This window comes from Candidatus Spechtbacteria bacterium, assembly GCA_016188605.1.
Lineage (GTDB): Bacteria > Patescibacteriota > Minisyncoccia > Spechtbacterales > JACPHP01 > JACPHP01.
Map to the genome: position 1 here is coordinate 1 of JACPHP010000012.1, position 57,671 is coordinate 57,671.

Below are 57,671 nucleotides of genomic sequence, written 5' to 3' on the forward strand. Positions count from 1 at the left end.
GGCTGTTCCGCCCGAAGAAGCAACATAGTTATAGACATTACTTCCTATAACACTTTGACCTGCTGGGACAGGACGAGAAGCGGTGGCAGTTGCCACTACTTCTGGCGCAATGCTAACCGTAGTGCTTGCGGAAACCGCGGCGGCTGGAAGCTCTACTGATGCTACCACGCTATCGGTAGTTGTGACTGTGGTTTTGCCTCCTTCGGTAGCCGTTGCTGTAACCTCACCTGTTGTGGTTGTCGGAACAGCGGCGGGAGTCGGTGTTACTACGGGTGTTACGACAGGTGTTGTTGCTGCGGGCGCTGATCCTCCTCCCCCTCCTCCACCACCTCCGCCACCAGATGAACAAACGGAGCCGACGGTTACGGTTGCGCTCACTGTAGCGCCTTGGTCAGGAATAACAAGGCGAAAATCGGTAGCTCCGCACGAACTAGTCGTGCCGGTTGTATTAGTCGCATTCAACGTTTTTCTGTCCGGGTTTACAAGAGTTACCACGTCATCATCATCAATCGTAATTACGATGTTAGCTGTGTTTATCACAACCGTATCAACGCTGATGTTGGTACCGGAACGAAGAATCTGTATGACATCATTAGTTGAAGAGAGTGTAATATTTTGCGATTGAGTGAAGATAACATTTTCAGCAGCAAGCGCGGAACCAGCGCTTATCACAAGCAAAGCAAAGGCCACAAAGGCAGCTGAGCTTGGAGATATGTATTTTTTGAATTTTTTTACCATATCAAGTTCTTTCAAATTTTGTTTATTAGTCAAAACTCTTACAAAATATAGCATCCGACCTTTGTTATATTTTGTTATATTTTGAAATTGCAAGAATTATTTTGCCTAACTGACAATACGTTTTACATCTATTTTATCTCTGACGATCCATTTATCATATGAAATGATTGAAATATTCCTTCAAGATCTTTTCTGTACAAAGGATAAGTCTCAACCGTGGTGCCTCCAGAAAGATAGTAGAGAGAATGACCCACAAATAGTATGAGCTGGCGTTCTCTTACATACGCTTTAGACGCATGTTTGAAAGTGTAGCTAATATCTATGCCCGGGTATCCATCCCTCTCTATTTGCTGAATACTTAACTCTTTGAAGTCCTGCAACGTTGAAAGCTGTTGTTCCAAGCTTTCTTTGAAAGCATTGTACTCAAACCTAAGTTTCTTCTGCGGGTCTTTTTCTTCTATAATCACACCGGCTGCGGAACTGCGCGTTGCCGGATGCTGTACGCCCACCACAAACTTTTCATTTTTATATTCCAAGTCAACTTTTGGAACAAACTCCCATGCTTTGGGAAAACGGAAACTGAAACCACGTTCTGTATCCTCGTATAGTTGTGATTCTTTAAGGAACTGCTCCTCTTGAAGCTTGGGGAGAAACCATAGGGCTGTGAAAATCCCTACGGCTCCGATCAACCCAAGCCCCAAAAAGATAGACTGTTGCAATTTGTCGCCAGAAAATTTCACAAATTACTCTGCTTATTCGGTTGCCGTGTACACAAATTCTACAGAAGCAATGTCTACAATATCATTCATAGTGCCGTCCGAACCAATAGATAGGTAGAAGCTTACGCTGTCGTTAGCGGCCAAAGCGGCTATTGTAGGCGCGCAAGTATAAGAAGTTGAGGCCGCTTCAGAAGCTTCAATAGTACCCACTGCTTGCAACACGGCTCCGTTTACTGACACCGCGCAGTTAATCACTTCGGTAGCGCCCGTATCAGCGTCTTTTACAGCGCGTACGCGAAACTCGCCACCCGACGCATAATCCGGCCCGATAGTAAACTGGTTACATACTTCAATGCCTTGGTCTTCTGTACCGCCAGTGTCATCAAAGCGAAGGACAAATCCCAAACCGTCTGTCGCGGAGTTAACGAAGTCAGGCAATGTATCAGCTGTGGTATCAAAACCAATTTGGGTTCCAGCAGCAGTGTCGCACTCAATGAACGAGAAAAGCGGTATGCTGATACCTCTTGCCACATCAACAATTTCTCCCGCGCTTACAGAGCTTGCGGGAAGCACCAATTCGCCATCACCCGTGCCGTCTGTGGATAACGTAACAATGGTGCTGTTAGAAGAGCCAACTGTAACTCCAGCGTCCGCGTCAATATTGAAGCGTGTTTCAGCTACTAATCCCCCTTCCACTACTCCAATGGTGAAGTCACAGTCCTCGGTGCCGTCGCCTGTGTCCGTGCAGTTTGTGGTCATAAGAACATGCGCCATATCGTCCACTGAAGAATCGGCATAGTCACGGAAGTCCATTGTGACATTGCCGGTTGCGCCGTTTCGAATGGTTACGTCGTTGTCAACAATCGCAGTGAGCGAAGTAACGTCGGCAGAACCGATCACGATGGCGCTAGCTCCTCCTCCATCAAGCGTTAAGGTTCCGGTGCCGCCGGAGCTGACGGTTAAAGCGGCGTCCGCATCATCATCCGTCGCGGTAAGAATAATTGTTCCTGAATCTGCCCTATTAAAGGTTACTGTGCCGGTAGAAAGAATTGTATTTGCGCCAATGCTTAAGGCAGATACAATATCCGTGTCCGACACATCAACACCAATAGCAGTTTCAGTTCCAGCTCCATTGGTAACAGTTCCTGCGGTAATAAGAATACCGTAAGCAGTGACGGTATCACCCGTACCAGCAGTAATGGCTGGCATGGTGATATTTGCTCCCCTCCAGTCAATGACTGCGGCGCCCACGGCACCAGACGTAGTGGCAAGCGTGCCAGCCGCGGAAATGTTGTAACCGGTGTATGTAGTGGTGGCAGTTGTATCGGTTGCTGTAAGAATAGGAGTCTGAATATTCACGCCCGTAACATCCTGATCGGTTGCGGCAGTAACATTTGTATTGAGATTTAAATCAAGCCCTGTTAAATCGCCAGTTTGAGTTTCTGCCGTGTAGTCAACGTCAATCAGGGTTCCTGATACGTTGTGCACGTTCAAATCAAGTACGGCTGCAGTTCCATCGTCAATGCTAGTTACGGTGAAAGGCGCGGTGGCAACCGTCTGCTGTGTCAATGTAACGGCGCCGGTGGTGGCCGCTACATCAAAATAAGTCCCGTTGAGAGCGTTATCCCCAAATGCCAAAGCATCTCCTATTTGCGCGTCAGAAACATCTATTGCCGTTGTAATAGCTCCTGCCGCTGTATTGACAAAAATTCCGGTTGTAACCGCAGTATCTGTGTCAGTGTTATTTAGATACAACAAAGCATCTGCCGCGGCTACGCCATCAACATTATCAATATAAAGACCATAAACAGTATCTGCTGAAGACGTTGAGTTGTCGTCAATTGAAATCAGTTGGCCATAAATCGTGTCAGCGCCTGTTGCGTTATCGGAGTTTATAAGCGTCAAGCGAAGCCCCGCGGAGCTCGCGCTATCTACGAGAGTGTGAGAAATAACTAATCCATCGATACCGTCGCTAGCCGCTGGGACATCGGAAGTAATAGTAAGCGCATCCGCCGTTGTCGCCGCAGCGCCCAAACTTGCGCCATCAGCGGCGTCAAGCGTCCAGTCAAAGTCGCCTCCATTACCTGTAAAATCACCATTACTAACAAGAATGTCGCCCGCGGTAAGCACCAGCGCGTCGGTGCCATCAGCCGAGCCGGCAATTGTTGTTAAGCCGTCCTCGCCGACAGAAAACACAGTTGCGTCGGCAGTTTCATCCCATGCCTTCAAATAATGACCGCCGGCCAATGTAGCTTCGGTAGCTGATAGGTGAAGAAGGGTTCCCGTAGTAAGTCCGTCGCCTATAAAGGCAACAACACCATTGTCGGCTGCTGCGCCAAAGGTGGTTGCTGTGGCGTTAGTTACAGTTAACGTCGCGGCCTCGTCAGCATCGGTCAGAGCCAATGAACCATCTGAAACAACGAGGTCTCCGGCCGTCACTGTAAAGACGGTGGTAGCCGCCGTGCCGGGAAGAGTAACAGCGCCGGCCAAGTTGGAGATGCCATCCACTTCAAACGTTCCGGTTACATATAAGTCGTCGCCGTTAAGCGGTAAACCCGGTGTGCCTCCACCAACTTGGATATTCTGGTTGAAGGTGATCGCGGCTTGCGCCAATCCCCCGACAAGAAATACTGTTACCAAGACGCTTGCCGCAGCACTCCATATTTGTCTTTTTTTAAGTATATCTATCATAGTTAAATAATAAATTTGAACCTCCTATTATTTTAAAAAAAATAAGAAAAGAAGTTCATTAAAAATTATATTTAGGACTTACGCGTTTGTACTTAATTATCTGACGACTCAAATGCGCAATGTCCTAATATTGTCGACTCATTATTATAGACATCATAGTATGATATCTATATTTTTTTAAAAACATTCGTCGTTTATTTTATTTTTCATTGTCCTCTCTTTTTAGCGTCGACCTCATTGAAAGGAAACGAGAACATATTTCAGGAAACACATGCCCGCGCGATGCACTATGCGCAAGTATATATTCCCTTGAACCAACTTATTCTGGCTTATTATGATAACGCACAAAAAATGCGCATATACCAAAGGTTAGTTGGAAAGATGAATGTTCTTTTTTATTGTATCAAATAATTATTCAATAGCAAACAATGCAAGCTGTGGATAACTGAAACACGGATATACACGGATGCGAACACGGATGCACGCGGATACAGATAGACACAGATTCACGCGGGCAAAAACGGTTTGCGGTCGTTGGTGTAGATAATTCTTTTAATATAGAGCTTGGGCGTAGAAAAATTCACAAGAAATCCCACTTCGTACTTACTATTTCTCAAATAGTAATAAAGCTGTTTTTCGTCTATTTTAGTTGTAATATTGGAAGATTTTAACTCTACAATAATCTTATCGCTGACAAGAAAATCCGGCCTGTATGCGCCAGCTATTTCCCCTCCAGGCGTACGCACATTTATCGCTTTTTCTTTTTCAAAAGACAGATTATTGCTTTGCAAAAGCTCTGCTAAAACTTTAGAATAAATGCTTTCTTTCTGTCCGGGACCATATCCATTACGAATCGCGAAAAATAAACCGCGCAATTTATAAGAAAGCTCTTGGTGTAATAAGTTATTCATCATATAAAAATTAGCACGAACAAACTATCCGTGTCTATCCGTATCCGTGTATATCTGTGTTCACATCTGTGTTGTTCTGTGTCTAACCGTGTTTGACTCGCAAACCAAAAACCGCCCCGAAGGGCGGTTTTTGGTTTCTTACTTGGCTGCCTCGCACAAGGACAAGGCCCAAGATTATATCAGAGACTAGGAAGGATTGATGAACGCGCCACCGGTGATTGGCAAGCCCTTGATAAGGCCTACGAGAACATCGGTTGACACATCATCGTCCCAAGAGACATCTGCCGTACCGTTAGCAATTGACAACTGGAAGCTGTCGCCATCGGTTTCGTAGTCAGCTAGGTTTGTCTCAACACGGAATTCCATAGTGGTTCCGGCTGGGATCGTAACGCTCATATTGGTAACATCTGGTGTTTCACCGGCATCCAACACATTGTCTGCCGCTGTAACCGTACCAACCGAAGCGCCTGTATCCTGCCTATAAACCGTGATTCCTTGGTTTGTAGCATCATCATCTCCCTGGAAACCAGTCACGGTAAAGCGAAGGTTGTGGTTAGTTCCATCAAAGATGACATCACCTCCCGCGTCAGCGGTGATGGTGAAGCGCAAGGTCGTCATGGTTACCGGGCTAAGGGTGCCAGAAGGCGAAGCGCCGCCAGAGCAGGTTGCCGTACAGAGAGCAAATGTAGGTACTGTGCGGAATAAATACTGCGCGTTACCAATCGCCATGCTGTATACCTGGGTAGTAGCATTATCCGCGTGAACCGCGGCTGTGGTGCCGTTTACACCACGGACAACTGTGTAGGTGTCTTCGGTTGCGCCATCGGCAATTGCGGTAATCAACTGCTCTTCGGTTCCAATGGTTATAATGGAGCCCACAAGATCGTCGTCGCCGCTGTCAGCGCCCGAACCGTTGTCCAAAACAAGCGATGTTACAGTGGCATCGGCTGCCTGTCCGGCACCGTCAACCACCAAGGCTGCAACACTCGCCGCGGTATTTTCGGTCAAGGTAAGGTCGGCTAGTGAACCGGATGAAACACCGTAAGCAACTACGGAGCCCACAAAAAGCTCTGGGGAATCGCCGGATGTTGCTCCGTTTGATGTGCCCAAAACGTCTGCCTTAATAGTCCATACCTTATTCGCATCCTTTGCGATATCAGTATTGCCTTCGGCAAAAGTAAAGGTAACTACACCAGAACTAAAGTATCCATCGGCGCTTACTTTGGTGTCACCATCATAAAGCGCTACGCGAGAAAAGTTGTTATCAGACGCGCCAATTGCCTCGCCGCTATCTTCCTGGCGAACAACAATTGTGCGAATGTCAATGTCCTCGCTGTTTGCCGTCATCTTAAACTTCGTAAACGCGATGTTTGTCTTGCCCGATGTGCCAACCGCGGTCATTGCCGCAACTGGAGTTGAAGCATCGCGCACAAAGGTAAGGCTTCCGGCGTTTGCAAGGGTCATAACCTGGCCAGCAATGAGCGCGTTATTTGAGCTTGCGCCATATACGGTGGAATTAGATGAAAGGCCGGTAGCCACAATATCTGAACCGCCTGTGGCATTCGCGTCATCCACACCAACTACTGCCACTACACTGCCTCCCACGATGACATCGGCCTTCAAATCAAGTACTTTTTGCGAACCCTTGGCAACATCAACTGATATGCCGGTGAAAGCAGCTCGGTCATCACCGGATACTTCCGTAAATGAAGCAAGTGACTTTACAACGGTTGTGCCATCATAAAGCTTTACATTGCTGAAGTACGTTTCCGACGCAACGTCTGCATCAAACGTACCGTCGTTGTCCACGGTAAACGTAATCGCGCTTACCTTCAAATCTTCAGCAGAACCTGCCGTAAGCACCAAGCGGCCAAGCCATGCTTGCGATGTGCTGTTTACATAGGTGGTTGCTGGAGGGTTAGTGGACATAGAAACAGTCAACGCGCCAACTAATGCCGTCATATTGCTGCCGTTAAGATCAGATGTCGTAGCAGTGACGCTAGCAGTTGAAGACACACCTGTCGCAACTACATCGGTGGCATTTGTTGTCCACAAAAGTCGCACGCGAGTTGCGCCAGCCCATGCCGTATTTGCGTTTGTAGGCACATCCGAAGTTACGGTAAAGGTTTTAGTTGCGTCTTTTGCTATCGTCACATTAACACTGAACGTAGCGCTGGATGTGGGCGAAGCTACCGTAGAGCCAATCTGTGTCGCGCCGTCCCAGAGCTTTACATTGGTAAAGTCTCCGGATGCGGCGGCAGCGGCATTATCCTGCAAATTAAAGATCAGGGTGGAAATGGTGATTGCTTCACCATTTGCGGTAAAGTTGAACTTGCCGTACTCGTGGCCGGCTGTGCCGGGAACCACGTTCTTTGCGCCGGGATTAGTCGGAGCAAGGGCAATGGTTAACGTACCCACCGCGCTATTTGCATTGTGGGTGCGCACTTCGCCAAGGCCGTCAACGCCGGTTACCACCATTGCGTCCATATTGGCTGCTGACTGCACGCCATCAAGACGCACTTCATTAAGCGCGATTTCTATTGTGGTATAGCTTGCTGAAGTGGAAACATCTCCGCGAACATGAAGTACAACGTTTTTGCTTTTTGGAATGTCAAACACGCCGGTGTCAAGCCCCGGGGCGTCTGCTCCATAGGTTGCAACCGTGCCCACGAAATTCGTGGCTGTGCCAACCTGTGTTTCAGTACCCGTCAACTCGTCATACTTATAAAGCGTTATATTGGAAACGTCTGTCGCGCCAGCGCCAGTACCAAGAAGATTCAAACGGATTCGGGCAACCCTCACATCCTGCGCCACTCCATTGGAGAAGCGAAATGCCGAGAACAGCTGCTGGGTTGTTCCGTTCACAAAGGCCTGCGCGGAAGGGTTGGTAGCGCCGTTTACCGCCACAGTCGGGATTGTGCCCTGGCCAACGGTCTGGGCAACGCCGCTCTGCGTGGTGTATGTAACACTATCGCCGCCCGTGTCAGTGGTAATAGTGATAGAACCGCCGGAGTTCGCGCCAAAAGCGACAACGTCCGCGGCTTCAGTAATCTCAAAGTCAATGGTTCTTGTGGTTGTGCCGGTAACAATGCCCGCGGAAATGTCGGCGTATAGATAAATGATCTTTGATACCCCTGCGTTTATGCTATAAGGGGTCGCTGAAAGATCAAATACCGCGCTTCCATTTGCCATAAGTGATGGAACGGTTGAGCCAAGCTGAACACCATCTGCTTTAAGCATAACGTTTTTAACATCCGTTGAAGATGCGGAACCGGTTTGCGTTACCTTAATACTGCGAACGCTCATGCCTTCTGTTTCCGCGTCAAAGGTCCACGAAGCAATTTCTACTGCAGTAGCACCCGCAACAGGAGAACTATCAGCTGGAACTGTTCGCAAAGTAACATCAAGAGTTCCTACGCCAATACCCGCGATGGTCATAGAATTGCCATATACAGGGAATGTGCCGGAAACCGTTGTGGTTGCTGTAACGTCAGTGGCCGCGGCAATGCCCAAACGAGGCGTATTGCCCGTAGTGGCAGTGTTTGTGCCAAGAACGTCAAGCGTTCCAGTGATTGTAAGAATCTTTGTCGTGCCTGCTGGAACTACCCAGTTAAGGCCGGTAAAGGTTGCTTTGTGTGTGGTGGTGTTAAGCGCTTGCGTGCCACCAAGTTGGGTTGAGCCGTCCCACAGCTTCAATGCCGTGAAATCATTATCTTCGGCAAGCCCTGCTCGAGAAACTACGAGCGAGCTTATTGTGGTGTTAGCACCACCAACAAACTTTACTTTTGCAAACACAAAGTCTGACGCCCCACCTGCTACTTGCTGGGCCGCTGGAGTGCTGGAATCAAGAGCTATGGAAACGCCCGTGCCTGCTGGGGTAGTTGGGGTAGTGGTTGTGGTTGTTCCACCAAGCACATTCGTTGCCCATGTGGACAAACTGTCCGTCGCGGTCAACGCTGTTTGGGTAGGATAAAAGGTTGGGGATGCCTCTGTGGAATTAATCTTGTAGAGTGAATCCCAATCCAAACCAGCTGATTCAAATTCTGCTGCTGTAACATTGAGGTGACGTCGTTCGCCAGTGTCACTGCCTGCGGCAGAGGTTACCGCGTAAACCTTCGGGTCCTTTACGGAACCGTCGGCATTTATCTCTAGAACCAAATTGGAATTGGTGTATCCGTCCACTGTTGCCTGGGTAACGTCCTGAACATTGCTCCACTTCAAGTGTCCGTATGAGTTAAAGATTTCGGGGTTGAGAATCAACCTCTTAAACATCTTTGCTCCTACGAGCTTGACAATGTAGATGTCATTCGTTCCCGTCGCGCGAATAAGATCGCCATCGGCGATTGTTGCCGCGCTTGCGACAGGGGCAAGATACATTACTCCGGACATGGAGATCGCAGTCACTGCCGATGTGAAAAACGACAATGTTGTGCGTAATCGTATCTTAGTTGTTTTACTCATTTGTATATTTCCCTCTGAATTTTTCTTGCGAAAAAAGAAAAGGGTTAGGCCCTTTACGATATTCGTTAAAATATCGCGAGGGAGTGACCCGTCCGAAGTTCCGAATAATCGGAACGTGGGGGGGTGAAATCAAATGCTCATATGTGCACCAGATGAACATTTGATGCTGGCCACCGGGCGTTTATACGCCACGCAGCTGTGCGTGGCGTATAAACGCCCGGCGACCGTTTGATCCTCTAGTCAGTATTATTTATTTCTCTGGCTTGAGGCATTGAATCGCAGTCGACCATCTTTAGTTAAAGTACGCTTCGGTTTTGGGTCTCCCCAGCTAGATCCTGAACTGCGCCGTAATTACGGGTTTGTTCAGGACTAAGCTGGGGAGACAGCTCTTAATAAAGAAAAACCTATCCTCCTTGGTGCCAAGGCGGATAATCCGTTCAATCGCTACCTTGCACTAAATAGGTGCGAAGCCCCAAAGGGGCAAGGCAGTGATTGAACGCTTATCCAATTATATCAAAGAACTGCGTATGTCTAAATGTGGATAAGTTTCTTTGCTTATCGCGCTATTTTAACAAAGCCTCTGCGGCGCTCACTGCTCGTAAAACAGCATCGTAGTCCCCCTCGGCATAAAACTTTTCTGCTTCTTTCGCGATATAAATAACTGATTCATTGCCGTTTTCCTGCGCTTCAACCCAGACACGATTCAACCGTTCGCGCAAAAATGTACGGAAAGCCGTAGCGGTATCATCGCCGTACAATTCAAGAGAACTCAAGCTCTGTGAGAAAGCAGGGCTATCTGATTTTCTTACTTGCGTTTGCGTGTTAGATGAACTCGTATTCACGTTCGCGCCATTTGCGGAAGCAACGTATTTTTTCGCCTTATTAAGCGCGGTGGCAGTACGTGGTTCTGACGCGCCTTGATTGTCTGGGGCAACTTCTTGAATTACGTTAATTACGTTGCCAGTCGCGTTATGAGAAATTCTTGCGATATCTATCTGCGTGGAAACCGCGGGCTGAAACCCGCCTGACACAAAAACCATTATCGCAAAACCTCCTGTCAGCATGCTCATTGTCATGGCAAACGCGCCAGACGGAAGGGGGCGAAATACCCAATTCATCGCGTGAGCGAGGGAGAAAGCAGAAATACGTTCACGCTCTTCAATGGCCTGGCTTGCCATAGCAAAAATTCGAGCTTTTTCTTGCTCTTTCCATTGGCTGTCAAGCGTAATTGCGCGCAAACTCTTCAATGATTTGATGAGCCGATCGTCGCTTGAACTTGAATTTTGTGATAGTTGTTCAGTGAAATTTTGCATATCTACTAAAGATGACGTATGAGGCACACAAAACGTTACAATCTACCTACAGGAATCCATAGGAGGGTCGGTCCGTCCTGCACGCAGGACGGACCGACCCTCCTTTTGGTGTTATCATTCTAGCTTCAACCTCTCACGAAGGGCATTCACACCCCTATGGGCAATCACCCGCACCGTGCCTTCGGGTTTTCCGACAATATCCGCAATATCGCTAAACGGCAGGTCTTCCAAGTAATGCAGGGTAACAATTTCCGCCGTTTCTTCGCCGATTTCTGACAATGCCTGGCGTATACGCGCTATATCAAGAGAGTTTTCTACGTCTATGTTTATAGCATGCGCTTCGTCTATGCCGCCATGTGTTTCTGGGGCAGCCAACATATCTTCGTACGATACTGTGGGTCGCTGTTTGCGATAGTAGTCAATCAGGCAATTACGCGCTGTTTTATACAAAAACGCGCGAACGTTTTGAATGCCGCCTAGCGATGTGAGTACGGACGATTCCTGCGCGATAAAAACGGCTTTATGCCCATTTTTAGATATCAGATAATTCCACATTCTAAGAAATACTTCCGAAGATAAATCCTGCGCAGTCTCCCTCGAATTTGTTTTCAAAAACAGGAAACGAAAGATTTGATCGGCGTACTCGTCGTAAACGCGAGAAAAAAGTTGTTGAAATTGCCTATCTGTCATTCGTGATTATAGACATTTAATGACATTTACTGACATTTTATAATGCGATTATAGACATTTAATGACATTTTGTAGACATAGTTAATGACATTTACTGACATTTATATTTTAAGCAAAATGTCAGTAAATGTCATTAAATGTCTATTAACGAACTAAATTTTAGATAGAGATGACAATAGATATTGCTCCGGGGTGACTGAGCGAGGGTCTGAGACACAGAACAGTGTCTGTTGCCCCCCCCCCCCCCCCCCCCCCCAGTTATTTACAAAAATATAAACTATCCCGCAATATAATATTCCCGATTGCGCGTGCCTCCTCTCCTTTTTATCAAACGCATCTCCTCAAGCTTTTCAATATCCCGCAAAATCGTACGGGGATGCACGTTGGAAAATTTGACAAAAAAGGCTGTGGGGGGAGCCGGCCCCTCTTCTTTAATTCTCGTTAAAAGTTTTTTCTGCCGAAGATTAAGCAAGTCCGCGGAAGAATCCATCTCAACCACTGAAAAAGATTCTTGTAATCGTCGTTTGGAGGATTTTCGTTTTCTCGCTAACACGTCTTCGTTTAACGATATGCTGGCCAGCCGCTCTTCCTGCAGTTTTTTTTCTAAATCCTTATAAGCACGGATGAGAATCTCAAAATTGCGCCCATTCACCCATTTCTGGCTTTTGGCTATATCTATAAAAGCGTAAAGAACGTCAAATTGTTTTACCGATTCTCTCAAAGAAGAATGCTTTGCCCCATTGTTATCATCTTTTATTTCGGGAGAGAGAATTTGATTTTCAGCAAAAATGACAAGGGGAATGATATTCAAGCTTGCCTCTCTCAATTTGAACCGCAAAGGTTCTTCTTTTGGGAAAAGCTCTGTTACGCGATAAAGCGCCGAACACAGTTTGAGTGCTTCTTGAATCATGCTTCTCTTATACCCCATATAGCAAATAAGTGTCTATGGTCTATGGCTAGCCCGACCGAATACCAAAAAGTCCCCTTCTAATACAAGAGGACTATGAAACTATAGCACGAATACAGAAAAATACAAGCTTTCTATAACGTAACTGCTCATACCCTCTCATAAATTGGGGGGTGAGCAGTGACTTCTATAACTACTTCAGGACGGACTACTTCAGGACGGACCGACCCTCCTGCGGAGGGTCGGTCCGTCCTGAAGACCATATTAAACACATATTAAAACATTAGCTTATCGCTATATTCTTAAAATATTTCCTGTTTTATACCAAACAAACTCCCGCGCATTTACTGTAAAAACCGCGCTCCATGCACGACCACTTGCTTCAAACCGTTGAGGTGTCATATTAAGCCACTGTTTTGTTCCCGATCCCGCAAGCGTAACTTCATATATACGAAAATCCCCGGCTTTTTGTATGAGGAAACTTTCCTTATATCGCTGAAGCTCCTCCTCGGTTACTTCAACAATGTTCTCCCAACGCAAATGACCGTACATAGCCATAATCTGCGGAGACTGAATCCACCGCCTATAAAAACCATTGACCACATACACTTTTGTTGTCCCCTTCGCGCGAATAAGATCACCGTCGCGAATGACGCGCGGGGAAACGGCGGGGGGTTGAACATCCGTAAGATTAACAGAAATAGCGAGTATACGATAAACCCCCAACTTCTCACGCCCCCTTATTTCCGTATGGCTTGCGGGAATAATAACAACAGAGCTTACATCATCCATAAAATCAGAAACGCGTACGGTCATTTTGCCTTCGCGCGTTTCGCTGTAAGAAATACGCGTCTCCCCCGTCAACAAAGTGGTAATAACTGGTACGCGAACATAATCATTATCTATGTGGGTGCGCAAAGAAATCTCCAAAACTTCAACCTTTTTTCCTTCTAAAAGTGAGGGAATAAAACGATACCATTGCGGTTGAAAATCCTGAAAAGCAGAATTTGATCCTACGGCGGGCGTTTGGCTGGAAATTGTATGAGTAACTGGCGGCTGAATATGTAAATTATTATACTGAAGCATAGGTTGAGAATACGCATATCGCCCCGTGCCATCTATATCTCTATTTATCAATAAAGCTACTGTCCAATCTTCAAAAACATCGGAGAATGTCCGCGTTTTTCCCAGCGAGGCCAATGCCTGAGTTATTGCTTCCGCACCCACGTAACGAGAAGAATTTAACTGCTTGAGAAATACTTCTCCGTATTGACCAACAAGATAATGCAAAAACAGAGAAGCGGTAGCATAATCAATCGGCTCGTCTTCCCACACCAGTAGGGCGTCATTTGGGTTAAGGCGTAAAAGCCGTACGCTTTCTTGCAAACGGCTTCCTTCCCATGCATCATTAAAGCCTGCCGCGGTGACGGCATATTCGCTCTTTGCCTCGTCAAGCCAACGCTCCTCCTGCACTCCTTGCAATTTTGTCTTTTGATTTAAAGTAATAAGATGCTGGAACTCGTGCGCCAATATCGCGCCTGCTTGCGATGAGTTTAACACGCTAGTCGCGCTAACATACAACATTTCACGCTCATTTGAATCATCAAAAAATGATTTTCCGTATTCATCATTTTTTCTAATATACCCCTCCGCCCTGGCTTTCATGCGCGTAAAATATATGGTTACGCGCGCATCGTTGTCAATTCCCGTATTCCATTCTCTGCCAAAAACGGCGCGAAGGCGCGGATAAGTGATTTGGTCAAATTCTTGAGCAATCTTTTGCGCGCGAATGGTAAATAAGTCTTGTTGTTCGGAAGCAAGCGCTCTAAAATATTCGTCTTCTACGTAGATGTAAGTTTGTGAAGAACCCAAAAGGAAACGCGCCTTTTCCTGAGTCTTGCCATCTTCTTCATAAGAAGAATCTACAAAAAATGTAGTATCTGTCTGCGCATGCAAATAATCAGCGGGATAAAAAGCTGCTGCAAAAATAACTATCGAAATAGCTGTGCGGATAGTACTTTTCATGTCTAAAATACTCATTTTTTATATACGTTTCAAAAACGCCCGCGCCTCGTCACCAATCTCACGGTGCTTCATTCCAAACTCCACCGTTGCCTTGAAAAATCCCAGTTTATTGCCGCAGTCATGCCACACCGCGTCCATTTCATAACCATAAAGCTTTCCCTGTTTCGCTACTGCATCTAAGGCGTCAGCAAAATAAATCTCTCCATTTTTCTTTTTAAGCTTTGGAATATACTGGAAAATATCCGGGGTAATTATGAATCGCCCGACGCTGGCAAGCGTAGACGGAGTATCTTTTGGATCTGGCTTTTCTACCACGCCATGTATTTGGTATGTGCGGTCCCCTATTTTTTTGCCGGAGATCATTCCGTAAAACCTGCTTTGCGATCTTGGAATATCAATCAACCCCATTACCGATTCGTGATACCGCTCAAATGTTTCAATCAACTGGCCAATTGCCGGCTTTCCTTTGGGTGAATCCATCACGTCATCGGCATAAAAAAGCGCGAAAGGCTCATCACCCACCAGTCCCCGACCGCGCATCACGGCATCTCCGCTACCGAGCGGCTCGTCCTGATGCACGAAAATAAACTCCGCTTCTTTGTGGATATGGCGTATGCTTTCAAGCAAAGCTTTCTTTTTCTTGGCGCGAAGCATTTTCTCCAGCTCCAAGTTGCGGCTAAAATGGTCGCCGATAATGTGTTTGTTGCTATTGATGACAAAAATAATTGTTTCAATTCCCGCCTCCACCGCCTCTTCCACCAAATACTGCACCACTGGCTTATCTACCAGCGTTAGCATTTCCTTTGGCTGAGCCTTTGTGGCAGGCAAAAAGCGCGTGCCATAGCCCGCTACTGGGAAAATTGCTTTTCTAACCCTGTTTATTGCCATAGCTTGTTTTTAGCTTACATATAGGTGTTTGGTCTAAAAGGGCCAAACACCTATACATTGTGCTCCAAAAACAGGAAAAAGAAAAGACCCACTCCGCACAACTGCGAACCTAGTGGCGTGAGTGGGTTTTGCGAGCGAGGGGGATTTGCGCTTATAAGCGCAAATCCCCCTCGCTCGCTCTCCAAAATTAACTAAAAAAACGCACACGCCGGCTAAAGCCGGCGGTTTCTGACTCTAATGAAAAAGCCGCTGAGCGAATCATGCGGCTTTTTAACTTACTAGGAACAGCTGTTAACGTATGTTGCTATTTGCAATATAAATGAGTAAGGAGAATAATTTTTACTATCAGCTTCTCTTACAAGCTCGATGAGCATAATCATCAGCAGATCAGTCTGTTCTTTGTTAAGCATAACATCTTGCTTCACTCCGTCAGCTAGAACATCCAATGTTAATTTTTGAACATTTGTAAGTTTCCCGCTTCCTCTTCCAAAACCTCTAATAAACTCCGCTGCGTTTCGCATTGTAGCCTCCTATTTGCATATTCTACATAAGCACCATCGTAAAAAGTATAGATGTCGTTTTATATTCTTGTCAAATTCATATGGCTAATTCCCTAGCACATACATTAACCCGCCATTAGTGATTGCATAAACTAACCCGTCGCCGATTACCAGCGATAGCACCTTGCTATCAAGCTTGTATTGCCAAACGACCGTAAGCATGTCTGAATTGGCGGAATTGCCATTTCCATTGTTGTTCGTCGCGCTTTTTTGCAGCGCATAAATGTTTCCCGCTTCATCGCCAACATACACTTTTCCGCTAGCGTCCGTGGAAACTAAGCTGCTGATATTGGCCGGCGCGGTAAACACAGCTTTGTTAGTCCCCTTGCTTGCGCCCTGCGTATTGAACAAATAAATTTTATTTTGCTGATATGACGCGCTGTATATTTCGCCGTTACCCGCGACAACTGGCGACTCCTTAAATGAAAGTGAGGGGCTCGCAATCACGCTTTTCCATAAATACGCGCCGCCGTTTTGCGTGTCAAACGCGGCAACGCCTGTATTGATTTGGCTTGTTTGAAACTGCGCGTATAGTATGCCGCTAGCATCCAGACTTGGATCGCCAAGAATATATGTTATGCCGGTTGCGGGCGCGCTCTGCATATTGCGCGACCATAAAATAGCGCCGTCAGACAAAGATAGGACTAGGAGCGTAAAATCATTGTTGGGATTTCTAACTATAACGTAAAGATTGTTGGCATCCAAAACGGGGGTACGAATTACACTAGCCGAAGATCCTGTAAATCCGCTGATATTTAAAATACTTCCCCAATTGGGTACGGTTGTCCACAAAACAGTTCCGCCCGAGTCAAACGCCATACACTGGCGAAGCGTGCATGCGTACGCATTTCCTTGAGAATCTGTGATTGGCGAAGTCGCGTCGTGATTGCCGCCGCTTGTCGCCCACGTAATGCCCAACAAAACAGACGCAAGCAAAGAACCATCTGATGTTTGCAACACATAAAGCTTCCCTTGCGAGTTTGCAGTATTTGCGCCAATCGAAACAACGTACAATTTTTGGCTATCCGGAGAAAGCGCGGGCGCGCGCAGGTCGGGAGTTGAAATATCGTAATACCAACGCGCGTTACCATTAATATCGTATGAATATACTGAAGACTTACTCCCTACGGTAGTTGTAAGATATGAATTTCCCTCCGAATCAATCACGGGTTGAGAGATAGAAAAAGAGTATCCGGCAACTTGCATTTGTGATTTTATTTTTGCGTCACTGCTGGCAGACCAAGCAGGGCCATTTTTCGTGGACTCGTTTGTATGGCGCGCGTTAAAATATTTCATTGCCCAAATAGGCGCTCCGGAAAAATCCGCTTGCGCGGGCGTCGCGTCAGAATTTGTCGGCGTTGGTATGTCTAGCTGTGTAAAATCTTGCGCGTTGTTATCAGTGTCTTGATGCTGGTCACCGCGACTAATACTTTTATTTAGAGTTGGCGCTGCTACGGCTGTGTTTTCTTGCAGCGCGGAGGTTACGTCGCCCCATGCCACCGCATCAATGGGGGTTACCGCGCACGGAGTTTGTTTAGCGCATTCAGGGTCTTGTGAAAAAATCGCGATCGTTCCGCCCGTGTTTGCCAGCTGCGCGCTAGTGTAGGGCTGCCAGTCGGCGTTAGGGTTGTTGTTTGCTGTGTTGTATCCTTTGAAACCGATAAGATAGTAAGCGCCTGCGGAAATTAAAGCGGCGGAGGGGAATTGCTTGACGCGCCACGGATTGTCCCAGCTTGTTTTGCTGGTAGAATAGTACGCGAAATAATATCCGTCCAATGAGATATTCGCATCTGTTGGATTGTATAGCTCTACGAATTCAGAATCTCCTGTCTGTATTTCGTTGATAACAATATGAAGCGGCAATGGCTGGAAAGAATCTTCGTCGGTTTCGCTGTCATCTTCGTCTAATTCGTCCGGTGATTGAGAAGAATTTCCGTCGTCTTCGTCTTCGTCTTCATCTTCATCTTCATCGACTTCATTTTCGTCTTCATCATCATCCGAATCTAAAGAGGTATCTGAATCTTCAACAACGGCCGCGTCATCAGCGGCCGTGTCATCTTCTTGAATCTCTTGAGTCTCTTGGGCAAGCGCCGCGTTTTGCTTGGGATTCGGAGTAATAGTAATAGAAAAGTCTTGCGCGTTATTATTTGTATCAGCGTGGCTTGCGCTACGCGCGATACTTTGATTTATTTCCGGGGCGCCAGCCGCTGCCCCTTCAAAAAGGATAGTGTTTCCCCAGCCGACAGCGTCAATCATTCCTGCCTGCGCGTCTTGCGCGGATTTAGTTGATGGATCAAATGGAAAAACAGCCACGGTGCCTCCGCTATTTGCCAGCTGCGCGCTAGTATAGGGCTGCCAGTCGGCGTTGGGGTTGCCGCCGGTCGTGACATAATCCTTCAAGCCGATAAGATAATAATCTTGCCCCGATATACTTGCCCCGTCAGGAAATTGTTTTACGCGATATGGATCGTTCCACGCTGTTTTTGATGAAGAATAATAGGCAAAATAATGACCGGCGAGCAACATTGTTGCGTTGCTTGTATTGTAAAGCTCAATAAACTCCGCGTCGCCTGTTTGAATTTCATTTATAACAATCGTGGCGGGAGTGGCAGGCGCGGCAGGAGAATTTTGCTGTGTTTGGTTTTGTGTTTGCTGCGAGGTGTCGTTTTGCTGAGTGTCCTGCGCGGGCGATGAGCCCGCTGTCGGCGCTTCTTGTTCAAAAATATTTACTCCTCCGGGAGTCATGGTTTTGGTCACGCGAAAGTCCTGATTGTTGCTGTTTGTATCCGCGCCGGATGGCCAGCGAATAATGCTCGCGGCAGTAAAAGAAACTGGCGCGGCCGAACTTCCTTCAAATAATATCGCGTCGCCCCACCCCATAGCGTCAATGCGCGTGGAGCTACTTGTTTTAGGGTCGCCTTTCCAAAGCGCAAATGCGCCGGCGCTGTTGCCCAGGAGGTCGCTTGTGTAAACGCGCCAATTAAAATGTTCTGAGAAATCGCCAAATGCTATAATATAGTAGCCGCGCGCGGGAATTACGGCATCAGCGGGAAATTCTTTATTGCGCCATGGATCGCTCCACGACGCGCGATTTTGCGAATAATATGCCATGAAATATCCCGCGAGAGAGGTCGCGCTTGCGGTGGGATTGTAAATTTCCACGAATTCGCCGCCGGCAATACGCGCTTCGTTGATTACAAGTTTGGTATTTGTTGGAGTTAAGGGTTGCGTTTGCGTTTGCGAGTTTTCTTTGTTCTCCTCTTGTTGTTGCGTGGCTTCAAGGTCTTCTTTTTGTTTATCCTTTGCGCATTGCGTCCATAAGCCAAGCTTGGCTTCTTTTGCCTGTTTCTGCGCCGCGTCAAAATATGCGTCTTGGGCATGAGGATGGCCAAAGTTAAACGAGCGGACATATCCCTCCTCAATAAGTTTTTTGTTTACAAAAGCATCGCCAACCCAAATATACCCCAGCATGCGCCCGTATGCGTCGCGCGCTTCGGGACCATTTTCTATACGCACATCTTTATTCAGCACTAATTCTTCATTGCGCTTTTTTGCCTCCGCGCTAAAACATTCTGCTGTTTGTCCGGGACGCGCCACTTCCGGCGCGTCAATGCCAATATAGCGCACATATTCGCCATTGGTAAGCGAGATTGTATCACCGTCTATAACTTTACTGACGCGATAGGTATTGTTTATGTTTAAATCTTTTTGTTGATTTGCATCTTTTAGTTGGGATGGAGTTTGTGTGTTTGCGCTGTTTGATGATGGCTTTGATGATGGCGACGTATTTGAAATTGAAATTTGGGTTGATGTTGATGGGCTTTGTTCATTTGGTTGGCTTTGTTGCTGCAATGAGTTTGCTTGCAAAGCATCTTGAGTTTGGTTTAATGTTCGCGTCTGGCCACTGGTATAAACGGGATTTGTCAGAGCTGTTGTCACTTGCTGATTAAATTGCTGCTGTGACTGTTGCGCTTCAATATTTCTCTGAAAATCCACGTTGGCGATCGTAGTATTGAACGGAAGCATGGAATTAGGATCGCCTCCAATGGCCACGCCCGGCGCGATATTAGCGCCAAAGAAAGAAAGTAATTCTTGCGCGCTGCGAAGTTCGGCTTGCACGCGGAGTGTTACGGCTTGCGCGCTATTTGCGAGCGCGCGAAACGCGGATATAAATATGTTATCACCCGCGCTTGCTTGGTCATTGGCCGCTTGCTTGCCGACTGTGTCGTGAAAAAGTTTTAAGACTCCGGCGTTAGCTTCAATGGCTTTTGGCGCTAGACGGGACCAGTAGTCTTGGATGACGAGGGGGTCGGAGAGAATTAATTTGGTATCATCGCCAAATAAAACAGAGCCTCCTGAGAAGCTGGCGATTCTATACTCCGAATTATTATCAATCGAATAAATATATTTCGTATCAACTCTTGTTGGACTTGGCTGCTGATATTGCCCCAAACTGTCCTTGCTCAAAAAATGCGTATTGGTATATCGCGCGACATTGTCAAAATACGTATCAATATTCCCATATTCAAGCAGTTTCATTGCCGCTATGTTAGGCATAGCAATATTTTCTGTTGCGTGTTCATATGGATCTTCACCGCCGAGCTCATCCTTAAAAAATGGCGGGTGCGGATCTTGCCGCACATGCGCTGGCACAGTTTTATCCTGTATTAAATGGAATATATGCCCCAACGTTTTATACGCCCGCTCTTTGTCACCCCTATCATATGCCCGAATAGCTTCTTCCCATGTAAATACTCCGCTTGCGCCACCGAGCTGAAAACGATTAAGCCCTTGCATGGCGCTGTCACGCGCCCACTGCTTTGATGATTCAAACCCCTGCAACCCTTGGTTGTTTATCGGGTCATAAAAGTGATGCACCACGCGCATAACGGGCGCGTCTTCGTCAACCGACCCTTGCGCAATCCACTGCTTCTCTTGTTGCGTAAGCGCTGCGTCAAGGAAAGATGCGTTATATAGCTCTACCGCTTTTTCAGATAATGGCCGGTGAGTTGTGTCTGGGTTATAGGCGTGGGCATACGAAAAAGAGGAGCTGGCTATCAGCCCCCCAAGACCGAAAATGCACAAAATGCGAATAACTCTCATTTTCATCACAGCGAACTTATTTTCCAAACTCCATCATAGTCGCGTGTAAACTCAACATCTTCGCCGTATCGTTTCAAGGGATTAGAATTATTATTACCAGGAATTGGAGACAATTTATACCTTACAATATTTCCATATTCTTCAATCTTGGCCTCCAGTGGCGTCATCCTTGCCGCCGCCTCTGCCAGCTTCTTCTCCGCCGCCGCCTTGCGCAATCCATCCTCATACTTCCACAAATAATCCGGATGTATCAACTTCAAAACGCCATTCAAATCATTATTCAACAGCGCGGCGCGCAGTTCCGCGTAAGTCTTTTCCGGCGTGGATTTGCTTTGCGCGATATTAAATTTATACCGCAATTCTTCCGCGACTAAACTATCAATAAAACTTTGCTCGGCAATGCCGTTAGTGAAAACCTTTGTTTGCTGAAAAATAAAATTCGCCGCAATCATAGCTGCGGCGACAATAATAGCGATTCCCACCAAATCCTTGCCAGTGTGACGACGATTCTCGTACTTAGGAAACTGAAGCTGAGGAAGTTGGGGCTGCCAATTAGAAATCATAATGCTTCTAATCTTACATGGGCAGAATAGCAAGGTCAAGCAAACTTATCCACACCTTCAAAGTCACAGTTAACAATATCATCTATCAACGAAGTACAACTACGATTCAGAGGATAGCCGGGATATCCTTTGAATCGATCATTCTGAAATTCTCGAATCAAACTGCGCGTTTTCCGCTTTAAATAGAACCCAATCATCAATCGCCTGCCTGCATTCTTTCTCGCCGCCGTATAGTTTTAAAAACGAATCGCGCTGTGTCACATCGGGAAATGTAGGATTACCAACATAATCATGATAGCTGGACCAGCGATAATGCCCCAGCCAATTTATAGCATTTTTTGCATTTTTGACTTTCAAATCTTTCCATTCCGGTTCTTTTAATTCCACGGGGTTTGTATGCACATAAACAAAAGTGGTGCGAAGCTGCCCCTCGTCTTTTATTTCAACTGCCTTGTACCGCCCCTGAAATAGAGGACCAACGCGATCGTATTGTTGATTAAAATACCTTACATAACCACACATCTTCTGCATAAACGAAGAAGTGCCACCCTCTTTTATCTCGCGAATGATAAAATGAAAATGATTCGGCATTAACGCAAAAGCAAGAAGATCGACTAGCCGCTCTCGTTTATCGATCAGCGTATCATCGCCCGCCAGAGGATAGCCGGGATATCCTCTGGACCCTATGACGGCCAAGGTTTTATCCCTTCTACTCCTTAAATTTGTCCAGATATCAGCTTTCGCGTTCTTGTCATTAAAAAAATACAACCCTAAAATAAACCGCGAATAATCTTGCGGCTTCATAAATATCTTGCGCTTTTCTACTCCACGATTTATAACGTGATAAATAGCGCCAATTTGCATGGGTATACGCGCTGGCATATTTTTATTACATAGACATTGACCGTATTCCTAATCCTAACACAACGTAGATTCGCTACTAGGGAGTCCCGGCTTCCCTAGCGAATCTAATGAACCTCCGACCAAATGAAAAGACCCCGCAATTGCGAGGCCTTTACCGTTGCCAACTAGCTAGTGGTTTCTAGGGGTTTATGGGAAAATCGACCGTCAGGTCTATCCGCCATATAATGGACCTACTGCGACGCTTAACGTAGACCCTCTCAATCATCCCCCTCTCCTCCAACAGGTCAAGAATATGATAAAACTTCATAGTCTCGATGCCGGCCGCGCGCCGCACGTCAACAAAGCGCGCATTGTGAACAAAGTAGCCGTTGCCAACCTCAGACCTTTGCTTATAGGTCAAAAGAGCCCGGCTAACCCTGTCCACATCATCGTCTTCGTGCGCAACGGCAACTGGCTTGTAAGGCGCCACGACCCTTAACCTGAGAATGGCTCCGCCTACGCCAAAATCGTACTCTATTTCTACGAGACCACTAATCTTAAACTCTTTGATGTAGGCCAGGACGCTGGGCCTACTCATGCGAAAAGTTCGCATGACAACATTGACGGGATCCTCCACGACCATCCCATGATTCAGCCGATCTCCCTGCTGAAAAAGACGACCTTTCTCCACCAGCAGATCAAATACCTCTTGCCTGTGATTATTCCCGCGCGACATCGAGACTCCTCCTTATCATACGATACGTTTCGATACGCTTTGCGGCACTCACGCGACTACACAGTTTTGAGAATATATCAAACAATTACTAATTAGTCAATATGTACCACGACTTGCAAACGTGGTTAAAATAAAGGGCATTTAATCTTTTGGGGGTTAATTCCCCGCGGCTGCCGCGGTTCCTTATTCGCAGTTAGCAGTGATACCCCACTGCTTGCGGCGGGGTAATTCATTAATTTTCAATATGTCGGTAAAAAATAGAAACAAAGAATTAGCCCGTTTTTTAGTTTTTGGCGCGGGATGGCTGGGTAAAAAACTAGCTGACTACCTGCCAAACGCCGCATTGGAAAGCAAAAGGATTCTCAAAGGCACAGACGTTGAGTCGGCGATTGATAAATATAAACCGCAATGGATTATTAATGCCATCGGCGCCACAGGCAAGCCCAATGTTGACTGGTGTGAAGACCACAAGCCGGAAACTTACTTTGCTAATATCCACGTTCCATATCTTCTAGCCGAAGCTAGCCAAAATAAAAAAATAAAGATGCTTCATCTCTCCAGCGGCTGTATTTATCAAGGAGATAACAGAGGCCGAGGTTTTGATGAAAACGATCTGCCAAATTTTGACGGCTCATATTACTCGCATACCAAGGCAGTGGCCGAAAGACTTTTAAGCGCCTACGGCCACATTCTCACCTGCCGCTTAAGAATGCCCCTAGATAAAGCTCCGGACGAGCGCAACCTGCTATCCAAACTCCTAAAGTACGACAGAATAATCGTTACGCCAAACTCAATAACTGTCGTGGATGATCTGCTGGCAGTTGCAAAAAAACTAATGATGAAAAATCAACACGGAGTTTTTAACTGTGTTAATCCCGGCGCTATCACTCACAAACAACTGCTGAAAATCTACGAAGAAGAATCTGGAAAAAAGTTAAGCAAAAAATATATTAAAGCTAAAGATTTAATAGTAAAAGCTCCACGCTCCAACTGCGTCATAAACACCAAAAAGCTGGAGGCGCTTGGCATTGCCCTGCCACCCGCGCTAGCAAGCGCCAGAAAGGCCATCAAAAACTTTGTCCGAGAGGAAATAAAATAATATGAAACTTCTAATCACCGGCGGCGCTGGTTTCATCGGCTCAAACTTCATACATTATTGGCATGAGAAATATCCTGCCGATAGCATTGTGAACATAGATAAGCTTACATACGCTGGTAATCTTAATAATTTAAAAGGGGTCGCTGAAGAAAAAAACTATCGCTTCGTCCGAAGTGACATTTGCGACCAAAATGAAACGCTTGATAAAGCTATAAAAAATTGTGATGTCATCGTGCATTTTGCCGCCGAGACACATGTTGACCGCTCTCTTAACTCCGCGGATGAATTTTTAAGAACAAATATTTTCGGCACATACAATCTTCTTTGCTACGCTAAAAAATATAACAAAAGATTCCATCACATCTCTACTGATGAAGTCTTTGGCTCGCTGGACTTAGAAAGTAAAGAAAAGTTTAACGAACAAACGCCTTACAGTCCTCGCAATCCATACTCCGCATCCAAAGCATCTTCGGATCATATAGTTCAATCTTTTTTTCACACTCACCAGCTACCCATAACGATCAGCAACTGCTCTAACAATTTCGGACCCTACCAAAACAGTGAAAAATTCATTCCCAAAGCAATCACCAATTTAATCAATGGCCAGAAAGTGCCTGTTTATGGTAGGGGTGTTAATGTCCGCGACTGGCTTCATGTAGAAGACCATTGCCGCGCCATTGACTTAATTATTCAAAAAGGAAGAATCGGCGAGACTTACTGCGTAGGCGGGCTGACGGAAGATATTAGCAACATTGATGTGATAAAAATTGTTTTAGAAGAAATGAATCTTAAAGATGACATGATAGAATTTGTAACAGACAGGCCGGGCCATGACTTGAAATATGCAGTTGATTGGACTAAAATTAACCGCGAACTGGGCTATCAACCGACATTTGATTTCTCCACTCATTTAAAAACTACCATACAATGGTACTTAAATAACCAGTGGTGGTGGCAGAATTAAAAGCGTTATGAAAATCAAGCTTTCACGACAATAACACTTAAAACTATGAAAGGCATAATTTTAGCAGGAGGATTTGGCACTCGGCTTTTGCCGATGACCAAAGTAACAAACAAGCACCTTCTTCCGGTTTATGACCGGCCCATGGTGTATTATCCAATCGGCACACTCATAAATGCCGGAATTAAAAATATTATGATTATCACCGGCAACGAAAATGCCGGCAGTTTCATGAACCTTCTAGGAAACGGTAAAGAGTTTGGCGCGGACTTTACCTATCGCCTGCAATCTGGAGCAGGAGGCATTGCGGATGCCCTAAACCTTTGCCGTGATTTTGCGGATGAAGAGCCGGTGGCGGTAATTTTGGGCGACAATATTTTTGAAGATAATTTTAAAAAAGTAGCGGCAAAATATGGCGGCCGAGGCGCTAAAATCTTCCTTAAAAAAGTTTCTGATCCGCATCGCTTCGGAGTAGCCACTGTGAAAGGTGAAAAAATCTCCAAAATTATAGAAAAACCATCCAATCCTGAAACTGATCTTGCGGTGACAGGTTTGTATTTTTATGATAAGCAGGTTTGGAAAGTAATAAAAAACCTCAAGCCATCTGCCCGAGGAGAACTAGAAATTACTGATGTTAATAATTGGTACGTGAGACAAGGCCAAATGAAATTTGAGATGGTGAATGGTTTCTGGTCTGATGCGGGCACCGTGGAGAGCCTAAACCGCGCAAGCGATCACATCAGAACGCAAAAACTAAAAAAAATTCTATAAATGCTATCAATCATAATCACCCACTATCGCACTCCCAATGTACTCAAGCTCTCGCTTGAGTATTTTCAACGTGCTTGCGCGCAATTGGAGCCGGGTGAAAATTCAGAGATTATCGTCGCCGACAGCGGCACGGAGTCAAGCACGCGCGACATGATGGCAGGGTTTTGCTCTTCGCTAGTTATCGGCGAAGAGCACCTTGAGCGAAGTGAGGTGACTCGTGGTGAACTTAATAGAACCAAGTCGAAGGGCAACTCTATCCTATATTTGCCGGAAGAAAAAAATGTCGGCTACGCAAAAGCCGTCAATCGAGGCATTAGCATTGCCAGGGGTAATTTTATTTTTGTCGCTAATGCAGACTTAATTGCGTCAGACGCCACAATATTTAAAACTCTTCTTGCGTACATGCGAGAGAATCCGGACGTTGGCATAGTCGCCCCGCGACTGCTAAACTTTAATGGAACGGTTCAACACTCTGCATTCCGCTATTACACACTGGCCACAATCATCGCCCGCCGCACGTTTCTTGGTAAAACTTCTTGGGGCAAAAAACTTCTCAAAGACTTTGCGCTTGAAGATATTATGGCTCACATAGCGAAACCAATTCCAGTTGATTGGCTAATGGGCTCGGCGCTGCTTATTCGCAAATCGGCTCTAGATAAAGTCGGTCTGCTTGATGAAACTTTCTTTATGTATATGGAAGATGTGGATTGGTGCCGCAGATTCTGGGACAACGGCTACAAAGTTATTTACAATCCCGAAGCTTCCGCGCATCATTATCATTTCCAAGCAAGCAAAAAAACAGGCGGCTTGCTAGATCTTCTGCTCAATCCGTACACGCGCATGCACGCGCGCAGCGCCTTTGTGTATTTTAAAAAATACGGCTTAAGCGCGCCAAATCACCGTCCGCCCGTTGACGAAGCTGATGCTCGTCTCGTTAGAGAAATCGCCTCTAATGAGACGCGTTGAGCGAGTGTTTTCCGCAGAAAAGATTCAATATCTTTAGACGAGACTAAGTTAGTCTCGTTTTCATTTGCAAAACGTCCAATTCCCAAAACTTTGTTATCAAGAGAAAAAACCGCGGATCCATCGTACCCCCGCAAAAGCAACCGAATTGAAGTGTCGTATTTTTGCGCGTCTGGGCCAATAGTCGTTATCATTCCTCCTTCAACATGCTGAACATTTTCTTGCGGCATACTCAACGCAAATACGCGCTTACCCAAGACTATATCTTTTTCATCAACAAATGCCGCGGGTGAAAGATGCAAGTCAACGGCACGAAAAATAGCTAGTCCAGTTTTAATATCAATTCCCCGAAGATCCGCATTAAACCAATCGCGCGCGCCGCGTACAAGATAATTTTTTGATTCTTGTTTTACTACCGTGCTTGGCACTATAACCATACCATCATTAGTGAGCACGAGACCGCTTGCATACGCAACTTGTTTGCCGCTTGCATCAAGTGCTTGTACCGCAATTATGCTCTGCTTGCTTCGCGCAATCGCTTGTTCTAACGCGGAGTTTTCCTCTATGATAATTTTTTCTGTTCGTTCAATAATAGTAGTCTCGGTTCCCATTTTTTGCAGCAACGGAATTTTTTGTACCAAGCCATGACGCTGTAGATAAGGCAAGGCTGCTTCAATGAACAGAACGCCGCCGATGCCGCCGACGACTACAGTGAAGGTTAGTTTTGAGAGAAAATGTACCATTAAAAATGAATACGTAATACATGGCGAGGAGGGGCGCACTACGCCTAGCCAACGTCCCGTATTCTGCATTCTTGATTCTGTATTCTAGTTATTTCGGCAGCCAAGGCGTAGTCGCAAGAATAAACGCGCTGGCGCATGCAACCATACTTGCCTCTCTTACAAACACCCGCATCGTAAGCTTCCTTGAGTACCGAAGCTTAAGTGTACGCCAAAAAAGAAAAAACGCAAGCATAAGTAGCGTTGCCTGCGTGACGTAGCTAAATGGAACAAATAGTAATCCTAGAGCAAATTCTCCCGTTATAAATCCCGTACCAATAACGTAAACAAAAAATCGCGCGCCTGTCATCTGCCAGTCGGCAAGCGCTTCAGGAGCTCTTTCTTGTAACGTATATTTAAGAATCCGTACCAACCACATCATACCTAGGGTGGAAGCGACGCTAACACCAACAATTACGCCAAGTGATGATTGCTGCGCGTACCATATTTTTCCAAAAAGAAAAACGTAAATCGCCCACAATAATAATAGGGCTGGATAATCATTACGAAAAAAAATCCTGCTTAAAAAGCGTAGATGCATTTAGCACTTAAACTTAGTTTTGAGTATTCTGCGTCTTTCCGCGTGAAGTCCGCGTTGTTCTGCGAGTGCCGTTTAACGGCACTATTCACTGCAATTCCACGCTTATGCTATCATCTTTCGCTTTAACAATCACAGTGCCTCCAGTCACTCCCCTTTTCATAATTTCTTTAGCGAGCGGGTCAAGAATTACTTGCTGAATCAATCGTTTGAGAGGACGCGCCCCATAAGTTGGATCATACCCACGACTGGCAAGAACGCGCTTGGCGTGCTCATCAATACGAAGCGTCAAATCGCTACGGCCAAGTCGATCGCGCAAATGCTCAATTTGAATATCAACGATTTTCACCAACATCGCTGGTGTTAGTGGATGGAAAATAATAATCTCATCCAGCCGATTCAAAAATTCCGGCTTAAAAAATGTGCGAAGCTCCTCAAGAATTTTTTCTCGCATCGCTTGTTCTTCCGAGGAAATCCCTCCGTTTTCTTTTTCGCTTGCCTCAAACGTAAAACCGAGCGGAGAAAACGAGCGTAAATATTCGCCTCCAATATTTGAGGTCATAATAATTATCGTATTTTTGAAACTCACCACTCTTCCTTTAGTGTCGGTTAGGCGGCCATCATCCAAAATTTGCAACAGCATATTGAACACCTCGGGGTGCGCTTTCTCAATTTCATCAAAAAGCACCACGCTGTATGGGCGACGGCGTATTTTTTCCGTTAATTGGCCTCCCTCCTCATACCCCACATATCCCGGAGGTGAGCCAACCATGCGCGATACGGTGTGACGCTCCATGTATTCTGACATATCAAGCCGCACGATCGCGTTTTCATCGTCAAACATAAACTCCGCGAGGGCTCTGGCAAGTTCGGTTTTTCCAACACCTGTAGGGCCAAGAAACAAGAAAGATCCGATAGGACGATTCGGCTCGCTGACACCAGCGCGATTTCTGCGCACCGCGTTTGCGACAGCATCCACCGCTTCATCCTGCCCCACTACGCGTTTGCGCAAATTATCTTCCATCTGCAACATGCGCTCGCGCTCCTCCTGCAGCATGCGCGACACAGGCACGCCCGTCCAACGCGACACAATGTACGCGATACTTTCATCATTCACCTCCTCGTTTAAAATGCCGCGATCTTTTTGCAAACGAATAAGTTCTTTTTCCGCGGATTTCATATTTTTTTCCTTTTGCGGAATTGCGCCGTAGCGAATTTCCGCGACTTTTTGCAAGTCGCCGACACGCTCGGCAATATCTGCCTGCTGGCGCGACTCATCTATTTCTTTCTTTAGAGCGCGTAGACGAGAGATTACATCCTTTTCATTTTTCCATTGCTGCTCCAGCGCGTGCATCTGTTCTTTCTGGTCCGCCAATAATTTTTTAGTATCTTTTAATTGCGCTTTTGATTTTTTATCTTTTTCTTTTTTAAGCGCCTCAACTTCAATCTCCATGCGCATCACTTCGCGATGAAGCTTATCAAGCTCCTCCGGCTCTGACTCGATATTCAAACGCAGCGCGGATGCCGCCTCGTCAATGAGATCCACGGCTTTATCAGGCAAAAATCTTCCCTGCACATAGCGATGCGAAAGTTCCGCCGCCGCAACAATTGCGGAGTCGGCGATGCGCACGCCGTGATGCACTTCGTATTTTTCTTTAATACCGCGCAAAATTGCAATCGTGTCCTCCACGGTCGGCTCATTTACCATCACTGGTTGAAAGCGCCGCTCAAATGCTGGGTCTTTTTCAATGTGCTGCTGATACTCGCGAAGTGTGGTTGCGCCGATCGCATGCAGCTCCCCACGCGCAAGCGCTGGCTTTAACAAATTAGACGCATCGATCGCGCCCTCAGCAGCGCCCGCGCCTACCATTGTATGAAGCTCATCAATAAAAAGAATAAAACGGCCAGCGCTGCGCTCAACTTCGCGCATTACCGCCTTCATTCGCTCTTCAAATTCTCCGCGAAATTTAGTGCCTGCAATTAACGCGCCAATATCAAGCGCGACAATTTCTCTATCACGCAAACTTTCTGGCACGTCACCCGCGGCAATGCGCTGCGCCAGACCTTCCACGATTGCGGTTTTTCCCACACCAGCTTCACCTATTAACACCGGATTATTTTTTGTCCTGCGCGAAAGAACCTGCATAATGCGGCGGATTTCATCATCACGCCCAATCACAGGATCTAGTTTCTCTTCGCGCGCGAGCTTGGTGAGATTGCGTGTATATTTTTCAAGCGCTTGAAATTTGCTTTCCGGCTCCGGATCAGTAATGCGCATAGAGCCGCGCAATTCCGCTAAAATTTTAAGCACCGTCTGGTAATCTGGCTTGTGCGCTTTCGCATTGCCTAAAACAGAACTTTGCAAAAAACTAACTTGCTGAATCATTTTTTGCGCCCTACTCGGCGTATCAACCATCGCAAGGAAAATATGCTCAACACTGACGAATTCATCGGAAAAATTTTTCGCTTCCTGCTGCGCGCGCATTAATATTTTCCCTAATTCCGGCGCAACTAACACCTGGCCAAATGGAGGCGCTCCCATAGGCGCGCCCGGACCGGCAGCAAAAATACGTGGCATTTTTTCAAGTTCCACCTCTATGCTGTGCGTTAAAGCAACGGTGTCAATACCCAGCCGATCCAAAATAGAATGAATAATACTCTCTTCTTGCATTAGCAAAGTAAAAAGCACGTGCAAATCACCCACCTGCTGATGGCTTCTTTCTTGAGCAAACTCATGCGCTTTTTGCAAAGCAAGTTGCGCTTTTTGAGTAAAATTATTCATCCCGTTAAGATAGGTTGCGTTTCCATGCGCGCATGAAAACGCAACCGTAGATATCGCGCGTAAAATTATTATTCAATACACACCTAGATTTCCCCCGCAGAGTTAAAAAAATATCTGCTGTCTCTGGCGGGATTCATCTCTTATATTATAAGCAATTAGTACTATCTTGGGTAATTTTAATAATATACTATGCAATTAGCACTCAAAGGTCAAGAGTGCTAATTGCATAGTATATTTAATCCGCTCATCTGATTGACAGTGTCTTTCTTTCTGATAAGCTAGCGGTAGAGTTTTTTAAAAATTATTTTAAGAAAGATGGGGGTGGAAAATGCCTATAGAGATTTGCCCGCATTGCAAGAAAGAACTAGAGTTTAAGTATGGGAAAAACGTCCCTTGCAAAAATTGCAAGAGATTAGTCGATGTATTCGACGACGAACATCCGTTAGACAACGCACGCCAGCTAGACAGAAAATCGACCAGCAGCGGCTACAGCGCAACTTATCTTAATGAAAATGTATCGCGACGAACTGAATTGCATGAGGGGCACGCTGGGAGCAGTATACCCTCAAATGGCGTTACTTACCGGCAGATCGGAGGGCTTGATGAGGTTATCGCCGAACTTGATCTCATTGTAAATGGGGCACAAAAATATCCCGAGCTCTGGCAGCGTCTGGGCAGAAAGAAAACGCGCGGCGTGTTGCTTTACGGGCCGCCCGGCTGCGGTAAAACGCTTATAGCGCAAGCCCTTGCGCACGAGGCTCGGAGGAAAGTATGTCTCATACAAGGATCGGAAATTAAAGGATGGCGACAAGGGGCTGGGGAGGGCAATCTCACCAGCGCCTACGAATCAGTCAGACCCAATGGAATTTTGATTATTGATGAAATTGACGCTATTGGCGGCAAAAGAGACCACATGGTCAATGAAGTCAATGCGAGTATCGTGGGAACACTCTGCTCTATTCTTGATGGCGCAAAAAACAAAGACGACGTTATAATAGTCGCGACCACCAATAAACTGCACATGCTTGATGATGCTCTGCGGCGTCCGGGAAGATTTGATGTCGAAATACAAATTTCTCCACCTAACGCGAAAGGACGCGTCGAAATTTTCAGGATTCATACAAAAAATATGCCGCTTGCCGAAGGCGTTGATCTTGACGAAATAGCCAATAAAGCCCATGGATTTACTGGCGCTGATATCGCCCACGTCTCTTCACGCATCAGCCAACGGCTTTTGAAAGAAGCTGTAACGCAACTTAAACAAGGCGTGAGCCCAACAGAAATCGCCAATAACCTTCTTGTCACTCAAACTGAATTGGAGGAAGTGACCGCCCAAATCACTCCTTCGCTACTGAGAGAAAATTATATGGAAATTGCCAAGGTAACTTGGGAAGACATCGGCGGACTAGAAAAATTAAAAGATGAACTCCGACATTGCGTTGTCTGGCCGACTCGTTATGCACGGGAGATGCAAACCCTTAAATTGCGCCAACCCAAGGGCATACTCCTTTACGGGCCGCCCGGCTGCGGTAAAACGCTTATAGCCCGCGCGATGGCTAGAGAAAGTGAAGTCAATTTTCTTGTAGTAAATGGCCCGGCGCTACTTTCCATGTGGGTGGGAAGCACCGAGGAAGCGATTCGCGATATTTTCGGAAAAGCGCGTCTCGCACAGCCGTGCATCATTTTTTTTGATGAAATTGAATCTATCGCTCCGGTGCGAGGTCGAACGTCAGAAAATGACGTGCTTGACAGGGCCGTAGGCCAACTTCTTACTGAAATTGATGGAGTGCAAGCGGTGCAAAATGTTTTCGTGATGGCCGCAACTAATCGGCCAGACCTCGTTGACCCCGCACTTTTGCGGCCTGGCAGGCTCGACTTACAGTTTGAAGTGCCGCTGCCAGATTCTGCTGCACGAGAGAAAATTTTTAAAATCCACCTTGAAGGCACTCCTATGCTAGATATTGATTTCGCTGAACTTGCAATGATAACCGACGGCTTTAGCGGCGCACAAATTGAATGGATGTGCGCCGTTGCCAAACAAGAAACGCTTGAACGGCACATTTTATCCGGATGCGAATTGATAGTTTTGCATGATGACTTGCTAAACGCTTGCGCTCAAGTCGCGCAAAGAAAATATTAGAAACGCAAAAATCCCACAACTAAGTTGTGGGATTTTCTTATACCATCCCCAATTAAACTATTTCAACAAGGGCGAGCATCGTGGTATCTGCGTATCTGCCCACTGAAGCAGATACGCAAGCATCAGGACGGATAGCATACATAAATTTGACAAAATTAGAATATAACCTATACTAAAACTTAGTAAATTTTATATGCTATAAGGAGGCAAAATGAATCCCAGGGACGCCGCCGATTTAGACCAAAGAGAATTAATCGATTCCTACAAATCTCTAGCAAAATGGACGGTGGGGATGGGTGTGTTATTTTTTTTCTTTGATTTAATTTGGCACAGCAAAAACCCCATAAATATCAACGAAGCTGGATTTGATGTTCTTTGGTTGGTAGTGTCTGGCGTTTTATTCAAAAAATTTAACTGGTTTCCGTTTCGCTATTTTACTTTTACGCAAATCATTTTGTGGGCAATTGCGACAATAACGATTAGAGGACTGCTGTTTAATTTTTTTGTACCCGGGGCGGCATAACCAAAAAGCCATTCCACCTTAATGGAATGGCTTTTTACGTTTTACGGCCGCTCTGCTAGGATTGCCTGCACTGTTTTTTCTTCGCCGCGATGAAGAATTTTTATTATGATTGTTTCGCCCACATTATGCTTGGCAATAAGGTCGGGAAGACTATTTTCTACGGTAATTTTTTTACCGCTAATTTCTAAAATAATGTCATTTTCAACGATTCCCGCCCTATCTGCCGGCGAGCCGGGCATGACGGCAAGTTCACCCGCCTGCTGGCCGCGCACAACGAGCGCGCCGTAATCAATAGAAAGATTATTTGCCTTTTGTATTGAGTCGTTAATAGTCATAGTGCGCACACCCAAAAATGGATAGCTTATTTTGCCCTTTTCCCGCACATCCCGAATGTCCTTCTTGGCTCTGTTGATGGGAATTGCAAAGCCAATATTTTGCGCGCCCTCAGCCATCGCGACGTTAACTCCGATCACCTCTCCCGCCAAGTTCAACAGCGGACCGCCGGAATTGCCCGGATTAATCGCCGCGTCAGTTTGAATTAATTCGCGCAAACGCTCTGATTCCACCCCCTTGCCATTTGCCGTCACGGAACGACGCAAGCCAGACACAACGCCAAGCGATGTCGTATTGTCAAACTCCCCGAGCGCGTTTCCAATTGCAATGACTGTCTGGCCCTGCGCCAATGCGTCGGAGTCCCCCAACTCAAGAGGCAAAAGGCTAATGCCTGTTACGCGCAAAAGCGCGAGATCTTCAAACGGATCGCGGGCTACAACCTTTGCTTCATGCTTTTCCCCGTCAGTAGTAACAACCGTATAATCTGCCTCATCGTCTGACACCACATGCTTATTAGTAAGCACCAGTCCGTCTTTCGATACAACAAAGCCAGTTCCCGCAGAAACTTGTTTTTGTGTTTTTTGCTGATTTTGAGGAGTTTGCGGCGTCAGTTGAGGGAAAAATTGCTGGAAAAAGGGATCATTAAAAAATGGTGAATAAACCACTGGCACGTCTTTTGTCGCCACCACACTCACCACGGAAGGAGATGCTTTTTTTACAACGGCTATAATTTTGTCTTCTTGAGAAGTTTGGGGCTGATATATGACCTGTGGGCCGTCCTGACTATTTTGGCCCTGCGTAATCATTTCCTGCTGCATAGGACGACGTTCAATCTCTCCGAAATATGTTTTTACAAATTGCGGCGGATAATAAAGCACGACAATTGCGCCGCCAAATCCCGCGGCAAAAGAAATTAGAATGATGACAAAAATTTTCCCAATGAAAAATGTTGGATGATGGCGATCTGCTTTGTAGGGAGAAAATGGAGAAAGCATGGTGATAAAATAATTAAAGTCCAAATTACAAATGACAAATCAAATCCAAAACTCAAATGTCAAAAGACTATAAGATAGAACACTATAATAGTTATTTTAATTTTTAAATTTTGACATTGCTTTGACATTTGTAATTTGTAATTTGACATTTTTATAACAAACAAAATATTTTATTTTACTATTCTACCTAATACAACAAGCGCATAGTCTATATCCTCCCGCGTCGTCTGCCTTCCAAATGAAAAACGAAGGGATTTCTTAGCGTCATCATCGGAGATTCCCATAGCATGAATTACATGTGACGGCTCCACTGCTTTTGCTGTGCAAGCCGATCCGGCTGAAACACACACTCCTTCTTGGTCAAAAACAATTAACGGGGAATCTGCAGCTATGCCGGCAAGGCGAATATTTACATTATTTGGCAAGCGCTTATCGCGCGAACCTTGTAAAATAATTTTTCCCGCAAAACGCTTTTCCATTTCACTAATCATATAGTATCGTAACTCCGCCAGCCGAGCAACTTCCTCTTTTTGCACAAGCGCTACTTTCTTTATCGCTGCGGCAAAGCCCACTATAGCCGGAACGTTTTCCGTGCTGGCGCGACGACCATATTCTTGCCCGCCTCCGCTCATCAGCGACGTAAATGGCGCATCTTTCCGCGCATACAAAGCACCAACCCCTTTTGGCCCATAAATTTTGTGGCCAGATAAACTCATGAAATCAACGCCGAGATTATCTACGTTGCAATCAAGATAATTTAGTGCTTGCACCGCATCGGTATGAAAATAGGGTATTTGATATCTTCCGCCAGCAGCGGAAGTGTTCGATATTTGGCGCTTCTTTCCTTTAAGGATTTTACCAATTTCTGCAATCGGTTCAATAGTGCCAACCTCGTTGTTAGCATACATAATGGAAACCAATACCGTATTGTCTTTTACGGCATCCGCAACGGCATCTACCGATACTAACCCGTACGAATCAACGGGGATATATGTTACATCAACAACGCCTTCTTTCTCCAGCTCCTTCAACGGTTGCAGAATTGCCTTGTGTTCAATTGTCGAAGTAATAATGTGCGGCGTAAAATTTGGCAGATCATCGCGCATCGCTTTTACAACGCCGCGAATGACAGTGTTATCAGCTTCTGTAGCGGAGCCGGTAAAAATAATTTCTCGCCATTGCGCGCCGACATGACGCGCCACTACTTCTCTCGCGATATCTATCGCAATTTGCGCATGCTGCCCCAATGAATGCAAGGAAGATGGATTGCCAAATTCCCCACTAAAATACGGAATCATTGCTTTCTCCACGTCGGGATCCATCGGCGTTGTCGCGGCGTAATCAAGATAAATTGTTCGTTTATTTTGCATACTTTATGTGATCTTTTTAACACTTTTTTGGCAAGTTGGGAATAACTGAGTTTAGCGAATAACTAGGGATGTCGGGTAGCCCTATAGTTAGTAGACTAAACAAATACAAAAGCCCCTCATCCTGCAATTGCGGAATGAGGGGCTAAAAGTGTTCGATCATGCGGTCCCCTCTCTGTCTGCCATCCTCTGGCAGACGACCTCTGGCGAGGGCATACCCCTCTGCCAGAACTTGTCTTCGTGCCATAGGCTGACTACGGCACGAAGGAAACTCTCGCCATAGACCGTGCCGATGAATTCGGCAAGAGCCCAGGCGAGCTCTTGGAAGAGGAGCTGAATTCTTTCTCCAGCAACCTCTTTCCTGAAAGCCCGGGCGAGATCGGCTCGCCCAAGCCTCACGGCGATCCGCGGATTCGCCCCACCCCAGAAGTCGAGCGAAACCGCCGCCCAATCCACCGCCGCGTCCCTTAAAGACGAGGCGAATAGACCGATGACCCTGCGCTGTTCGCCGTCAGCGCCGTTAGACAGGATCTCCTCAGCGGCCGCAATTGCCTCGGCCGCCTCCGTGCCGTCGAATATTGCTTCGACGGCACGGACGATTTCTTGCCCGTTCAACAATTCCATCTTCTTCCTCCTTTTCCTTCCTCCTTCTTCCTCACGCACTCTATACGATACTTATTATATTACCACAAATTATAAAATTATGCAAGCACCTTTACATTAACCAATTTAATTACTATAATTTTCCTCATGCGCATATATCACAACCAAACCATAGAAAGTATTACGGAGGGCCATCCAGATAAAATTTGCGATCAAATTTCCGATGCAATTTTGGATGCGTATTTAGCACAAGACCCCGCAAGCCGCGTCGCGATAGAAACATTCGGCGCGCATGGCACTCTCACTATCGGCGGAGAGATTACTTCTCAGGGCGAAGTTAACGCCGAGACAATTGCCCGATCGGTCTATAAGAAAATCGGCTACGATGACGAACTTGCAATTACCCAGCATGTCGTTCGCCAATCCCCCGACATCGCGCGCGGTGTTGATACCGGCGGCGCCGGCGATCAAGGCATTATGTACGGCTACGCTTGCGATGAAACGCCTGAATTTCTTCCACGCACCTATTCGCTCGTACGCCGTATCACCGCGGAGCTTACGCGGCTTCGCAAGGAAGACCCCAGTATGTCGTGGCTTCGCCCAGACGGCAAAGCGCAAATTACTATGCTCGGCGACAAAATCCAAACGATTGTTGTTTCTATGCATCACGCGAAAGAAATATCGCAAGAAGAAATCCGCGACGCGATAACCAAAAAAATTCTTAAACCCATACTCGGCTCGATTGATGGCATAGACATTTTTATCAACCCGGCCGGACCTTTCACTATCGGCGGATTTGCGGCAGACACCGGTCTTACAGGCAGAAAAATTGCCGTTGATTCATATGGCGGACTCGTGCCTATGGGCGGAGGATGCTTTTCCGGAAAAGATCCGACTAAAGTTGATCGCTCCGGCGCGTATATGGCACGATTTGTCGCAAAGAATCTTGTTGCAAGCGGCTTGACTAAAGAGTGCTTAGTTGGCGTAGCTTATGCGATAGGTAAAGCCGATCCGGTAATGCTTTTTGTAGAATCTTTTGACAACAAGGGGGAAGATCTTACGGAAATAACGCGAAAAAACTTCGATTTCAGACCTAATGCGATTATTGAACGCCTTCAGTTGCGCCAACCGATCTACCAAGCTACCGCGCGAAACGGACATTTCGGCGATACTAAATTCCCGTGGGAGAAAATTGTGTCTATCGCATAGCATTGAATAAAGAAAAAATCGCTGCGCGTTTGCGCAACGATTTTTTTTTAAATGACGTAGCAAGATACAATAATAATCTTAAAATAGGTTCCTATACTCCACAGGTCTTCCTTCTGCTAGCGCTTGGTCAATTCCCTTTTTCATACCCTCAGAAATTCCATAATCGGTGTACACTACTGTTGCTTCCGCCAAGCTTCCCCACGCAAGCCCCGCTTCAATACCAATCTCCCGCTCGTCGGTGATTTTATCATCAAGCACTCCCGGTTGTGTATACAAAAGATGGCTAGCAAATGGCGCCTCTCCACGCATCAAACAATCATGAAGACATGCTCGCGCGTATCTTGTATTTCTCTCTATATCACCCGCGTATGGACTTTCAACAATTACTAGCCGCATCTGCACCTCTTTTTAGAAGGATCTGCATACAGATTAACACCCTGCGCATAACTTGCGCAATATCACTATGTACAACAAAGACGTAGTTGCTAAAATAATAGTGTTATCCTCTCGGGGTGTGAGAGGGACAAAAAGGGGGAGGTTACCATGGAACTCTGGATGATTATTGTCGTAGTCGTTTTCATCGTTATGGCTGTCTGGTATGCCAATTCGAAAACCTCTTAAGCTTAATGCGTCAGCTTATTGCTGACGCATATTCATTTTCATACAATATACAACAGAGAGGCGCGGCTAAATAGCCGCGCCTCTCTGTTGTACTAAATGCTACGCTCCACATGACCCTCCACCACCGGTATTTGTTGGCGGCGCAACTTCTTGATAAATTTTTTGCGACCCGCTTGCGCTTGAATAAGCAGCCCCTAACACTTCTTTAGCATCAACATCTTTCCATTCCACGCCACGCTTTGAAAAATATTGAGCAATAGTTAGATACGTATCAGGAAACCAATATGAGTTTGCCTGCAAAGCTATTTTATACATCCGATCTTCTGAAGCGCCTTGCGAAGCCATTAATTCCAAGAGCCCAAGCATTGCCATTCCGTGATTGCAATCAGGAAAATACACGGGGTTATTGCAACATGGACGGTAGATACCTTTTGCCACACGCTCAACCATCTGCTGTTGATCGGTTGTTAGCGTTATAAACGAATAGTGACTGTAATGATTCATGGCATCGCCTTTAGCCAGGGTCCATCCACCGGTTGAAGCAAAGCGATCAGCTCCACCATATTTCTCGTCCTTCATTGGCCCTGAATCCAAAATATCATTTTTATTACCAAGTCCTAACGCCCAAAAAAGATTAAGCAGATAATTTGAGTTCTTGGCATTCATGGTCAGACTGCCATTGGCCGTGCCATAGAGAAGATTTTTATCTTCATCAGACAGCGCTTGACCTCTCTTGGCGTACATTTCTTCCATCCTAGGACCATCAATTACGCCAGAATCTGTCATTTGTTTGCCAATGTCATTCCATTTTACTTCCAGATTCACACCATCTTCTGGCAAAACAACATCCTGAAGCGCGGCATATGCTGGGTCAATCTGCGAGGTAGTCTTTACGTCAGAATTCGCGGCAACCTTAGCCAAATTGTTGCGTGAAAAAGAAAGCGCGAATTTTGGCGTCATTTGAATATGCACCGTAAAGATCTGCAAGCCAACAAAAACAATAAATGATGCGACTATAAACACCGCCCAGCCAATAAACATGGTACGTCCCGAGAGTTGCGCTATCTCGCTTGCTATTCCACTACCATCTTCTTTTTTGAATTCCTCCATAAATATTACTGCTCCTTTCTGCTGAACGCCTTCCAGAGCATAAATAAGAATAAACCTATAATAATAAAACCCCAAAATGCGTCGGGAACGCGGGAAAGAAAGCTAAATAATTGCTGCGACCACATGTTCAGCTGCTCGCCAATTTTTACTTGATATTCAGGCGCCCAGAAAAAATTTCCAGTGAACGCGATAGCAAGTAGAACTACGCCCATTATTAAGAATACCATGCCTGCAAAAAGATTCGTAGAGTGTACGTAATACGTTTTGCCTAGAATCGTGATATCCCATATCCTGCCGCGAATTATCGCGGATTTTTCAAGCTTGAAATGATCGTAGAAGTACGCCGCAACGAACAGCGGGAATGTCATGCCGAATGTATACGCAAATACCACAATGAGCGCTTTCCAAAAAGCTCCTGATATAACAGCTAGTGTTACTGCTCCTACAAGCACCGGCGCGCAGCAAGAGGTCGCCGCTCCAGAAAATAGCCCCAGAACAAAAACTGATTTTACACTCGAAGCGTCCACCGCGGGCGCGATTTTTGACATCTTCCACAAAGAGAATCCTTTGCCCAGCACGGCCATCACCCCAAGAATAAGCATGAATGCACCACCAACTATATACAACTCGCGATGAAAATTCTGAAAGACCTGAGCGAGCCCTGCCGCGCCAAGGCCGATTGGAATAAGCACAGCCGCCACTCCAAAGAAAAACACAACCGTCATCTTGATGATATTTTTTCTCTCCTGAAGGGCTGAGGCAAGATAGGCAGGCAAAAGCACTGTTATACAGCAAGGCGCGAATAAAGCCACCATGCCAGCGAGAAAAGCGGCGAGAATTGAAGCGCTAAAGATAATGTCCATAAAATTTAATTAATATCAATTAATTACTGCGTTACCATAGCCTGGAAATCAAACACAACCTTTGGGAACTTCTGCGAATTAGTCTCAAGATATACTGATCTTTGCGCCAGGCCAACGCCAGATGGGCCATGCGCCGCTGGATCAAATATTGCGGTTACCTTAACCTTTTTGCCTGGAGCAACTGTAATATCAGCGGCTGAAGATGCGCCGCCATGTCCAGGCATGCCAAACTTGCCAAGTTCATTTCCTGCTTCATCGATTATTGTTGCCGTTGTGCACATGCATGTTGTGTATACTTTATAAATATGCACCGGCTCATTGCCGTCATTTACAACATTAAACTCGTGATTCACCCTTCCGTTTGCCATCGAGATAGTGCCAAAATCAAAATTAGTATCGCCTACAACATGTAATGCGCTTGCGGAAAATTCGCTTGCGCCAGCGCTTACGCCAGAATTTTTCTGACCAGCTGTTCCAAGATATACAATTACTCCCAGAAACAACACGGCCCCAACTCCATATAATGCTATTGTTTTTATTTGATTGGTCATAATGAAATTTAATAAATCTCGGCCAGAGCAAGAAATACAACGTAGAGTTGCGTGCGTAAAGCACCGTGGGTGCCACGCACCTCTACGGTGGCAACCACGTTGCTTTACGCAAGAGAATGTATTTCTACGTTTAACAAAAATTACAACAAAATGTAATTTTACGCTAAACGCTAAGGCTGATCCCCGCCAAAGGCGCCTGCCCGCCTTTGGCGGGAAAAAAAACCGTTTATCTTAATAAACGGGCGCGCAACTCAAAAAATAATTTTCACCCCGTTAGAAATACACTGCCTAAAACTATTACGTGATGAAAAATTAATAGTTATACTACAAAGTCTTCACCGCTAATACATAGATTTCTAACAGGTTAAGCGCGCCCTAAAAAGCGTATGAATCGCGATTTGTATGCAGCGCAAACCAACGAGAAAATTGTTGGCGAGATATGAATACCGATTCTTCACGCTCTCGAAGCGTCTCCCTATAACCGTGTAAATAAAAACTACCAAACCCACGCGCAACTGCCACAACAGCAGCGGTGTTCAATAGCGCTATCGCTATCAATAATGCAAAGAGCATCGAAGCGCTTGATTCTGTCGTCGCTCTAGAAAGCGTCTGAAATGTAGATAAATGATGAACGCCAGAGCCGCCAGCTTCCGCATTTTGCCGCGGGCACTCATATCCCATCAACTCAAAAACAGGACACATGTGCCGCGCTACATGCCCCATCAAGCCAAAACCAAACGTACCCATAGCCATTATGCCCAATATAAACAAAAATACGAAAATTCTTGAATTCATATAATTAGTATAGCAAAAATACCCCAAAAAGCGACTTGGCGTAAGCAGTTATTCAAAAAGTCGCCGTGCTTAAGCGCACGACGACTTTAACCCATTAGGGCTTTGCTTCAAGTTCCTCTATTTGGAGGAGGCATCACTTCATAATAATCAGCTTGATTTGCCTCTACTTGAAAGGTCTTGAGAAGATATTGATGAATTTCTACCGGATCATACGGCTTGCAGGAAAATACATCCACGCACACCTCTCCCGTACCGTAAGGAAACGAAAACGTGTGGATGGTGATGTGGGAAAAATCCACTCCGCAAAGAGACGTCAGTCCGGGGTTAGACGGGACCCCTTCAAAACTATGAGGACCTGTCATTATAGTCATCTCGCACATAGCCGCTATATCTCTCAATGCCTGCTCAACGCGGTCTTTGTCCCAAGTGATTTTCTCCGGCACGCCCAAAGCGTCAAAGATCCAATGATAGCGCTTGGTCTGCATTTCCATTCCATAGCCCTCCTTCTGCGCAAATACCCCTACTGTACGATATTGATTTATTCATTCATGATACCGTGCCATAAAAACCCTAGCAATTTGTTAATAATTCCACGCAAATAATAAATACTACTATAATATATGGCAAGTAAAAACGCAAGGCGAAGTCCATTGACGAAAAAGTCGTTATCTGAAAAACTTAATTAATAGGTTAATTGATCTTTCACAAATTCTAGAGGAGGTTGGCTAAATTGGCTACAATAGAAAAAATCGAACTCCTTGAAAATGCTTTATCTCGTTTTCGTCAGGCGCCAATGGAAGAATCCGGAGAAGAAAAAATATTGGCCTATCGAGATGCTGAAATGCGCCTTGCTGATTTCATGCCTAACGAGCTTAATCTAACATCTCTATATCTGCTGGAAGATCATATCGAATCACTAAAAAGGTTGAGGGCAGAATTTCTTGATAGATATCAAATCGATATACTGCGGTTATCATCGGTTCTCCATATTAAAACCGATGACGGCCTGCTAGTTGGGATGGCGCCGCCATTTGTTGAAATCTACGAGGAAACTGTTCGGATAGTCTCTCGCCCGGGAGACAGACGTCCGCCCGCGACAGTTCTGCTTCAAATCCCGGTGCTAATAGATGGCATTCATCGCGCGTGGATCGCCAGAGAAGAGGGACTATCTCTTAGATGTATTGTGGTTAGTGGCGCGTTAAAAGCATATCCGCCTTATGCTTACCCCAATGACTGGTCGCAAGTACGGGTGTACAGCACTAAACCGGAAACCAAAAAGTTTTATCGCCGAGAGGATGCGCATTCCTACATGGCTCCGCTTACGGTTCTGCGGCAAACCGGAGATGCTCCTCCGCCTCGAGAATGGGGTAGATAAAAAATCAAAGACCGCTTGCTTAGCGGTCTTTTCTATTACAAAAATTATAGTGATTTTATTGTACTGATATAAAACGGCAGTTCTTCCCAAGAATGGATGCGGGGGTATTTACTGTGTGGAAAATTGTCATGGGGATCAAAAAGAATGCGGCGCGCCACATTTGGCATCTGGTCGAGCACATTCTGCCTATCATCGATATAGACGGATACGCCTAGACGTTGCGCGACTAATTGCTTCTCTGCATCATCTCGCACAAAAAAGATATTTTCTTTACTTAGGGGAGGAATGATATTTTGCTCAATCCACTTCATGCCATATTCCGCCTCAACGCCGTTACCGCGGCGCGAGATAATGTATATAGGACCAAAAGCCGCCGCTAATTTTTCAATCGTCTCTTTGGCGCTGGGCATTACTGAAGCGCGTAAAGAATCTTCGCCATAAACCATAGCACCAATCTTTGTATAATCATTCTCAGGTATCTTTAATTTCATTATATCAGATACTGCCTCGCCCTCCGTTAAAGAGTGTCCGAGCTGCCTCGCCAGATCAATTTTAGTGCGAGTATGGTCGGCAATTGTGCCATCGAGGTCAGAGGCGATAATTAGGCGATGCGACATATTAAATATTTATTTTGACTTTATATAAGGTAACGCAGCCTGCGGGGCTACGCGATTTTGCCTTTATACAAATTGGTATAAGGTAGCCCAGCCACACAAACGTGTGCGGCTGGATGATTTTGCTTTTATACAAGGTAGCGCAACCCCGCCACGGTGGGGTTGCGCGATTTCGCTTAACGCAAATAGAATCAAGGGTAAAGTTGTTAACGCAGCGCTGCTGCGCTGCGCGATTTTGCCTTTATATAATACGGGTAATAACCCAACGTGTCCTACTTAACACGTTGGGTTATTACCCGTATATTAAATAAGAGCAAAATTGGCTGCGGGACCTGGATTCTCCGCCAGAGCAAGAAATACAACAAAATGTATTTCTACGTTTAAGCGGACTCGCCTTGGGCGAGGAACCAAGATACCATAAAACCCTACGTATTTAGAACAAAGAAATTCTTCTTTGAGCTGGCTAGCTCGGTCTAGAACCTGGGCTTTGAGAGGGATTCTGGGGCTTTTTAGGGATGTCTTATCTACCCGTCTCGGTCAGGGTCATTATACTCGAAACTCTATAAATAATACTGATTTTGTTAACTTCTCTTTTTAATGAAGTCGGAGGCCGTCCCCAACAATTCTGCTCCAAAGCCCAATATTGCTCCTGATATTGCTCCTTTCCCAATAGTATACCAGTTAAATCCACCTCCCCGGAAAACAAAGAAGGTGGCGAGTATGAGCCCTACGATAGCGCCAATGGTTAAACCGCCCCAAACTGCATTCTTTTTTCGCCAGAAAACTACTACCAAAACAACTGTTATGGTTCCAAGAATTTTCCAGATATCAAGGTTTGCCACAATTATCTTTTCAAGAATTTTAGTTATGCGTCTCGGTCAAATTAAAGGCCTCTGTCTAATTTGTTTTAATCTCGTCTTGATTGTCCTAGGCCGTAAGCAAAAACGACAGGAAAGCTAATACCCCAAGCAATCCAAAAATATCTATATTCGTCAAAATCAAGTATGTTAAGTGTTGCTGCTAAAAGCGGAAGCCAAAGCCCACTAGTCCAATATAATAGTATCAATATTTCTTTTGTTTTATAATTCATTTCTCTCTTGCTATAAAACTTTAATTAGACAATTTTTTGGTATTTTCCTGACCCACTTCGGGCGGCGGTTCAATACGACTCTTTTTTAACCAAAGAGTTAAATTCAACGCTGGCAACAATAATGAAAGTATTGCTATAGAAAATAATGCAACCGGATATTTTATAGAACCATTGTTTGTCCAATTCAAGCCATACATAAAATAGTACGCAATTATAACTAAGCAAGTTATTAACCATATCAATGCTTTGTCTTTCTTGGCAAATTCTTGATACTGGGCATTTTTAACCTTGTAAAAATGAACTTGCGCCATAATAAAAACGTATATGGCCCATATTGCACCAATATCCGTTCGAAATACATTAAGAAGTCCGAATCCAACAAGGTAACTCATCCCTTGTAATTTTTGATTGTGCCAAAACAATCCAGATCCAGGAAAAATCAAGTTTATTATTACAGAGATCATATCTATTTAGAAACAATTAATCCAATTATAGCTCCTATCGCTATAAGTAGGATAAAAAAGATGAATCTTTTCCACGAAGGATAATCACTGTATTCATCTTCAATATCCTTAACTAAAGAATTTGCAAAGTTGGAAACTTCCTCAACTCCCTTGTTTCGCGAAGCCGCATGAAGTCCCCGACTCATCTCTAGCCATGATTTAATCTTTCCTCTCAATCTATTTTCTTGATAATGCTGATAGCCAGTGAAGATCAATGAAATAAGTGCAATTATTGTAGGTATTATAAATTCCATGTTCATAATTTAAACTACAAGTTATATATTATGCGCCTCGGTCACCTGACTTAGCATATGACTGGCTGCGGGACCTGGATTCGAACCAAGATACTCGCCTCCAGGGGGCGATGTCCTACCGTTAGACGATCCCGCAAAGCAAAAATGAAAGCCTGCATACAGGCTTTCATTTTTTATATAACAATTTAAGTCATTCGTCCAGCGACTTTGCTTGTACTTATTTACACATGCAAATACCTTCTTGTCGCAATAAAACTGCTAATGATACCAAGGCTCATACCAATAAAAGGCAGTACAAATAAAAGCGAAAAAAAGTTAGCGCGATAATAAGCAAATAAATCAATTTCGGAAAAGACTGCGGAAAAATTGGGGGTCAACAGCCATGTCATCAGCAAAGATAATAACAATGTTATAATGCCCGCAAAAAGCCCGTAGAGCGCGCCTGAAACAATGAATGGGCCGCGAATATACCAGTTACCCGCTCCTACTAAACGCATGATACCAATCTCCTCTCGCGCGGAATAAATAGCCAGGCGTATGGTGTTAAATGTTACCAGCACCACAAATGTTCCTAGCACTATGCTCATAAAAATACCAACACGCTCAATGCTGGAACTGATGGAAATAATTTTATCAATCACCTTTTGATTTTCACGATAGTTAATTTTATCAATATATTGACGATAACCAGAACCCTCTAAAAACGTAGCAATAGATTCAAACTGAGTCGCTTGGGACGCCTTGATGTTCAATGTTGCCTGCAAAGGATTTGAACCAAGCTCATTTAGCGAATCCATGAGCACGGCATTATCTTTATGTTTTTCTTTAAAAGTATCAATGGCCTGATCGCGCGAAATATACTGCACGTCCCTAACCTCCGGGCGAGCCTCTAGCACGCTTTTTGCCTGTAATATATCGCCTTCCTTAGCGTCCGGCACAAAATACACACTCACGTCAACTTTCTGCTGGAGAGAGGAAATAAATGTTTCCGTCATAGAACGGCCGATCACTATAATAGCAATCATGGAAAGTGCCAAAATCATTATACCGATAGTGGCACTTGATACCCAGATGTTACGCCAAAAATTTAGCCAACCGTATTTTAATATTCTAGTGAAAGTATGCATGTGATTAGATTTTGCCACGCGCCGCAGCGCGTTCGCAAAATCAATCATCCAGTAAACTTGCTGAATACAGCAAGTTTACTGGATTCCTGTTATAATTATCTCAAATGTCAAATCGCAAATCTCAAATCAAAATCTTAAATATAAAATCTTCGCTAGTAATTTTGAGATTTGAGTTTCAGTTTTGCGATTTTAGATTTGATTTTTGAAATTTATATCTTATATTTCCCCTTCTTAACATCCCTTGTTATTCTTCCATTCTCCAACGTAACCACCCGCCGTCCAAGCGCGTCAACAATTTCCTTGTCATGAGTTGCCAGAATAACCGATGTTCCAAGCTCGTTAATTTTTACCAATAATTTAATAATTTCCCAAGTATGAATGGGGTCAAGATTTCCCGTCGGCTCATCTGCTAAAATAATTTCCGGACGTTGCACGAGCGCGCGAGCCAATGACACGCGTTGCTTTTCGCCTCCGGAAAGCTCCTGAGGAAAACGATTTTCCTTTCCCTGCAAATCAACTAACGCCAGCGCCTGCGGCACGTCTTCAAAAATTTCGGCATCACTCTTCCCCGCCGCTTCCATCGCAAATGCAATGTTTTCAAACACGGTTTTACTTGGCAGTAATTTAAACTCTTGGAACACTACTCCTATACGCCTGCGATACCCGGGAACCTCGCGTCCGCGCAACGAAAAAACATCAACACCCTTAAAAAAAACTCGCCCATTGGTGGGGTGTTCTTCGCGTAGCAGTATGCGGAGTAGGGTGGATTTACCCGCACCCGAACGTCCAACCAATGAAACAAATTCGCGGTCTTCTATGCGAAGCGTGACATTGTCCAAAGCAGGGTCTTCGTTGGGATAAATTTTACTGACTTCTTGAAATAGAACCATGAGAATTGCTACTTAATCTCAAATCTTAAATGGCAAATCTTAAATCTACATCTCAAATCTAAAATCTTTGTCCGTAGTTTTGAGATTTGAGTTTCAATTTTGCGATTTTAGATTTGATTTTTGAGATTTAAGAATCATTAACTTCATTATACCACAACTTTCTTAGTGCGTAGTCCTGCTTCAATAAATTCCTGAAGATTACCATCTAGCACGTCTTGTATTCGCGTAGTTTCAAGTCCGGAGCGATGGTCTTTCACCATTTGATATGGGTGAAGAACATACGAACGAATCTGGCTTCCCCACTCCGCTTCTTTTAATTCTCCTCGTAATTCTTTCATCTCCTTCTGCTGTTCCATTACTTTTTGCAAATACAATTTTTCTTTCAGAATCTCCAACGCCTTGTTACGATTATCTGCTTGGCTACGCTCACTTTGCACCGCCACTGTAATACCGCTTGGAATATGCTTGAGCCGCACGGCTGTAGAAACCTTATTTACATTCTGCCCACCCGGACCGGATGAACGATAAGCCTCCATTTCAACATCTTGAGGTTTAACCTCAATTTCCTTCGATACCTCCGCAACACGTGGCATCACCTCCACCATTGCAAATGAAGTATGTCGCAGTTTCTGCGCGGAAAACGGCGAAATACGCACGAGACGATGCACGCCCGCTTCATTCTGCAAATAACCGTAAGCGTATTTGCCGTCCACCTGAAAAGTTACTCGCTTAATTCCCGCTTCTTCGCCGCGATGCTCATCCAGTATTTTTATTAAGAACCCTTGGCGCTCGCAGTAGCGAGTATACATTCGCAGCAGCATGCTCGCCCAATCTTGCGCGTCCACGCCGCCAGCACCCGACCAAATAGTCACATAGCAATCATTTTTATCGTACGACCCGGAAAGAAACAGCTTCAATTCTAGAACAGCAAGTTTTTTCTCAAATTCTACTATCTTATTTTCAAGCTCCACAAGCATTGCGTCACCCACATCAGAGAGCGACGCGATTTCCTTCATATACGCAATATCGCTCTGAATGCCGTCCCAAAATTTCTGCTCTTCTTTAAGATCACTCAGCTCTTGCGATATAGCAGCGGCTTTTGAGGGATTATCCCAAAAATCTTTCTTTGCGGTTTCTTTTTCCAGCTCACTGATTTTGAATTGCTTTTCGGGTAAGTCAAAGACGGCCCTCAACAGTGAGGACCCTAGCCTGCAATGCTTGCAATTTTTCTTGGATTGCCTGAATTGTCATGTCACTATATTATATCACGCTTACGCCTAATGAGCCAGGACCGAAGATCCCCCTTCGTCTCTCCTTCGCGTAAAGCTACGGGAGAGCAAAGCAAGGACTTCGGATGGGCGCGGTCGAATTCCGTACCTGCATTTATCCCATTAGAGCCGGAGGGGAGAATCGAACTCCCGACCTACACGTTACGAGTGTGTTGCTCTGCCAACTGAGCTACTCCGGCTCTCCTTCGCTCCGATTAACATCGGGGCTACGGAAGAACTAGCAATTAGGAATATAAACTGCTTGCCCTTCCGAAGCTCTGAGCTTATAGCGAAGAGTGTAGGAGGGAGCTACTCCGGCTCTAACGAGACGAACGAATGTGCCTGCCTCCAACTGCTTTAGTATACCCGCCACAAACTCATTGTAAAGCAAGAGGCAGCTGTACTGTAAATGTACTGCCTCTGCCCTCTTCGGATTCGACAATAATCTTTCCATTGAGCATAGTTGTTATTTTTTGAGCAATAAAAAGACCAAGACCAGATCCTTCGGTCTGAAATCGCACAGCATTGCTGGCTCGGAAAAATTTAGTAAAGATATATTTTTGGTCTCTCTTAGGAATACCTATACCATCATCAGTAACGGAAATGAGAAGACTTTTTTTGCCTTCGATAACGGCAATTCTAATTTGTCCGTCATCTCCAGTGTATTTAATTGCGTTATCAATAATATTACGCAGTACCATTTTCATTTTTTTATAATCAGATTTTATAGTAAGCGGTAATTGTTTAGGAATATCAAGTATCAATTTTCTCTTGCCCAGCTGAACATCAATCTCCGTCTCCTGCATAATTTCTTTAATCAAAGTCGTGACGTCAAAAGATTTTAATTCATATACTATCTTGCCCTCCTCAATCCTGGATGCATCCAAGAGATCATTGATTATACCAATTAAACGATTTATTGTTTTTCGACCCATCTGAAGACGAGAACTTTGCGATTTGTTTAACCGTCCAAAGTCACCTGCAATAAACATTTCTAGCATCCATTTAATGCCGGAGAGAGGCGTGCGTAATTGATGGCTGGCAGTAGCTACAAAGTTACTCTTTAAGTGTTCAATTTCTTTTTCTCTCGTCAGGTCATGTATAACTCGCATAGCGCCCACTCGTTCTTTACCTTCGCCAACTAGCGGAACTAGGATAATCTCAAAAACTCGTTCTTGAGGCGTGGCAACAGCTAGCTCTCGTTTCTCAAAATCTTCAAGGTTTACATTCTCTATTAACTGAATATTCTCAAAGAGATTGTTTCTTTTAACTTCAAGATCTTTCGCTTTTTTACCCACGATATCATTTTTCGACACCCATAGTAGTTCTTCCGCGCGATGATTGAAAGCAATAATCGTGCCTTCAAGATCATACGCAATCAGCCCGTCGTAGAGACTATTCAACATATAAGTCATCTTCTGTTTTTCAACAGCAATAATTTCATTGCTTCTAGTTATGGTCGCAAAAGATTTTTTTAAATTTGCGGACATGTTGTAGAAAGCAAAAGCCAGATCTTCTATTTCATCGTCGGTATGAATGGGAATCTTATAATCCAAATTCCCTTTTCCAAATTCACTAGAAACCAGATGTAATCCCTCAATGGGCTGAACGATCTGCCTGGCTAAAATAAATGCGGCAATAACAGCAAAAAAAAGTATTGCTGCCAGGACAAGAAAAACAAACAGGGTAATCTCTCGTATCGCCGCTAGAGCGATAAAGGTCGGAATTTCAGCAATGACAAACCAGTTAGCATCAATAATCTCTGGCGATGCGTGACCATAAAATGAAATTTGTATCGGCGCGCCAGCGCCCACAACCTCCTGATTTAGTTCGTTGCGATAAATAGCAACTGGAGAAATGTCATTTTTTTGCTTAATTAAAGAAGATACTAAAGGAATGGAAGAAAAGTCTTTTTGTAGAAGAACTTGTGAAATATCAGGATGAGCAACAACGACTCCGCTTCGATCAACAATATAAGCCCTGCCCCCTTCTTCGACTATAGAAAGTTGATTGACCACTTCCTGCATGACCCTTGCATCAACTTTAACCAAAACAGCTCCTTGAAATACATTATGAACATCAAATAGTCCCCGACCAATAGTAAAAAACAGCCTGTTCTTTTCCCAGAATAGCTGACTAATAAAATGGCTGCTTTCTTTCGCTGCTAAAAATTTTTCTTCGTCTAGATATTGCGCCAAGTCTCTTGGGGTAATGACAATCAGTCTATTGACTCGATTAGTCTCTTGGCCATTCGCATCCACTATGGTAATTTCGGAAAAATTATCATGCGAAAACAATAATCTCTCAAGAAAATTTTGCCTGAGTTCAAAATTTTTTGGTAAAAACGAATCAACATTATCAAAATTATCTAATGCAGAAAATTGCAGGCTAACAAATTCAGTAATTTCTTTGGTTACAAAAGAGGCGATGCGCCGTTCTTGGGAAATGGCATTTTCTTTCTGAATGTTTTGGAATTTCAGAATAGTCTGGAGCATAGTCAAAACAAAAGGTATTGAAGCAAAGCCTATCAGAACCACGATTAATTTTGTGCGTAATTTTATCTTAGGAGCAGCCATGAAAATTTTATTATCCAACAAGAGGGGAGAAAATAAATATATTGGTTCTTCCAAACTAGGGCAGATAAAAAATGGCACTGCGACAGTGGAGCGTAACCGACCTCGGGGATCGCCCAAAGGGGCGATCCCCGAGGGGCAATCCCCAAAATTTTATACCCTTTACTTGTCTATTTTATAATAGAAATAGAAAGCATTGAATCTGGAAATTTAATTCCATCTTTCTGAGCCCTGTCCAAATAAATCATCAAAACATTTTTACTTGTAAATTCAAGGGGAATATCCGAAGGCTTAATTCCGTGAAAGATTTTATCCATCATTACCACGGCTTGCTTCCCAGCCTCGGTAAAATCGCCGCTGTAGCCAAAATGTCCGCCATTAGGCAAGTCCTCAAGAGGCGCTACCATTGGAATTCCTAATCGACCGGCTAATTTTGACTCTGCTTCTTCTTGAGCTTCAAAATGATGTCCGGCAATATGATATACAGCATCAATATCGCCCGATTTAATTTGTCCAGCAATCTCATACCAAGCTTTTTCGGCTTCCGGCGGAGAAACCGTTGTTTTATACTCTACAATCTCAAAGCCTAACCTTGGCGCCTGGGCTTTTAATTCTGCGTAAAACTCTTCTCCTACGGGAGGAACTATAAATCCTTCACCAAAAGTGCCAATTTTTTTGATGTCGGGATTAATTTTTTTAAGAAATTCCAGTTGTTTTTGTATAACCTCAACCAAATTAAGGACAACACCGGTCGCATTATTTTCCGAGGATTTAAAAGATTCTGCAAGTCCATATTTTACAGGATCATGAAAATTTACTAAAAATACAATTGGTATATCGCTATTTATCTCTTTTGTAGCCTTCACCGCGCTGATAGCCTGGAGTTCCAGCCCGGTGAAAATCAAATCCACCCCCTGCTCTACAAACCGTTTAGTCGCTTCTTCGGCTTCAACCAACATATCTGGCCCTGGAACAATTCGCGCTTCTTCAAACGTAACGTTGGTATACCCCATTTCCTTAAACCCTTCCTTTACACCTTCAACCGCCTCAATTTGCTGCCTTTGATACAACAGGCCTATTCGTTTTTCTTCCTTCGTTACCGATGAAGTAATGGGTCCAAATAAGGGAACATTTTTAAATATTTGAAACAAACTAAAACCTATTAACCCGACCAGCACTACTATCGCTATAGTAAGAGCGGGGCTAGTTATTTTTGGAAATGCAATCATAGATTTTTTGTTAATTATTAATGTATCATTAGTCTCGACTTTAATTTTACCTTAATTCGATTATATATGATTTGGTTGAATAAATTTAAAATATGAAATTCTGAGTTGAGATGCCCCCTTTGGTTGGATAATATGGACGCGAAGCCCACGTGATATTGGTAAAACTATCATTCACCAAACTATATCCAACAAAGCCATTATATAATATCCATTATAATTACGGAATGTTTATAGATGGGCGCGTGTCGGTGTGGTATAATTTACTATATGAAAAAATTCGTTATTGGCCATTGGGTCGGGTTAGCTCTACTAACGATTATTCTAATTGGCGCATTCTTGCGCTTTTTTAATCTATCAACTCTTCCGCCGGGAATTTACCCCGATGAAGCGCGCAACGGCATAGACGCGCTTCACGCCATGGCCACCGGCCAATATTCAGTTTTCTATCCGGCAAACAACGGCCGCGAGGGGTTGTACATCGACCTGCTGACAATTGTTTTCCGAATATTTGGAGTCAGTATTTTTTCTCTCAAATTAATTAGTGCGGCTATCGGCATGCTAACAATTTGGACAGTATATCTTCTAGCAAAAGAATTGCAAAGATTTATCAAAAGCGAAAAACCGATGTGGTACCAAGAGGCAATCTCTCTTGTTGCTTCGCTTTTTATTGCCACAAGTTTCTGGCATATTAATTTTAGCCGTATTTCTTTTCGCGCAATCTTTGTTCCTTTCCTTCTCTCGCTTGCGACATATTACACATTGCGCATGCTGCGCCGCGGATCTCTCTTTGACACAATTGTTGCCGGCGCGCTTTGGGCGCTTGGCATGTATACATATATTGCATTTCGAGTAGCGCCTATCATTCCCGCATTTCTTATTGGCTCAACGTTGCTGGTTTCGCTAGCGCAAAATCGCGACAATAAAAATATCAAACGTTGGATAAAAATGATTGCCGCGTTTGCATTAAGTGGCATCATAGTATTTCTGCCTCTCGCAATCTACTTCATCACAAACTCAGGCAGCTTTGCTTCTCGTTCAGCTGGAATTTCAGTATTTAGTGAACCTCAACCTATTCTTGCATTTCTGAAAAGTCTAGGCGCGCATCTACAAATGTTTTTCTATCAAGGCGATGGAAATTGGCGGCATAACATTTCTGGCCAAGCCCAGCTCTTGTTTCCCATCGCGCTTCTATTCCTTCTTGGAACATATGTTGTAATACACGACGCTTTTCATGGTTTAAGAACAAGACAATGGGAAAAAGCGATTGGAATGTTAGCGATTGGAATGTGGTTTGACGCGCTTCTTCTGCCCGCGATACTTACCATTGAGGGTATTCCTCATGCCCTTCGCTCAATCGGCGTAATCCCTGTTACATACCTGATTGCTGCTATCGGCTTTGCGCATTTTCTTGGCTATCTACTCCGCCAAAATATTTCTTGGATTCGCTCTGGAGGATTTGCTCTTGCTATCGCCCTTCTTGTAGCTCTTCCACTTACTGCCTATAACCAATATTTCAATGTGTGGGGAAATAATCCTAATGTTCCTGGCGCATTCTCGCAATACTATACCCAAATCGGATATTTCCTTAACGCGCTTCCGGACGATACGCCCAAAGTTGTGTTTGTAAATAGCGATGGCGTGCTTGTGCCGATTGAAAAATATCTTGCCGCACCGACAAACAAAGATAATACAATTCCCATGTCATCGCAAACAACTCTATTTATACAGAATACAAAATCCGTGCATCCGCAAAATACAATCTACGCCACCGAAAAAGAACTTGAAAATTTTATTCCACAAAAAGGAAGCATCGTCATTCCGCTTGAACCAAATGATAAGGCAAAAACTTTTCTTAAAGAAAAGTTTCGTGGTACTGGCCAACAGCCGGGCGGAATATGGTTCTACCAAATGCCATAACTTGGAGCGAGCGAGGAGAATCGAACTCCCGCCTCGACCTTGGGGACAAAGCCAAATTATTTTGGCTTTGTCGGGCGCAAAAGCGCCCTGGGGCGGTGTGGCAGCATCAATTTTTTGTCGAGGCTCTGCCGAGAACTGTATTGTTGCTGTCCACACCGCTATACCTTGAGCGGGATACCAGAATCGAACTGGCGCTTCGACCTTGGGGACACTTTTGCGTATAGCGAAAGTGTCGGCTCCAAAAGGAGCCCGGGTAGTCATGGCAACCTCAATTTTTTGCTCGGAGTCCCCCTTTGGGGGACGGAGAAATTAAGTTGGTGTTGCCATGACGGTACCTTGGCGTTGAACAAACTTAGAGCGAGGTACGGGAATCGAACCCGCGTGTCAACCTTGGGGATAAAAGCCAAATGCTTTTGGCTTTTATCGGACGTAAAAAACGTCCTGGGTGGTCAAATGCCAACAATTTTTTGTTCGAGCCGAAGGCGAGTAATATAAGGCATTTGACGGTACATTGATGTTGAGTAGACTTGGAGCGAGCGAGGAGAATCGAACTCCCGCCTCGACCTTGGGAAGGTCACGTACTACCACTATACTACGCTCGCATACTACCACTATACTAATCCCGCCTATTTTTTATCGATAAATCTCTCTTCTATGCGCCACTTCAATTAATTGAATTTCTTTGGTAGAAATAAATTGAAAAATTACTCGCCAATCTCGAGTAATTCTAAAAGAGTATAATCCCGAGAGTTTGCCTGTGAGATGTTTTGAGTGGAGCTTTGTATGAAAAGGATTCTCTACAAATATTTCCAATAGTTGCGCAAGTTTTTCTGTTGAGGCTTGGGCAATTTTTTCGCCGAAACAAGAAAATGACTTGCGCAGACAATGCGAATCATACGAAAGTATCGAGTTTCTCAAGAAATTCTTTTGCGTCACTAAAGGTATGTTTAGGTTTTTCTCGCGATGCCCTCAGAATACGTTGCACGAATTCAGGACGGTAATCCCCCTCTTTGTCTTTTCCAGCAATACCTATAATAAAAGACTTGAGAAGCTTTACTTCCTGTTTTATACTTGCAGATGAAATACGCGAAGGATTACTCATTAATCGTATTGTATAGCGGACATGGGGCATGTCAATGGCAAATTCTACTCACCTTTCACTGAAAAACAAACTTCCACCACTCGCCCGCTCGGCGCTTTAAGGCATCTTCCGTCGTCTCATCTTGCATGTAATCATCAGCCGCGGCAGCTGGCTTCTGCATCTGCTGTTGCGCAGTATTGTCTTTCTGCTCGCTTATATTATTCTCTCCTCCTGGCACCACAATCACCACCTGCTCGCCGGGCTTTTGCACATTCAACCTTCTGCGTACTTCGAGCTCCAAAACATCACTCTGATTAAATGATTGAATCATCGCGGCAAGATTGTCATTGTCTTTTTGCAAATTAGATACTTCCTCACGCGCTTTATTAATATCCTGTTGCAACTGATATCGTTGATATAACTCTTTGCCAAAAGCTCCTGCAAACCAAGCCATAACCAAAAGCAAAGCGGTGAGCAGTGCGCGAGAGATTGTAGTTTTAGTCATCATACTAAAAAATGACGAGAATAAAAGTTTTTGATAGTGATATGAGTATATACTGAAAAATTTGATGACACGAATATAAAAATGTGCTAAAGTCTATAAGTATGAACGTCACTGGCCACAAATTCCGTACTATAGCCAGGGTGGTGTGGATTTCTATAGTAATCCTTGTCACCTTTAGCATGGTTGGATATCTTTTGATACCGCTATTCTAATAGTAGCGAAAACACACTAAAAATCAATCATCCTTAACTAAATAACCTCGCATATGCGAGGTTATTTAGTTTCTAGCCAGACTTAAACACCTTCATAAAAGTCTCGGCATCAATATTTACATGCCCCATCGCCTTCATGCGCTTCTTTCCTCTTTTTTGTTTTTCAAGTAGCTTTTTCTTGCGCGTGTAATCACCGCCGTACAAATAGCCAGTTACGTCCTTACTCATCGCTGACTTAGTCTCTCTCGCAATCACCTTTCCGCCAATAGTCGCTTGAATCGCGACTGCAAAATTTTCTGGATGAATAACCTCTTTAATTTTCTCCACAAGTTTTCGCCCATCTCTTTCAGCGCGAAGGCGAGGAATAATACGCGAAAACGCCTCAACTTTATCTCCCGCGAGCATTACATCTAGCTTCACAACATCTCCGGGCTGGTCGCCAATAACATCGTACGATAACGACGCGTACCCAGAGCTGATACTCTTTAATTTGTCATAAAAGTCAGTAATAATTTCCGCGAGCGGAGCCTCGTAAGTGATACGAAGTGTTTGGCCGCCGAGAGTCTGCGTATCTTTGTAATCTCCTCTAATAGTTTGCAAAAGTTGCATCACGCCGCTTAAATATTCCGGCGGAGTCATAACTTCCATGCGCACCCACGGCTCCAGTGTCTCTACAATCTCCGTGGGATCGGGAAATTTGGCAGGTGTGTAGATAGTAATTATCTCGCCATTTTTCTTTTTTATTTGATAAATGACAGAAGGTGTGGTTACAACTATTTCTAGATTGTACTCGCGGCGCAAACGCTCAAGCACAATCTCCATATGCAGCATTCCCAAAAATCCGCACTTCCATCCACGGCCAAGCGCCTCTGAATACTCCTG

General features: G+C 44.8%; 48 protein-coding genes and 3 tRNA genes (1 of these 51 running past the window's edge). 9 read left to right on the plus strand and 42 right to left on the minus strand.

Annotation, left to right across the window (positions count from 1 at the left end):
* The 15 genes from HYV65_02300 to HYV65_02370 all read right to left on the minus strand — a co-directional run.
* Window positions 1-738: hypothetical protein (locus HYV65_02300; GenBank protein ID MBI2463042.1), on the minus strand; the 738-nt coding region annotated here is incomplete at its 3' end.
* A 128-nt stretch (window positions 739-866) separates the two neighbouring features.
* Window positions 867-1,457, minus strand: a complete 591-nt coding sequence (locus tag HYV65_02305; GenBank protein ID MBI2463043.1) for a hypothetical protein — start codon at window positions 1,455-1,457, stop codon at window positions 867-869.
* Between the two features lie 33 nt (window positions 1,458-1,490).
* Window positions 1,491-4,148: a hypothetical protein gene (locus HYV65_02310; GenBank protein ID MBI2463044.1), complete on the minus strand. Its 2,658-nt coding sequence runs from the start codon at window positions 4,146-4,148 to the stop codon at window positions 1,491-1,493.
* Between the two features lie 506 nt (window positions 4,149-4,654).
* Window positions 4,655-5,062, minus strand: a complete 408-nt coding sequence (locus HYV65_02315) for a GxxExxY protein (protein ID MBI2463045.1) — start codon at window positions 5,060-5,062, stop codon at window positions 4,655-4,657.
* Between the two features lie 183 nt (window positions 5,063-5,245).
* Window positions 5,246-9,520: a hypothetical protein gene (locus tag HYV65_02320; GenBank protein MBI2463046.1), complete on the minus strand. Its 4,275-nt coding sequence runs from the start codon at window positions 9,518-9,520 to the stop codon at window positions 5,246-5,248.
* A 563-nt stretch (window positions 9,521-10,083) separates the two neighbouring features.
* The gene (locus HYV65_02325; GenBank protein MBI2463047.1) at window positions 10,084-10,833 is read right to left on the minus strand and encodes a hypothetical protein; all 750 of its coding nucleotides are present in this window, start codon (window positions 10,831-10,833) and stop codon (window positions 10,084-10,086) included.
* 114 nt (window positions 10,834-10,947) lie between these two features.
* Window positions 10,948-11,523: an RNA polymerase sigma factor gene (locus tag HYV65_02330; protein ID MBI2463048.1), complete on the minus strand. Its 576-nt coding sequence runs from the start codon at window positions 11,521-11,523 to the stop codon at window positions 10,948-10,950.
* 277 nt (window positions 11,524-11,800) lie between these two features.
* Complete coding sequence (locus HYV65_02335) at window positions 11,801-12,433, minus strand: hypothetical protein (GenBank protein ID MBI2463049.1); 633 nt, start codon at window positions 12,431-12,433, stop codon at window positions 11,801-11,803.
* Window positions 12,434-12,724: 291 nt separating this feature from the next.
* The gene (locus HYV65_02340; GenBank protein MBI2463050.1) at window positions 12,725-14,455 is read right to left on the minus strand and encodes a hypothetical protein; all 1,731 of its coding nucleotides are present in this window, start codon (window positions 14,453-14,455) and stop codon (window positions 12,725-12,727) included.
* An 18-nt stretch (window positions 14,456-14,473) separates the two neighbouring features.
* Window positions 14,474-15,343 (minus strand): UTP--glucose-1-phosphate uridylyltransferase, encoded by an 870-nt coding sequence (locus HYV65_02345; protein ID MBI2463051.1) that lies wholly within the window; start codon window positions 15,341-15,343, stop codon window positions 14,474-14,476.
* 278 nt (window positions 15,344-15,621) lie between these two features.
* The gene (locus HYV65_02350; GenBank protein ID MBI2463052.1) at window positions 15,622-15,864 is read right to left on the minus strand and encodes a hypothetical protein; all 243 of its coding nucleotides are present in this window, start codon (window positions 15,862-15,864) and stop codon (window positions 15,622-15,624) included.
* Window positions 15,865-15,948: 84 nt separating this feature from the next.
* Window positions 15,949-21,012, minus strand: coding sequence for a lamin tail domain-containing protein (locus tag HYV65_02355; protein MBI2463053.1), 5,064 nt, complete (start codon window positions 21,010-21,012; stop codon window positions 15,949-15,951).
* Entirely contained in the window at window positions 21,012-21,569 is a 558-nt protein-coding gene (locus tag HYV65_02360) for a hypothetical protein (protein MBI2463054.1), read from the minus strand. Before HYV65_02360 ends, HYV65_02355 begins: the two co-directional genes overlap by 1 nt.
* Before the next feature lie 138 nt (window positions 21,570-21,707).
* Complete coding sequence (locus HYV65_02365) at window positions 21,708-22,451, minus strand: transposase (GenBank protein ID MBI2463055.1); 744 nt, start codon at window positions 22,449-22,451, stop codon at window positions 21,708-21,710.
* Between the two features lie 160 nt (window positions 22,452-22,611).
* Window positions 22,612-23,148, minus strand: a complete 537-nt coding sequence (locus HYV65_02370; GenBank protein MBI2463056.1) for a hypothetical protein — start codon at window positions 23,146-23,148, stop codon at window positions 22,612-22,614.
* A gap of 244 nt (window positions 23,149-23,392) precedes the next feature.
* Between HYV65_02370 and HYV65_02375 the strand changes: the two genes are divergently transcribed.
* The 4 genes from HYV65_02375 to HYV65_02390 are packed head-to-tail and all read left to right on the plus strand — an operon-like array spanning window position 23,393 to window position 26,945.
* On the plus strand, window positions 23,393-24,247 hold the full coding sequence (locus HYV65_02375) for a sugar nucleotide-binding protein (GenBank protein ID MBI2463057.1): 855 nt from the start codon (window positions 23,393-23,395) through the stop codon (window positions 24,245-24,247).
* A 1-nt stretch (window position 24,248) separates the two neighbouring features.
* Window positions 24,249-25,211, plus strand: a complete 963-nt coding sequence (rfbB, locus tag HYV65_02380; GenBank protein MBI2463058.1) for a dTDP-glucose 4,6-dehydratase — start codon at window positions 24,249-24,251, stop codon at window positions 25,209-25,211.
* Window positions 25,212-25,256: 45 nt separating this feature from the next.
* A complete protein-coding gene (locus HYV65_02385) occupies window positions 25,257-25,979 on the plus strand; it encodes an NTP transferase domain-containing protein (GenBank protein ID MBI2463059.1) in 723 nt (240 codons plus the stop codon).
* Entirely contained in the window at window positions 25,980-26,945 is a 966-nt protein-coding gene (locus HYV65_02390; protein MBI2463060.1) for a glycosyltransferase family 2 protein, read from the plus strand.
* Here HYV65_02390 and HYV65_02395 read toward each other — a convergent pair.
* The 3 genes from HYV65_02395 to clpB all read right to left on the minus strand — a co-directional run bounded on the left by HYV65_02395 (window position 26,876) and on the right by clpB (window position 31,041).
* Complete coding sequence (locus tag HYV65_02395; GenBank protein ID MBI2463061.1) at window positions 26,876-27,685, minus strand: trypsin-like peptidase domain-containing protein; 810 nt, start codon at window positions 27,683-27,685, stop codon at window positions 26,876-26,878. The genes HYV65_02390 and HYV65_02395 overlap by 70 nt on opposite strands.
* Before the next feature lie 88 nt (window positions 27,686-27,773).
* Window positions 27,774-28,262: a hypothetical protein gene (locus HYV65_02400; protein MBI2463062.1), complete on the minus strand. Its 489-nt coding sequence runs from the start codon at window positions 28,260-28,262 to the stop codon at window positions 27,774-27,776.
* Window positions 28,263-28,347: 85 nt separating this feature from the next.
* The gene (gene clpB, locus HYV65_02405; GenBank protein MBI2463063.1) at window positions 28,348-31,041 is read right to left on the minus strand and encodes an ATP-dependent chaperone ClpB; all 2,694 of its coding nucleotides are present in this window, start codon (window positions 31,039-31,041) and stop codon (window positions 28,348-28,350) included.
* Between the two features lie 328 nt (window positions 31,042-31,369).
* Between clpB and HYV65_02410 the strand changes: the two genes are divergently transcribed.
* Window positions 31,370-33,181, plus strand: a complete 1,812-nt coding sequence (locus HYV65_02410; GenBank protein ID MBI2463064.1) for an AAA family ATPase — start codon at window positions 31,370-31,372, stop codon at window positions 33,179-33,181.
* 211 nt (window positions 33,182-33,392) lie between these two features.
* Window positions 33,393-33,704 (plus strand): hypothetical protein, encoded by a 312-nt coding sequence (locus HYV65_02415; GenBank protein MBI2463065.1) that lies wholly within the window; start codon window positions 33,393-33,395, stop codon window positions 33,702-33,704.
* A 41-nt stretch (window positions 33,705-33,745) separates the two neighbouring features.
* Here the strand turns inward: HYV65_02415 and HYV65_02420 are convergent, their stop codons facing one another.
* The 3 genes from HYV65_02420 to HYV65_02430 all read right to left on the minus strand — a co-directional run bounded on the left by HYV65_02420 (window position 33,746) and on the right by HYV65_02430 (window position 37,023).
* Entirely contained in the window at window positions 33,746-34,843 is a 1,098-nt protein-coding gene (locus tag HYV65_02420) for a trypsin-like peptidase domain-containing protein (GenBank protein MBI2463066.1), read from the minus strand.
* A gap of 359 nt (window positions 34,844-35,202) precedes the next feature.
* Window positions 35,203-36,402, minus strand: coding sequence for a cysteine desulfurase (locus HYV65_02425; GenBank protein ID MBI2463067.1), 1,200 nt, complete (start codon window positions 36,400-36,402; stop codon window positions 35,203-35,205).
* Window positions 36,403-36,558: 156 nt separating this feature from the next.
* Window positions 36,559-37,023 (minus strand): hypothetical protein, encoded by a 465-nt coding sequence (locus tag HYV65_02430; GenBank protein ID MBI2463068.1) that lies wholly within the window; start codon window positions 37,021-37,023, stop codon window positions 36,559-36,561.
* Between the two features lie 126 nt (window positions 37,024-37,149).
* Between HYV65_02430 and HYV65_02435 the strand changes: the two genes are divergently transcribed.
* Window positions 37,150-38,211, plus strand: a complete 1,062-nt coding sequence (locus HYV65_02435; protein MBI2463069.1) for a methionine adenosyltransferase — start codon at window positions 37,150-37,152, stop codon at window positions 38,209-38,211.
* A 78-nt stretch (window positions 38,212-38,289) separates the two neighbouring features.
* Here the strand turns inward: HYV65_02435 and HYV65_02440 are convergent, their stop codons facing one another.
* From HYV65_02440 to HYV65_02465, 6 genes are all read right to left on the minus strand, one after another.
* A complete protein-coding gene (locus tag HYV65_02440; protein MBI2463070.1) occupies window positions 38,290-38,607 on the minus strand; it encodes a hypothetical protein in 318 nt (105 codons plus the stop codon).
* Between the two features lie 324 nt (window positions 38,608-38,931).
* Window positions 38,932-39,942, minus strand: a complete 1,011-nt coding sequence (locus HYV65_02445) for a hypothetical protein (protein MBI2463071.1) — start codon at window positions 39,940-39,942, stop codon at window positions 38,932-38,934.
* A gap of 5 nt (window positions 39,943-39,947) precedes the next feature.
* A complete protein-coding gene (locus HYV65_02450) occupies window positions 39,948-40,805 on the minus strand; it encodes a cytochrome c biogenesis protein CcdA (protein MBI2463072.1) in 858 nt (285 codons plus the stop codon).
* A 23-nt stretch (window positions 40,806-40,828) separates the two neighbouring features.
* Window positions 40,829-41,356 carry a DUF1573 domain-containing protein gene (locus HYV65_02455; protein MBI2463073.1) on the minus strand — a complete coding sequence of 176 codons (528 nt, stop codon included), beginning with the start codon at window positions 41,354-41,356 and terminating at the stop codon, window positions 40,829-40,831.
* 375 nt (window positions 41,357-41,731) lie between these two features.
* Window positions 41,732-42,151, minus strand: coding sequence for a hypothetical protein (locus tag HYV65_02460; protein MBI2463074.1), 420 nt, complete (start codon window positions 42,149-42,151; stop codon window positions 41,732-41,734).
* 107 nt (window positions 42,152-42,258) lie between these two features.
* Window positions 42,259-42,642 (minus strand): S-adenosylmethionine decarboxylase, encoded by a 384-nt coding sequence (locus HYV65_02465; GenBank protein ID MBI2463075.1) that lies wholly within the window; start codon window positions 42,640-42,642, stop codon window positions 42,259-42,261.
* A gap of 239 nt (window positions 42,643-42,881) precedes the next feature.
* Between HYV65_02465 and HYV65_02470 the strand changes: the two genes are divergently transcribed.
* Window positions 42,882-43,526, plus strand: a complete 645-nt coding sequence (locus HYV65_02470) for a hypothetical protein (protein MBI2463076.1) — start codon at window positions 42,882-42,884, stop codon at window positions 43,524-43,526.
* A gap of 44 nt (window positions 43,527-43,570) precedes the next feature.
* Here HYV65_02470 and HYV65_02475 read toward each other — a convergent pair whose 3' ends face one another.
* The 11 genes from HYV65_02475 to HYV65_02525 form a co-directional block, all read right to left on the minus strand.
* Window positions 43,571-44,143: a hypothetical protein gene (locus HYV65_02475; protein ID MBI2463077.1), complete on the minus strand. Its 573-nt coding sequence runs from the start codon at window positions 44,141-44,143 to the stop codon at window positions 43,571-43,573.
* 578 nt (window positions 44,144-44,721) lie between these two features.
* Entirely contained in the window at window positions 44,722-44,982 is a 261-nt protein-coding gene (locus HYV65_02480) for a hypothetical protein (protein ID MBI2463078.1), read from the minus strand.
* 268 nt (window positions 44,983-45,250) lie between these two features.
* Complete coding sequence (locus HYV65_02485) at window positions 45,251-45,694, minus strand: hypothetical protein (protein ID MBI2463079.1); 444 nt, start codon at window positions 45,692-45,694, stop codon at window positions 45,251-45,253.
* A 2-nt stretch (window positions 45,695-45,696) separates the two neighbouring features.
* Entirely contained in the window at window positions 45,697-45,993 is a 297-nt protein-coding gene (locus tag HYV65_02490) for a hypothetical protein (GenBank protein ID MBI2463080.1), read from the minus strand.
* 56 nt (window positions 45,994-46,049) lie between these two features.
* Window positions 46,050-46,123 (minus strand) — tRNA-Gln (locus HYV65_02495).
* An 85-nt stretch (window positions 46,124-46,208) separates the two neighbouring features.
* Window positions 46,209-47,114: an ABC transporter permease gene (locus tag HYV65_02500; GenBank protein MBI2463081.1), complete on the minus strand. Its 906-nt coding sequence runs from the start codon at window positions 47,112-47,114 to the stop codon at window positions 46,209-46,211.
* 209 nt (window positions 47,115-47,323) lie between these two features.
* On the minus strand, window positions 47,324-48,004 hold the full coding sequence (locus HYV65_02505; protein MBI2463082.1) for an ATP-binding cassette domain-containing protein: 681 nt from the start codon (window positions 48,002-48,004) through the stop codon (window positions 47,324-47,326).
* 146 nt (window positions 48,005-48,150) lie between these two features.
* Window positions 48,151-49,197, minus strand: coding sequence for a peptide chain release factor 2 (gene prfB, locus HYV65_02510; protein ID MBI2463083.1), 1,047 nt, complete (start codon window positions 49,195-49,197; stop codon window positions 48,151-48,153).
* A gap of 202 nt (window positions 49,198-49,399) precedes the next feature.
* Window positions 49,400-49,472 (minus strand) — tRNA-Thr (locus tag HYV65_02515).
* Between the two features lie 177 nt (window positions 49,473-49,649).
* A complete protein-coding gene (locus HYV65_02520) occupies window positions 49,650-51,767 on the minus strand; it encodes a HAMP domain-containing protein (GenBank protein MBI2463084.1) in 2,118 nt (705 codons plus the stop codon).
* 248 nt (window positions 51,768-52,015) lie between these two features.
* Complete coding sequence (locus tag HYV65_02525; protein ID MBI2463085.1) at window positions 52,016-53,074, minus strand: hypothetical protein; 1,059 nt, start codon at window positions 53,072-53,074, stop codon at window positions 52,016-52,018.
* 267 nt (window positions 53,075-53,341) lie between these two features.
* On the opposite strand from HYV65_02525, the gene HYV65_02530 reads away from it, so the two are divergent.
* Window positions 53,342-54,991, plus strand: a complete 1,650-nt coding sequence (locus tag HYV65_02530; GenBank protein ID MBI2463086.1) for a glycosyltransferase family 39 protein — start codon at window positions 53,342-53,344, stop codon at window positions 54,989-54,991.
* Between the two features lie 528 nt (window positions 54,992-55,519).
* Here HYV65_02530 and HYV65_02535 read toward each other — a convergent pair.
* The 4 genes from HYV65_02535 to lepA all read right to left on the minus strand — a co-directional run.
* Window positions 55,520-55,593: transfer RNA gene (locus HYV65_02535), tRNA-Gly, on the minus strand.
* A gap of 31 nt (window positions 55,594-55,624) precedes the next feature.
* Window positions 55,625-55,909 carry a type II toxin-antitoxin system mRNA interferase toxin, RelE/StbE family gene (locus HYV65_02540; protein MBI2463087.1) on the minus strand — a complete coding sequence of 95 codons (285 nt, stop codon included), beginning with the start codon at window positions 55,907-55,909 and terminating at the stop codon, window positions 55,625-55,627.
* Between the two features lie 239 nt (window positions 55,910-56,148).
* Window positions 56,149-56,580, minus strand: a complete 432-nt coding sequence (locus tag HYV65_02545; protein ID MBI2463088.1) for a septum formation initiator family protein — start codon at window positions 56,578-56,580, stop codon at window positions 56,149-56,151.
* 281 nt (window positions 56,581-56,861) lie between these two features.
* Window positions 56,862-57,671, minus strand: partial view of an elongation factor 4 gene (lepA, locus tag HYV65_02550; GenBank protein MBI2463089.1) — the 3' end only. Its footprint extends 1,086 nt past the window's final position; the window shows 810 of its 1,896 coding nt (coding positions 1,087-1,896); its start codon lies beyond the right edge, outside the window; it ends in the stop codon at window positions 56,862-56,864.

Coding starts and splice junctions, on each gene's coding strand:
- HYV65_02310 (MBI2463044.1), bottom strand. CDS start 4,148: ATGATAGATATACTTAAAAAAAGACAAATATGGAGTGCTGCGGCAAGC.
- HYV65_02545 (MBI2463088.1), bottom strand. CDS start 56,580: ATGATGACTAAAACTACAATCTCTCGCGCACTGCTCACCGCTTTGCTT.
- HYV65_02320 (MBI2463046.1), bottom strand. CDS start 9,520: ATGAGTAAAACAACTAAGATACGATTACGCACAACATTGTCGTTTTTC.
- HYV65_02365 (MBI2463055.1), bottom strand. CDS start 22,451: ATGCCAGCGCGTATACCCATGCAAATTGGCGCTATTTATCACGTTATA.
- HYV65_02375 (MBI2463057.1), top strand. CDS start 23,393: ATGTCGGTAAAAAATAGAAACAAAGAATTAGCCCGTTTTTTAGTTTTT.
- HYV65_02385 (MBI2463059.1), top strand. CDS start 25,257: ATGAAAGGCATAATTTTAGCAGGAGGATTTGGCACTCGGCTTTTGCCG.
- HYV65_02465 (MBI2463075.1), bottom strand. CDS start 42,642: ATGGAAATGCAGACCAAGCGCTATCATTGGATCTTTGACGCTTTGGGC.
- rfbB (MBI2463058.1), top strand. CDS start 24,249: ATGAAACTTCTAATCACCGGCGGCGCTGGTTTCATCGGCTCAAACTTC.
- HYV65_02395 (MBI2463061.1), bottom strand. CDS start 27,685: ATGGTACATTTTCTCTCAAAACTAACCTTCACTGTAGTCGTCGGCGGC.
- HYV65_02410 (MBI2463064.1), top strand. CDS start 31,370: ATGCCTATAGAGATTTGCCCGCATTGCAAGAAAGAACTAGAGTTTAAG.
- HYV65_02415 (MBI2463065.1), top strand. CDS start 33,393: ATGAATCCCAGGGACGCCGCCGATTTAGACCAAAGAGAATTAATCGAT.
- HYV65_02525 (MBI2463085.1), bottom strand. CDS start 53,074: ATGATTGCATTTCCAAAAATAACTAGCCCCGCTCTTACTATAGCGATA.
- HYV65_02325 (MBI2463047.1), bottom strand. CDS start 10,833: ATGCAAAATTTCACTGAACAACTATCACAAAATTCAAGTTCAAGCGAC.
- HYV65_02450 (MBI2463072.1), bottom strand. CDS start 40,805: ATGGACATTATCTTTAGCGCTTCAATTCTCGCCGCTTTTCTCGCTGGC.
- HYV65_02370 (MBI2463056.1), bottom strand. CDS start 23,148: ATGTCGCGCGGGAATAATCACAGGCAAGAGGTATTTGATCTGCTGGTG.
- HYV65_02360 (MBI2463054.1), bottom strand. CDS start 21,569: ATGATTTCTAATTGGCAGCCCCAACTTCCTCAGCTTCAGTTTCCTAAG.
- HYV65_02355 (MBI2463053.1), bottom strand. CDS start 21,012: ATGAAAATGAGAGTTATTCGCATTTTGTGCATTTTCGGTCTTGGGGGG.
- HYV65_02430 (MBI2463068.1), bottom strand. CDS start 37,023: ATGGAATTGTTGAACGGGCAAGAAATCGTCCGTGCCGTCGAAGCAATA.
- HYV65_02400 (MBI2463062.1), bottom strand. CDS start 28,262: ATGCATCTACGCTTTTTAAGCAGGATTTTTTTTCGTAATGATTATCCA.
- clpB (MBI2463063.1), bottom strand. CDS start 31,041: ATGAATAATTTTACTCAAAAAGCGCAACTTGCTTTGCAAAAAGCGCAT.
- HYV65_02520 (MBI2463084.1), bottom strand. CDS start 51,767: ATGCTCCAGACTATTCTGAAATTCCAAAACATTCAGAAAGAAAATGCC.
- HYV65_02420 (MBI2463066.1), bottom strand. CDS start 34,843: ATGATTACGCAGGGCCAAAATAGTCAGGACGGCCCACAGGTCATATAT.
- HYV65_02505 (MBI2463082.1), bottom strand. CDS start 48,004: ATGGTTCTATTTCAAGAAGTCAGTAAAATTTATCCCAACGAAGACCCT.
- HYV65_02455 (MBI2463073.1), bottom strand. CDS start 41,356: ATGACCAATCAAATAAAAACAATAGCATTATATGGAGTTGGGGCCGTG.
- HYV65_02485 (MBI2463079.1), bottom strand. CDS start 45,694: ATGATCTCTGTAATAATAAACTTGATTTTTCCTGGATCTGGATTGTTT.
- HYV65_02460 (MBI2463074.1), bottom strand. CDS start 42,151: ATGAATTCAAGAATTTTCGTATTTTTGTTTATATTGGGCATAATGGCT.
- HYV65_02345 (MBI2463051.1), bottom strand. CDS start 15,343: ATGGCAATAAACAGGGTTAGAAAAGCAATTTTCCCAGTAGCGGGCTAT.
- HYV65_02435 (MBI2463069.1), top strand. CDS start 37,150: ATGCGCATATATCACAACCAAACCATAGAAAGTATTACGGAGGGCCAT.
- HYV65_02390 (MBI2463060.1), top strand. CDS start 25,980: ATGCTATCAATCATAATCACCCACTATCGCACTCCCAATGTACTCAAG.
- HYV65_02425 (MBI2463067.1), bottom strand. CDS start 36,402: ATGCAAAATAAACGAACAATTTATCTTGATTACGCCGCGACAACGCCG.
- HYV65_02330 (MBI2463048.1), bottom strand. CDS start 11,523: ATGACAGATAGGCAATTTCAACAACTTTTTTCTCGCGTTTACGACGAG.
- HYV65_02490 (MBI2463080.1), bottom strand. CDS start 45,993: ATGAACATGGAATTTATAATACCTACAATAATTGCACTTATTTCATTG.
- HYV65_02340 (MBI2463050.1), bottom strand. CDS start 14,455: ATGAAAAGTACTATCCGCACAGCTATTTCGATAGTTATTTTTGCAGCA.
- HYV65_02530 (MBI2463086.1), top strand. CDS start 53,342: ATGAAAAAATTCGTTATTGGCCATTGGGTCGGGTTAGCTCTACTAACG.
- HYV65_02350 (MBI2463052.1), bottom strand. CDS start 15,864: ATGCGAAACGCAGCGGAGTTTATTAGAGGTTTTGGAAGAGGAAGCGGG.
- HYV65_02440 (MBI2463070.1), bottom strand. CDS start 38,607: ATGCGGCTAGTAATTGTTGAAAGTCCATACGCGGGTGATATAGAGAGA.
- HYV65_02475 (MBI2463077.1), bottom strand. CDS start 44,143: ATGTCGCATCGCCTAATTATCGCCTCTGACCTCGATGGCACAATTGCC.
- HYV65_02500 (MBI2463081.1), bottom strand. CDS start 47,114: ATGCATACTTTCACTAGAATATTAAAATACGGTTGGCTAAATTTTTGG.
- HYV65_02315 (MBI2463045.1), bottom strand. CDS start 5,062: ATGATGAATAACTTATTACACCAAGAGCTTTCTTATAAATTGCGCGGT.
- HYV65_02445 (MBI2463071.1), bottom strand. CDS start 39,942: ATGGAGGAATTCAAAAAAGAAGATGGTAGTGGAATAGCAAGCGAGATA.
- HYV65_02335 (MBI2463049.1), bottom strand. CDS start 12,433: ATGATTCAAGAAGCACTCAAACTGTGTTCGGCGCTTTATCGCGTAACA.